The organism is Pseudomonas sp. Van50, from assembly GCF_055390755.1.
Genome location: NZ_AP024343.1, coordinates 4,244,150 through 4,301,820 on the forward strand (window position 1 = coordinate 4,244,150; position 57,671 = coordinate 4,301,820).

Below are 57,671 nucleotides of genomic sequence, written 5' to 3' on the forward strand. Positions count from 1 at the left end.
GGTGGATCAGCTTAAATCGATGGTGACTGTGCCGCCGCCATCGCGAGCAAGCTCGCTCCCACAATTTGGCCCTGCGTTGTATGCAAAGCTCATGAACACCCACGTCCCCTGTGGGAGCGAGCTTGCTCGCGATGGCGGTGGGTCAGTCGCATCAATGGCGCCTGTACCGTCGTCTCCCCGGCTCACTGAATGCCCATACCTTTTGCTGGGGTCCATCACGCTAAAGCGCCTGTACAACATACCCACGTATGGTATCGAACGCGGTCCGGCGCGATGCAGACTCATTCTCCAGCGACAGCCACTTTCTCATGCCGAGAAAGGCGGCTTTCGCCAAAGCCCTTGAGCCAAGCCTTCGGAGAACGACCATGACCACACATTTGAACGCCCCTGCAGCAAAGGATGGAATGCATCCGGATTCAAACATGAGCTTGCACGCTGCCTCGTACGAGGAGTTGGTCCCTTCGCGTTATGCGCTGAAAATTGGCGAGATCGACGTACTGGTGGTCAGCGATGGAGTGTTGTCCCTGCCGACCGCAACGATGTCCACCAATGCCGACCCAGCTGCCCGCGCGGCCTGGTTCAAGGACATGTTCCTGGGCCCGGACGCCTTCGATTGGGCGCTGAACGTGCTGGTGATACGGAGCGGCGAGCAGACCATACTGGTCGATGCCGGGCTCGGCGGCCAGTTTCCCGGTTTCCCGCGGGCCGGGCAGTTTCCCAAGCGCCTTGCCGCCGCCGGTATCGATCTGGCGTCGGTGACCGACGTGGTGATTACCCACATGCACATAGACCACATTGGTGGGCTGCTGGTTGATGAGGTGAAGCGCCGGCTGCGTCCAGACCTGCGGATCCACGTGGCCGCTAGCGAGGTAGCGTTCTGGGCGGCACCGGATTTCTCCCTCACCTCCATGCCCTCACCGGTACCGGACGTACTGCGCGCCACCGCCGAGCAATTCATGCGCGAGTACCACGACAAGCTGCGCACATTCGAGCAAGCCTACGAGGTCGCTCCGGGCGTGCTGGTCAAGCGCACCGGCGGCCATACGCCAGGGCACAGCGTGGTCCACGTGACCTGCGGCGAGGAGCGCTTGACGTTCGCCGGCGATGCGTTGTTCCCGGTCGCTTTCGACCACCCCGACTGGCACAACGGCTTTGAGCATGACCCTGAAGAATCGGTCCGCGTTCGGGTCCGCCTGATGCAAGACGCGGCGGCGTCCGGTGAGCTGCTGGTCGCCACTCACCTGCCGTTCCCCTCCGTTGGCCGGGTGGCGGTCGACGGTGATGCCTTTCGTTGGGTAGCAGCCTATTGGGACTACTGAGTGCGCGTTGGACCGGGGCCAGCGTCCAAGCCGGACGCCGACCCTGACCCTGACCCTGACCCTGACCCTGACCCGATGATCAGCGTGCGGGACGCTCGTTGATCGTGCTCGCGGCCTGGAACAGGATTTTCCCGACAAAATCGATTTCCTGCTCGGTGATGATCAACGGCGGCAGGAAGCGGACGGTCGCGCCGTGGCGGCCGCCCAGTTCAACGATCAATCCGTGCTTCAGGCACGCCTGCTGGAAAGCCTTGGCCCGGGCCGTGTCCACCGGCGGATGCCCCTGTACATCGGGGTACCCTGCGGGTCGACGATTTCCATGCCGAGCATCAGGCCACGCCCACGCACATCACCGATCCAGTCGAACTCGTTTTGCAGTGCCTGCAATTGTTTTTGCAGATGAGCCCCCACCGTTTCGGCATGCTGGACCAAGCCTTGATCGCGGATGAAGCGCAAGGTCGCGGTACCCGCCGCCATCGCCAACTGATTGCCGCGGAACGTGCCGGCGTGGGCACCCGGCTGCCAGACGTCCAGCGACTCGTGGTAAACCATCACCGACAGCGGCAACCCGCCGCCAATGGCTTTGGACAGGGTGATGACATCCGGGGTGATGCCCGATTGCTCGAAGCCGAACATCCGCCCGCTGCGGGCAATGCCACACTGGATCTCGTCGACGATCAGCGGAATACCGTGGGCCTGGGTCAACCGGCGCAGTTCCTGCAGCCAGCGATCCGGCGCGGCAATCACCCCGCCCTCGCCCTGGATTGGCTCCAGGATCATCGCCGCGGGGGCGGTCACCCCACTTTCCGGGTCGTTGAGCAAGTGTTCGAGGTAGCGCACGTTCAAGGTGACCGCCTGATCGCCGGCCACCCCGAACGGGCAACGATAATCGTGGGGGAACGGCAGGCGCTGTACCCCTGGCATCAAGGCACCAAGGGCATTTTTGGGCGACAGGTTGCCACTGATGGCCAGCGTGCCCAGGGTCATCCCGTGATAGGCCCCTTCGAACGCCAGGACCGAGTGTCGCCCGGTGGCGGTGCGAGTCAGCTTGAGCGCGGCCTCGACCGCATCGGCCCCACTCGGGCCGCAGAACTGGATGCGTGCGTGACGAGCGAACTCGCTGGGCAGGCAAGCGAAAATTTCCTGGACGAATGCGTCCTTCACAGGTGTCATGAGGTCCAGGGTATGCATCGGCACGCCGGCCGCCATGACCTGGGTGATGGCTTCGATGATCACCGGGTGGTTGTGCCCCAGCGCCAGGGTCCCGGCACCGGCCAGGCAATCGACGAACACTTGCCCCCGGCTGTCCTGCACATAAATGCCATGGGCCCTTTCAAGCACCAGGGGAATGCGTCGCGGGTAACTGCGGGCGTTGGATTCCTGCTGTTGCTGACGCTCCAGCAGCGGCGTCGAATCGAGGCAGTAAGGGCTCGACAGACCGGTGTGCAACAGGCGTAGCTGTTGCGCGCCACCTGCTGTGACATTCGAAAAAGCACTCATGATTTCCTCCATGGAGGCTGGGTTTGGAAGGGAACGAACAGCCTGGAAACAAACATCCGAAACGTTGGAGCGGGCGCGGGGAGATTGCCTCCCCGCGCCCTTGGGTTTACATGTCGTAACGCAGAATCATCCCCACCGTGCGCGGTGCGCCGACGTCGATGATGTCGTCGTTGCGGTTGTTGGTGACATATTCCTTGTCGAACGCGTTCTTCACGTAGGCGGACACAGCAACGTTCTTGGTGACTTTGTACTCGGTGTTGAAGTTCACCAGTACGTAGTTGTCGCTGCGGCGTTCACCGGTGACCTTGCCGCTGGCATCGAACTCGTATTCCGAAGGCGCGGTGCTCTGGTAGGTCACGTCCGTGCCGAATATCAGACGGTCGTCGAAGCGATAGACACCGCCCACGGACATCTTGTACTTGGGCGAGTAAAGGAACGATTCGCCGCTCCGGTCCTGCCCATTGTCCGCAACGAAGTCCTTGTATTTGGCATCGGTGATGGCGCCACCTACATTGAGGGTCAGTTGCTCGGTGATGTCTTTTTCGACAAAGACCTCCAGGCCCTTGATGTCACTGCGACCGGCGTTGAAGATATCAATGACGTTGCTACCGTTCTCCCGCACACTGACCTGCTGGTCTTTCCAGTCGGTGTAGTACAGGTTGGCGCGGGTGCGCAGGGTCTTGTCGAAGAAGGAACCGCGATAGGACAACTCGTAGTTGGTGGTGTATTCAGGGTCGTAGGCCTGGTGACCACTACCGGAGCGCAGGTTGACACCGCCACCGCGATAGCCCTTCTGCACCATGAAACCGAGGTACTGGTCCGTTGCCAGTTCGTAGTCGATGCCCAGTTTCGGTAGCACGGCATCAAACGACTTTTTGATTTTCTCCGGGACGAAGCGGCCGTCCTCCTCGATATCGGTATCGTTCGTCTCGTGGTCGTAACGCAGGCCGGTGATCAACGTCCAGCGCGGCGCGAACGTCCAGTTCACTTCACCAAACACCGCCTTGTTTTCAATCTTGGTATCACCTTTGACGGTACGAACCAGTACGTCATCGAACAGCAACCGGTCGTGGAAGTTGTTGGTGTTGTGGCCATAGTAGGCCCCGACGAAACTCTTCACCGTGTCCGAGGCGTAATTCAGACGCAGCTCCTGACTGAACAGGTTACCGTCCTGTTTACGCAGAACGACCTCGTTGTCCACGGCAGTCTGGTCGAAGTCCAGGCGGTTGCTGTAGTCCGTACTGGTATTGGCGGTCATGCTTGTCAGCGACCAGGCATCGTTCAGGCGATAGTCCACCTTGGCGCTGAGGGTGTCCTGCTTGAGGTTGTCGAAGGCCTTGGTGTTGGACGCGATGTCGTAGTAGCTCGGCTTGCCGTTGACGCGCATGGTCGAACGGTCGCCCTGGCGGTGTTCGCTGTGGGCGTAGGTCAAGAGGACATCGGTGTCATCGTTAGGCAGGATCAGCAATTTGCCGCGGGTGTTGCTGGTGCGACGCGGGTTGGCGTCGTCATTGAGCGTGGTGTTGCGAATATAGCCGTCACCTTCACCGTAATCCACGGCGATACGCCCGGCGATCTTGTCATCCACGATGGCCCCGCCACCCGCCACGGCCGCGCCGTGCTCACCGTAGTTGCCCACGCTGGTCTGCGCCGAGAAACTCGGTTCGAAGGTTGGGTTCTTGGTCTGGATGACCACCGCACCCGCCAGGGAGTTACGACCTTGGGTGGTGGATTGCGGGCCAAGGAAAACCTCGACCTGCTCGGCATCCCACAGCGGGACCGGGCTGAGGGTCAGTGCGCGGTTGGGCTGCACGGCACCGTCGACATACACCGACACCGCACCGTTGAGAGCCGCCGGGCCCTGATCGTCAAAACCGGACACCGGCACGCCACGGATACCCCAGTTCTCATTGCCAGCCTGGCTATAGACGCCGGGCGTGCGGGCAAACACATCCACCAGGTCCTTGTCGCCGTGCTCACGCAGATTCTTGTCGGTGACGACCACAACGCTGGACTGGGTCTTTTCGAGGGTACGGTCGATCTTTTCACCGGTCACGGTGATTGGAGCGATCTCCATCTTGCCGGCTTCTTCAGCCGCCCAAGCGCCGTTGCTCAAGCCTATGGCCGACCCTACAGCCAACGCAATTGTGTTCTTTTTGAAATTCACGCCCCGCTCCCCTGCGACAGATATTTTTGGTTTTTTGAGCTGGCCGAAGGCTGTTTGGCGCCAGCGGAGCGGAGTCTAATCCAAAAAAAAAATTAAATAAATAGTATTGATAATCCCTCTCATTTGTACCTAGTATGTCGTCTTGTATTGAATTGAATACATTACAGACGAGTCCTACACAACCGACCGCTGCCCTGCTTTCAAGGTCTTGTGACTGGTCGAAGAAGCTATAAGAGGATGCACAAGGATGACCTCAATCGAACACCTGAACGGGCGTTCCGAACTGTTTTCAATGGCGCCCACGGATGCAAGCGCCCAAGCGCTGCCCGTGCTGGTGCAGGGGACATCGGGACAGTCTATCCATGACCTGGACGCCTCGATTCGCGACGGCCTGGCCCAGGTCCTGACTAAGGTGGGCGGCGTATTGTTCCGCGGCTTCACCGTCGCCACCCCCATCGATTTCAAGCGCTTCGCCGCCAGCTTCGGCGCGCCGCTGGCCAGCTACGAATTCGGCTCCACGCCGCGCAGCAAAGTCTTCGCCGGGGTCTATAGCTCCACCGAGTACCCGGCCCATCAGTTCATTCCGTTGCACAACGAACAGGCCTACACCCGCCCCTGGCCTTCGCGCATCTGGTTCCACTGCATCAAGGCCAGTGAAACCGGCGGCGAGACCCCGATTGCCGACAGCCGCCTGATCTACCAGCGCATGCCTGCCGACATCCGCGAGCTGTTCGCCAGCCGCGAGCTGCTTTATGTGCGCAACTACAGTGGCGCCCTGGACCTGCCCTGGGAAAAAGTCTTCAACACCCAGGACCGCGCCCAGGTCGAACGCTACTGCCAGGACAACGACATCGAATGGGAATGGAAAGCCGACGGCGACCTGCGCACCCGCCAGCGTTGCGCCGCCGTGCAGCAGCATCCCGAGACCGGTGAGTGGGTCTGGTTCAACCAGGCGCACCTGTTCCATGTCTCGGCCATCGAACCGAGCGTACGCGCCAGCCTGCTGGCGGCGGTGGGTGAAGAAAACCTGCCGCGCCATGTCTATTTCGGCGACGGTTCGCCGATCGCCGACGACATGCTCGACACCGTGCGCGAGGTCTATCACGAGACTGCCATCAGTTTCCCCTGGCAGCCCGGCGATATCCTGATGCTCGACAACCGACTGGTGGCACACGGTCGCAATCCTTTCACCGGTGACCGCAAAGTCATCGTGGCCATGGCGTGAACTGCACATGTTTTCATTCGAACACTGGATCGACGTGCTGGAAGCCAACGCCCAGCACTTCCCTCAGCGTGCCGCCCTGCATTTTCTGCCGGACGGCGTAGAGATTGGCGAAACCCTGACGTTTGCCCAACTGCACGAGCAATCCCGCTCCCTGGCGGCCGCGCTGCAAGCGCGTTATGCACCGGGTGATCGGGTGCTCTTGATGCTGCCCAGCAGCCTCGACTACGCCCGCGCCTTCTGCGCTTGCCTGTATGCGGGCCTGATTGCGGTGCCGTTGTTTCCGCCACCGTCGCGCAAACCGCGCCACCTCGACCGCGTGCGCAACGTGGTGGTGGATGCCGAGCCGGCACTGATTCTCGCCCCGGCGGATTATTGCGAAGGCTTGCTGGAACTGGTGGAGGGCCGGGTCGATGTGCTGACTGTCCAGGACCTGGGCACACCACCGGCCAGCCAGTGGCAACGCCCGGCCATCGACGCTTCGACCGTGGCCTTCCTGCAATACACCTCGGGGTCTACCGGCTCGCCGAAAGGCGTCGAAGTACGTCAGCGCAACCTGATCGCCAACGTCGAACTGATGCGCCAGGCCTACGCTTTCGACGAACACGGCGCCATGGTCAACTGGCTGCCGCTGTACCACGACATGGGCCTGATCGGCGGTATGCTGGCCCCGCTCTACAGCGGCATGCCGTGCTACCTGATGGCGTCCCAGACCTTCGTCAATGCGCCGTCGACCTGGTTGCAAGCGTTGAGTCGCTACCGCGCCACCGCCAGTTTCGCCCCCAACTTCGCCTATGCCCTGTGCAACCGTGTGGTCAGCGATAACCTCATCGCGCAGCTCGACCTGAGCGCCTGGAAGCACGCGATCAACGGCGCCGAACCGATCCACCCTGGCACCCTCGAAGCGTTCGCCCAGCGCTTTGCCGCCTGTGGCCTCGACCCATTGGCCATCAGCCCCGGTTATGGCCAGGCCGAAGCGACCCTGTGTGTCAGCGCCACGCCGGCCGACGCGCTGCCGGTGGTGCTGCGCCTGGACAAGGCCGTGCTGGAGACCGGCCGCGTGGCGCTGGCGGCGGCCGATGCCGCCGCCGTGGAGTTCGTCGCCTGTGGTTACCCGCAAGCCCTGCACAGCATTGCCATCGTCGACCCGCACACCTTCGAGCAGTGCGCCGCCGATCGTATTGGCGAAGTCTGGCTCAAGGGCCCGAGCAACGCCGAATCCTATTGGAAGAATCCCCAAGCCACGCGCGAAGCCTTTGAAGCCCGGATTGTCGGTTCATCGGAGCATTACCTGCGCTCCGGCGACCTGGGCTTCATGCACGAAGGCCAAGTCGTGATCTGCGGACGGCTCAAGGACCTGTTGATTCTCAATGGGCGCAATCTCTACCCTCACGACATCGAATTCGCCATTACCGACGCCGAGCCGGGCATCCGCACCGGGCGCATCGCCGCCTTCTCGGAAATGGACCCGGCACTGGGTCGCGAGAAGCTGGTGATTGTCGCCGAGCCGCAACGCAAGTTCGTCGACCCGGCGCATCACCCGGCGCTGTTCGCATCAATGCAAAACGCCGTGCGCGAAGCCGCCGACTGTGGCATCGATCAGATCGTGCTGGTGCAAGCCGGCACCATCCCGATGACCACCAGTGGCAAGATCGCCCGTCAAGGCGCACGCAAACAGCTCGCTGCAGGCACGCTGAGCATCATCGCCCAGAGCGGTGCCGTGCTGGCCGCGAACGGCGTGGCCCTCGACCTTGCCCAGCTCAAGCGCCTGGCGACCGAAACGCCGCAACAGGCCCAAGCCGCCTGCCGCCAATGGCTGGAACAGACGCTGCACGCGGTCAACCCGTATTTTTCCGCCGACTTCGACCTCAGCCTGATCGGCCAGGGCCTGGACTCCATCGGCGTGGCCGACTTCGCCGCGCGCCTGCACAAGGACCTGGGCTGGAACCTCGATACCCAAGATCTGTTCGGGGAAACCACCCTCGGCCAATGGGCGCTGGCCCTGCAAGACCTCCTGAATCAGCCGGTGCCGACGGCCGAGGCTTCGACCGAGCAGGCCAACCTCAGCCAGGGGCATCAATCGTTCGCCCAGCGTCGCCTGTGGTTCCTGCGCCAACTGAACCCGGACGACACCCGCCACAACCTGGTGCTGCACCTGCGCCTGCAAGGTCCGCTGGACATCGAGACGCTGGCCCTGCGGTTGAACACGCTGGTCGAGCGACATGGCGTGCTGCGCACGGTGTACCGCGACGGTGTCGATGGCCCGCAACAACACGTGTTGCCGGCCACGGCGGTAGCGCTGGTCCATCATGATGTGCGTGAGCAGAATGAAGCGCAGCAACAACAGACGCTGAGCCAGCGCTTGGCCCACGAACACGCCACCCCCGTCGATTTGCAAGCCGGCCCGCTGCTGCAGGCGCAGTTATTCAGCCGACATGACCAACAGCATGACCTGCTGCTGACCCTGCACCACATCGCCTTCGACGGGCGCTCGGCGCAACTATTGCTGGCGGAACTGGCGGGGGCGGCCGACGCCGCGCTCCCGGAGCAATACCTCGATTTCGCCCAATGGGAAGCCCGGCACTGGAACGAACAGCGGATCGCCGACGAGCAGGACTTCTGGCGCGGACACTTGGCCGGCATGCCCCAAACCTTGGAGCTGGGTGGCAGCGGCCAGGCCCCGGGCGAACACAGCCTGGACTTCACCGTGCCCCAGGCCAGCTGCGAGCGGTTGGCAGCACTGGCCCGCGAGCAAGGCATGACCTTGTTCATGCTGTTGCTGGGCAGTTACCAATTGGTGCTCAAGCAATTGGGCGGCCAGCAGCAATTCCTGCTGGGCACCGACGTCAGCGGCCGGCCATTGGCCGAGCACAACGACGTCATCGGCTTCTTCGTCAACCAGTTGACCCTGCGCTGTGACCTGCGTGGCGAGCCAACCCTGGCCGGTTTCCTTGAGCGGGTTCGCGATGAAGCGCGCCTGGCCTACGCCCATCAAGGCCTGCCTTTCGATCTGGTGGTCTCGGCCCTCGCGCCGCAGCGCCGTCCCGGTCACTCGCCGCTGTTCCAGGTCAAGCTCAACTATCAACCGTCACGGGTGACGCCGACCGCCATCGCCGGCGCGCAGTTGGCCGCGCTGGACGTGGCCCAGGCACCAGGGGATTTCCACCTGGTACTCGACCTCGTGCACGGCAGCGAAGGCCTTGCCGCGACCCTCAAGTATCGCGGCGACTACTTCGACCAGGGCCGAGCCTTGCGCCTGCAACATCTGTGGACGTGCCTGCTGGAACACCTGCACACCCTGCTGGACGAGCCGTTGCCGGCACTGGCCGAGCGCATCGACAGCTGGGACCAGGCCTTTGCCCGTGAGCAACAACAGTCCCAGGCGCTGGCCGGTCGCAGCCAGATGATGCAAGCCAAACGTCGCTCCTTGTCCCTTTAACCGAGTCGGATGCCGTTATGTCTATCGTGCCCCCATCGCCACGCGCCCTCGGCGCCGTGCGTCGCAAAGCCATGAACGTCTCGGAACAACAACTGGTGACCGAGCGCCTGCTCAGCCCGGACCATGCCCTGCCCCTGGTGATCGAGCCAGCGGTCAGTGGCGTCGACCTGATCGCCTGGGCCACCCGGGAACGCGAGTCGTTGGAAAAGAAACTGCTGCAGTACGGCGCCCTGCTGTTTCGTGGCTTCAACGTCGCGTCCGTCGAGCAGTTCGACCAGGTGATCGCCGCCCTTTCCCCCGGAGCGCTGGAATACATGTTCCGTGCCTCGCCCCGGACACGGGTCGGCGGCAATATCTACACCTCGACCGACTACCCGGCCGACCAGATGATCTTCCCCCACAACGAACACTCCTACTCACCGCGCTTCCCGCTGCGGCTGTTCTTCTACTGCCAACTGCCGTCCGAGACCGGTGGTGAAACACCGATCGGCTCGACCCGCGCCGTGAAGGCCAGGATCAGCCCGCAGATCGAAGCGCGGTTCCGGGAAAAAGGCGTGCTGTACGTTCGCAACTACGGCGATGGTTTCGGCCTGCCGTGGCAGACCGTGTTCCAGTCCGAAGACCGTGGCGAAGTGGAAGCCTACTGCGCCAGCGTCGGCATCGAAGTGGAATGGAAAGACCACAATCGCCTGCGCACCCGCCAACGCGGGCCGGCCGTGGTGCGCCATCCGCGCACCGGCGAAGAGGTCTGGTTCAACCACGCCACGTTCTTCCACATCAGCACCCTGCCTGGGCGAATCCGCGATTCGCTGCAAAGCAACTTCAACGACCTCGACCTGCCCACCAACACCTTTTATGGCGATGGCGAACCCATCGAGCCCCAGGTCCTGGAGTCGCTACGCGCGGCCTACCTCGACTCGCTGGTGCGGTTCAGTTGGCAACAGGGAGACGTGTTGTTCATCGACAACATGCTCGCTGTGCACGGTCGCGAACCCTTTACCGGCAAGCGCGCCATCATGACCGGCATGGCTGAAGCCCTGCTGTCGAGCGACGTTGCCGTCTGACATTCAACGGGTCCACCCGCCGTTCGCAGGAGGCTTGCCTGACCCATGTCCAGCAAGCCCCAGCGTCTGTGCGGCGATCCAGGCTCAAGCCCTTTTCCAGTCGAGATGAACATGAGCGGACTTCAAGGTTTTCGTATTTCGCCGCAACAGGCATCGGTTTACCCCCACATCAATGGCGCGGCGGAGCACCCGTTCAGTTGCCATTTGCAATGGTCGCTGTCGCAACCGCAGGACATCGACGCCCTGAACAAGCGCCTGCAGGCGCTGGTGGCCGACAGTGAAATCCTGCGCACGCGCCTGATGCCCGTGCCCGGCCTGCGCCACCCGGTGCAGGTGATCGACGAAACCGCTCCGCTGGCGGTGAAGCTCCAGGACCTGCGTCAATACAACCACGCCGACCAGGACGCCGCGCTGGCCCAACTCGCCGACCAGCCCCGCGACTGGACGTCTCCCCTGTACGTGACCCTGGTGCGCCTGTCCGATGAACAGACGATCCTGGACCTGGCGGCGGCCAGCAGCCACTTCGACCTCGCCAGCCTGAAATGGCTGGCCGGTGCACTGCTGCAAGACAGCGCCACGGACCTGTCCGACACCTTGCAGTACGCCGACTACGCCGAATGGCGCTGGAGCCTGGTTGAAGACGCGCCGGACCATCCGGGCGTGAGCTTCTGGAAACCCTCGGGCGAAACCGAACAGGCCACCCTGCAACTGTCCCTCGAATCGATCCTCGAAGGCGGGTTTGCGCCGACCCGATTGGACCTGGCGCTGCCGGCCGACCTTGCCCGCCACCCGGCCCTGACCCCGGACGTGCTGCTGGCGGCATGGGCAGCGGTATTGGGACGACTGGCCGGCCAACAACAGGTGCCGCTCACCCTGATCCATGAAAGTCGCGGCGCGGAACTGGAGAACACCCTGGGTCTGTTCGAGCAGTGCCTGCCCGTGAACATCGAACTGGATGCCCAGGTGACCCTGCTGGAGCAAAGCGCGCAAGTAGCCGCCACCCTGGAACGGGCGGTCGGCTGGCAGGACTATTACACCGGCACCCTCGACGCCGGATACGCCTTTGCCTGGCGCTCGGGCGATGCCCGGGAGCGTCATGCCAGCGCGGTGATGAATCCGCTGAAGGCATGCCTGAACGTCCGCCAATTGCCCGACGGCCTGCACGCGCAACTGGTCTACGACCGCCATGCCCTCAGCGCCGAAGCCGCCGGCTGCCTTGCCGAGCAATGGCTGCAACTGCTGCAAGGTGCCCTGGCGGAACCGCAACAGGCCTGGGCCCAGTTGCCCCTGGGTGGCACACTGCAATCCCAACTGATTGACGCCAGCGCGAGCGTGCCGTCCATCGAACCCGTGACGCTGGTGGAATTGATTGCCCGTCAGGTTCGCCAGCAACCGAACGCCATCGCCCTCAGCGACCAGGACGGCGACCTCAGCTACAGCCGCCTCGACGCCTGCGCCACGCAACTGGCCCATCGACTGGTCGCCGCCGGCATCGGCCCCGGGGTGCCCGTCGGCATCCTGTTCGCCCGCAGCAACGCGGCCATCGTTGCCATGCTCGCCGTCTTGAAAGCTGGTGGCGCCTACGTGCCAGTCGACCCGACCTACCCGGCCGACCGCCGCGCCTACATGCTCGCCGACAGCGCCATTGCCCACATCGTGGTCAGCGCCGAACTGGCCGACAGCGTGCCGGTCCATCTGCAACGCTTCGTGCTGGACGACCTGACAACGCCGGACCTCGGCGATTGGCCGGCGCTGCCGTTGCCGGACGCGAACGACCTCGCCTACCTGATCTACACCTCCGGTTCTACCGGTGCGCCGAAAGCCGTGGAAATCAGCCATGGCGCGCTGAGTTTCTCGACCCAAGTGCGCATGGCCGCCTATGAGACGCCCGTGCGCGCCTACCTGCTGCTGTCCTCGTTTGCCTTCGACAGTTCGGTCGCCGGGATTTTCTGGACCCTGGCCCAAGGCGGACGCCTGGTGTTGCCCGCCCCGGGTGAAGAGCTGGAGATGGCTCGCCTGGCGCAGTTGATTGCCCAGCATCAGGTCAGCCACGGCCTGTCGCTGCCATCGCTGTACCAGGCCCTGCTCGATCAATTGCAGCGCAGCGACGCAGCCGCTCCCCTCGCCTGCTGGATCGTCGCCGGTGAAGCTTGCCCGCCGTCGCTGATCGCGCAACACAGCAAGACCCTGCCAAACGCCCGGCTGGTGAACGAATACGGTCCCACTGAAGCGACGGTCTGGGCCACCTATGAAGTGTTGGAGCCCAGCCGGAACGTCAGCATCGGCCGCCCCATCGCCGGCATGGACCTGCGCCTGCTGAACGAATTCGACCGCGCTTGCGGCATTGGCGAACCGGGCGAGATCGTCCTGGCCGGCCCGACCCTGGCCCGCGGCTATCGCAACAAGCCCGAAGAAACCGCCAAGGCCTTCGTCACCCTGGCCGACGGCACTCGTGCCTACCGTACGGGCGACCTGGCGTGCTGGTTGGCCGACGGACGCCTGGCGTTCCTGGGCCGCAAGGACCATCAGGTCAAGGTCCGCGGCTACCGCATCGAACTGGGCGAAATCGAACGCCAGTTGTGCAGCCACAGCGACGTGCGCGAAGCCGCGGTGATCGTCCAGGAACATGCCGCAGGCAAACGCCTGCTCGCCTACATCCTGGCTGCCCACGGCTACGCGCCGGATTCGGAGGCGATCAAGCGCTTCCTCGGTGAACGCCTGCCGTCGTACATGGTGCCGGCCCTGGTGCTGACCCTGGCAAGCTTTCCGCGCACGCCCAACGGCAAGCTCGACACCCGCCAGTTGCCCGACCCGGACCAGTTCGACGAAAACGCCCACGTGGCGCCGCGCAACGCCATGGAAACCGCCCTGCAAGCGATCGTCGCCAAGGTCTTGAAACTCTCGACAGTGAGTGTCACCGACAACTTCTTCGCCATCGGCGGTGACTCGATCCTGAGCCTGCAAGTGGTGGCCCAGGCCCACGAGCAAGGCATCGCGCTGTCGGCCAAGCAAGTCTTCGAACGCCAGACCATCGCGGCCATGGCCGAGGTCGCGCAACCGCTGGAGCCGAGCGCCGCCGAGCCGCAAGCCGACAGCACCGAATTCAGCGCCTCGGGCCTGTCCGATGACGAAATGCAAGCGCTGATGGCCGAACTGGACGAGGCCGACCTGTGAACGGTTCCTCCCGTCGCCCCGCCATCACCGTTGCCCCTTTTTACGCAGGACGCTTTCAATGACCACCGAAAAAACCACTGGCAACCCGATCGAAGACATTTACCCGCTGTCGCCGTTGCAACAAGGGATGCTGTTCCACTCCCTGCTGCACGAAGACTCCGGGGTGTACCTGATGCAGGATCGCTACCGCATCGGCGGGGCCATCGATGAAGGGGCGTTCCTCGAATCGTGGCGCCAGGTGGTGGCACTGCACCCTTCCCTGCGCGCCAGTTTCCAGTGGAAAAGCCAGAAGCAACCGGTGCAGGTGATCCATCGCCAGGTCAAGGTGCCGCTGGACACCCTCGACCTGCGCGGGCTCGCGCCCCATGAGCAGGAGGCGCGGATCCGCACGCTGCTGGAAGACGAGCAGAAAGTCGGCTTCAACCTGTCCAAGCCACCGCTGATTCGCTTCCGGCTGGTGCGCCTGGCCGACGAGTCCTACGAGTTCATTCGCAGCTTCCACCACATCCTGATGGACGCCTGGTGCATCTCCCTGGTGACCGTGGACTTCCTCAAAGTCTACGAAGCGCTGTGCAACGACCGCACGCCGGAACTGAAAAGCCCTCGGCCATTTCGCGATTACATCCAGTGGCTGCAACGCCAGGATGCGGGCAAGGCCGAGCAATTCTGGCGCGGCCAGTTGCAAGGCCTCAACGCCCCGACGTCACTGACCGTGGACAACGGCGTGAGCCGCGACCGCTACACCGATGCGGTGCTGGTGGACGACCAACTGATTCACCTCGACGCGCAGGAAACCCAGGCACTGGCGGCGTTCTGCCGCAGTCGCCGGATCACCCCGAACACGTTTTTCCAGGGGGTCTGGTCGTTGCTGCTGTCGCGCTACAGCGGGCAGCAGGACGTCGTCTTTGGTGTCACCGTGGCCGGCCGTCCGGCTGACCTGACCGGCGTTGCGGAAATGATCGGCCTGTTCATCAACACCTTGCCGCTGCGGGTTTCGGTGGATCCGAACGCCTCGCTCGGCAGTTGGCTGGGCGACCTGCAAAAACTCAACGTCGACATGCGCGACTTCGAGCACACACCGTTGACCGACATCCAGGGCTGGAGCGATTTCCCCCGGGGCGAGACCCTGTTCGACAGCATCCTGGTGTTCGAAAACGCCCCCATCGACGAACAGATCCTCGAAGGCGGTTTCCAGTTCAGCCTCGAAGGCATGGACCACAGCGTGCACACCCACTACGGCTTGACCGTGGTGATCCTGCCGGGCGAACAACTGGGCATCCGCGTGTCTTATGACCGCGAACGTTTCGAGGCCGCCACCGTGCAGCGCCTGCTGGGCCACATCGCCAGCCTGGTGCGCAGCATGCTCGTCGCCCCCGACGCGCCGCTGGCCAGCTTCGAACTGCTGGCGGCCGATGAACGTCAACAGTTGCTGGGCGAATGGGCGCTGAACCCCCACGACTTTGCGCTGGATCAAAGCTACGCCGAGCTGTTTGCCGCCCAGGTCGCCCTGCGCGGTGATCAGGTCGCCGCGACCTGCGCCGGTGAATCGCTGACCTACGCCGAGCTGGACCTGCGTTCCACGCGCCTGGCCCACGCCCTGCGCGAGGCCGGTGCCGGTGAAGACCAACTGGTCGCGCTGGTGGCGCCTCGTGGCCTGGCGCTGTTGACCATGATGCTGGCCGTGTTCAAGGCTGGCGCGGCGATGCTGCCCCTGGAGGTCAATCATCCGCCCGAGCGCCTGCGGGAAATCCTCGGGCTGTCCCGCGCGCCGTTGCTGATCGCCAGCGAAACCTGCGGCGGTCTGCTCGAGCCACTGCTCAGCGGCCTCGACCAGGCGCCCACGGCGCTGTTCGCCGAAGCCTGCTGGGCATCGGGCAACGACACGCCACTGCCGGTGCTCGCCCGCCCCGACAGCCTGGCCTACGTGCTGTTCACCTCGGGTTCGACCGGCACGCCAAAGGGCGTGATGATCGAACAGCGCGGCATGCTCAACAACATCTTCGGCAAGGTGCCGGCCCTGGGGCTCAGCGCCGCCGACCGCATTCCCCAGACCGCTTCGGTGGCGTTCGACATTTCGGTGTGGCAGTTCCTCGCCGCGCCGGTGCTCGGCGCCACCGTGCACATTCTTCCCGATGAAGTTGCCCACGACCCGCAACGCCTGTTGCAGGTGCTCGCCAGCGAGCGCCTGAACGTGCTGGAAATCGTCCCGAGCCTGATGCGCACCGTGCTCGCGTTATGCCCATGCGATTTGCAACTGCCGGACCTGCGCTGGGTATTGCCCACCGGTGAAGCCCTGCCGCCGACCGTGGCCCGGGACTGGTTCGCACGGTTCCCCGACATCGCCCTGATGAACGCCTACGGACCGGCCGAATGTGCCGACGACGTGGCCTTCCAGCCGATCTTCGCAGCCCCGGGGGCCGAGGTCAGCCACATGCCCATCGGCCAGCCGACCGCCAACAACCGTCTGTATGTGCTGGACGAAGCCCTGCGCCCGGTGCCGGTTGGCGTCGCCGGGGAAATCTGCGTCGGCGGCGTCGGCGTCGGTCGCGGCTACCTGCACGACCCGCAGCGCACCGCTGAGGCCTTTATCGAGCACCCTCAACTCGAAGGTCGCCTGTACCGCACTGGTGACCTGGGACGCTGGCGTGCAGACGGGGTGATCGAATACCTCGGCCGTCGCGACCAGCAGGTAAAACTGCGCGGGCACCGGATCGAACTGACGGAAATCGAACACCGTCTCGCCCAGCACCCGAACGTACGCGAAGCCGCCGTCCTGCTGCGGGAAAACACCGTCGGCGAAGCCTGGCTGGTGGCGTACTGGTCGGCCCATGACGAGACCCAGGGCAGTGACGGCCTGAGCGAACACCTGCGGGCGCAACTGCCGCCGTACATGGTGCCGGCGGCTTTCGTCGGCCTGGACAAACTGCCCCTGAACAATAACGGCAAGGTCGACCGCAAGGCCCTCGCCGCCCGCGAGCTGGACTGGCAGGCGGACGCCCAGGAGAGCATCGCCCCGCGCAACGCCCTGGAAACCACCGTGGCGTCCATCTGGGCCGAAGTCCTGGGGCGCGACACGGTCGGCGTGGAAGACAACTTCTTCACCCTCGGCGGGCACTCGCTGCTGGCGACCCAGATCGTGGCCCGCCTGCGCACCCAGTTCAAACTGGACCTGCCATTGCGGGTGCTGTTCGAACACCCCACCGTGTCCTTGCTGGCTACGGCCATCGACGCCCGCCAGGCCGAGGCCGCCGCACCGCAAGCCAACGCGCTCAGCGTGCCCAAGGCCCAACCACGCCCGACGCTGCTACCCCTGTCGTTCTCGCAACAGCGCCTGTGGTTCATCGAGCAACTGACGCCGGGCACCACCCTGTTCAACATCCCGTTCGCCCTGCACCTCAAGGGTGAACTCAATGTCCAGGCGCTGCACGCCAGCCTGAACGACCTGCTGGTGCGCCACGAAATCCTGCGCACCGGCATCCACAGCACCGACGGCGTGCCGTGCCAACGCATCAGCCCAGCGCTGGACATCGCGTTGCCCTTCGAAGACTTGTCGGGGCTGACCGCCACCGCCCGCGCCGGCGCGCAATTCAATGCCCTGCAAGACACCTTCGAGCAGCCGTTCGACCTGACCCGCCCACCGCTACTGCGTGCGCGCTTGCTGCGCCTGGCGCCGGGCGAGCACGTGCTCGGCATCGCCCTGCATCACCTGGTGTCGGACGCCTGGTCGGCCACCATCGCCCTGCGCGAGCTGGCCCTGGGTTATGAAGCCCGTTGCAACGGTACTCGCGCCGACCTGCCGGCCCTGCCGCTGCAATACGCCGACTTCGCCCTCTGGCAGCGCGAACACCTGCAAGGCGCCGAACTCAAGCGCCAACTCGACTACTGGACCACCACCCTGGACCGTCGCGACAGCGACGCCAGCCCGCTGCTGGCCTTGCCCACCGACCATCCACGGCCCTCGGTGCAAAGCTACCGCGCCGGGATCGTGCAGCGTGAACTCAGCGCCGACCTCAGCGGCCGGGTACAAGCCTTTGCCAGTCGTCTCGGCACCACACCGTTCACCGTCCTGTTCGCCGGTTTCGCCGTACTGATGCACCGCTTGAGCGGCGACGCCACGTTGCTGGTCGGCACCCCGGTCACCCACCGTGAACAACCGGGCACCGAAGGCCTGCTGGGTATTCTGTTGAACAACCTGGCGATCCGCGCCGACTTCGATCCACAAGCCGGCTTCAGCGCCCTGGTCAAGCAAGTGGCCGAACGCCTGCGCGATGGCCTGCTGCATCAAGACTTGCCGTTCGAGCAACTGGTGGACAGCCTGCAACTGCCGCGCAGCCTCAGCCATGCGCCGCTGTACCAGGTCATGGTCGCCCAGCAACTGGCCATGGAGTCGCGGTTGCGCTTCCCCGGGTTGGAATTCGAAGCGCTGGACACCCCGCTGCGCCACTCCGAATGCGACCTGGACCTGCACGTGCTGTGCCCGGCCAACGCGCCGATCCAACTGGAGTTGATGTTCGCCCTCGACCTGTTCGTCGCCGACAGCGCCCGCCAGACCCTCGCCCGCCTGGAACACCTGCTCGAACACATGCTCGCCGAGCCCCAGCGCCCGGTCGCCGCCTTGCCGCTGCTGATGGACGCGGAGTGGCAACGCACCGTGGTCGAGTGGAACCGTACCGAGATGGAGGTGCCAACGCACCTGACCTTCGCCCAGTTGTTCGAACAACAGGCCGAGCGCACCCCAGAGCGTGACGCCCTGTGTTTCGAAGGCCGCAGCCTGAGCTACGGCGAACTGAACCGTCGGGCCAACCAGGTGGCGCATTACCTGCGCAGCCAGGGCGTTGGCGCCAACCGCCCGGTGGCGCTGTGTGTCGAGCGTTCGCTGGAACTGCTGGTCGGCCTGCTGGGCATTCTCAAGTCCGGTGGCGCCTATGTGCCGCTGGACCCGACCTACCCGGTGGATCGCCTGGCGTACATGCTCGAGGACGCGCAACCGGCACTGTTCATAGGCCAGCAGGGCCTGTTGGAACAACTGGGCGCCGAGCTGCCCCGCTTGCGCCTGGACAGCGACGCGGCGCTGTTCGCCAACCAGCCGGACAGCAACCCGGCCCCGCTCGCCGGGCCGCAAGACCTGGCCTACATCATGTACACCTCCGGTTCGACCGGTAAGCCCAAGGGCACCCTGGTGACCAACGGTTCGGTGGTCAACCTGGCCTGGGCGCGTATCCATGGCTTGTATCGCCGCTACACCGACCAGCCGATGCGCACCAGCTTCAACTACTCGTTCGCCTTCGACAGTTCGGTGGCCGAGCTGATCCTGTTGCTCGACGGCCATAGCCTGTACCTGACCCCGGAGGACGTGCGCTACGACCCCGAGGCCCTGGCCGGTTTCTTCCGCGATACCCGCCTGGACGCCTTCGAGTGCACCCCGGCACAGCTCAAGGCCCTGCTCGAAAGCGACGGCGTTCGCCTTGGCGAGGTGTACCTGCCGCGCTTCGTGCTGTTCGGTGGCGATGCGGTGGACGCCCAACTGTGGCAACGCCTGCCATCGATTGCCGGCAGCCGCTTCTTCAACACCTACGGCCCGACCGAATGCACCGTGGATGCCACCGGTTGCGCGGTGGATGACTTCCCGCAGCGGCCGATCATCGGCCGGCCCATCGCCAACGTGCGCACCTACGTGCTCGATGCCTTCCTCAACCCGATGCCGGTGGGCGTCCCGGGGGAACTGCACATCGGCGGTGCCGGCGTGACCCTGGGCTACCTCAACCGTGCCGAACAGACCGCGAAGGTGTTCATCGAAGACCCGTTCTCGTCCCTGCCAGGCGCACGGATGTACAAGTCCGGCGACCTGGTGCGCTGGTTGCCCGACGGCCAGCTCGAATACCTGGGACGCATGGATCATCAAGTGAAGATCCGTGGCTTCCGTGTCGAGCTGGGGGAAATCGAAACCCTGATCGGCGCCCAACCGGGCGTACGCCAGGCCGTGGTGCTGGCCCGTGAAGACGTACCCGGTGACAAGCGCCTGGTGGCCTACGTGACGTGCGACCAGCAGGCCGACATCCATGCCTGGCGCAAAACCATTGGCGCCGTCCTGCCCGACTACATGGTGCCCTCGGCGTTCGTGCTGCTCGATGAGCTGCCGCTGACCGACAACGGCAAACTCAACCGCAAGGCCTTGCCGGCCCCGGATGTCCAAGCCGCGCCAGACGCCCTGGACCCGCCGCGCAGCGCCGCCGAACAGCAACTGGCCGCCCTGTGGGCCGAGTTGCTGAACGTGCCGTCGACGCAGATCGGCCGTGACAGCCATTTCTTCTACCTCGGCGGCCACTCGCTGCTGGCGGCGGCGCTGTTTGCCCGCCTGCGCCAACAGTTCGCCACTGTGCCGCCGCTGCGGGCGGTGTTCGAACACCCGACCCTCGACGCCTTGGCCGCGCTGCTGGGCGATCCCCTGCAAGCCCCGGCGGCGACCTTCGTTGCCGCGCCGCGTCCGGCGCGCCTGCCGCTGTCGTTCGAACAACAACGCTTGTGGTTCCTCGAACAACTGAGCGCCGGCGGTGGCGAGTACAACGTGGTCAGCGCCGTGCAACTGGACGGCGAACTCCATGTCCAGGCCCTGCAAACGGCCCTGAACAGTGTGGTCCAACGCCACGAGATCCTGCGCAGCCGCATCGTACGCGATACCGACGGTGAGTTGGTGTTGATCATCGAACCGAAGGTCGATCTCACCGTGCAGGTGACGGCCCTGCAGGCGACCAGCGACGAACAGTGGCAGCAACTGACCGACGCGGCGATCCACGCAGAAACCGGTCGCCGTTTCGACCTCGCCGCCGAAGTGCCGGTCCGGGCCACGCTGCTGCAACGCAGTGGCGGCGCCCAGTCGCTGCTGTTGCTCAGCGTGCACCACTGCGCCACCGATGACGCCTCCAGCCAGAACCTGCTGGAGGAACTGCGACAGTGCTACACCGCCCAGTGCCAAGGCACTCCGGTGGCACTGCCGGCGCTGGCGCTGCAATACCCCGATTACGCCCTCTGGCAGCGCGAGCCCGGCCAACAGACCGCGTTCAGCAGCCAACTGGAATACTGGCGCAACCAACTGGAGGACGGCGACTACCTGCTCGACCTGCCGACCGAACAGGGCCGTCCAAACCAGCTCGCCCCGGCGGCCGGCGCGGTGCAACTGCAATTGCCGCCCGTCCTGGTGGAACGTCTGCGGCAGTTCGCCCAGCAACGCGGTGCCACCCTGTTCATGCTCATGCTCGGTGCCGCGCAGTTGCTCTTGGGGCGCTACGCCAACCAGCGCGACGTGCGGGTCGGCAGCCCGGTGGCCCAGCGTCCATTCGCCGAGCTGCAACCGCTGATCGGCTGCTTCGTCAACACCGTGGTCATGCGCGCCGACCTGGATCCGGCCCTGGATTTCGAAGGTTTGCTCAACCAGGTGCGTAACCGTGTGCTGGATGCCCAACAGCATCAGGACGTGCCGTTCGACCAGGTCGTGGAGCACTTGAAGCCTTCGCGCAGCCTCGGCCAGACCCCGTTGTTCCAAGTGCTGTTCGCCATGCAGAACGCCGACGCGTCGAGCCAGCCATGGCCGCAGTTGCAGGTCAGCGAACGCGCGGTGACCGCCCAGGCCACCAAGTACGACCTGAATTGGGAAGTGCACGACGGCGAAGTGCTGTCGGTGTTGCTGGAATACCGCGCCGCGCTGTTCAGCGAAACCACGGCCCGGCGTTGGCTGGAACAATGGCAACAACTGCTGGAAGCCATGCTCGAGGCGCCACGCACCCGCCTCGGGGATTGGACACCGCTGCCGGCGGCCGAGCGTCATCGCCAACTGATCGAGTGGAACGCCACCGAACGTCATTACAACGGCCCGACCAACCTGCACACCGCCCTGAGCCAGCAAGCGGCCCTGAGCCCCAACGCCCCGGCGCTGGTGTTCGAAGGCCAGCGCCTGAGTTACGCCGAACTGGACCAACGGGCGCAAACCGTCGCCCGGGCCCTGCGCGCCGCTGGCGTGGGCAGCGACAGCATCGTGCCGGTGTGCATGGAGCGTTCGGTGGAAATGGTCGTGGCCTTGCTCGGCATCGTCCATGCCGGCGCCGCGTGGCTGCCGCTGGATCCGGAGTTGCCGGCCACGCGCCTGGCCTTCTTGATCGAAGACGCCGATGCCAAGGTCACCTTGACCCAGGCGCAATGGCTGTCGCGCCTGCCCGTCGGGCATGACGCCTGGACGCTGGAGGCGTTGCCAATCGCTGAAGTCGCAGAGCCGATCAGCGTCCAGGCCAACGACCTGGCCTACGTGCTCTACACCTCCGGTTCCACCGGCCAACCCAAGGGCGTGATGAACGAACACGGCGCCTTGATGAACCGCCTGCACTGGATGCAGGACGCCTTCCCGATTGGCCCGAACGACCGTGTGCTGCAAAAGACGCCGTACAGCTTCGACGTATCGGTGTGGGAGTTCTTCTGGCCGTTGATCACTGGCGCGACCCTGGTGGTCGCCCGTCCGGACGGTCATCGCGACCCGGCCTACCTCAGCCAGTTGATCCAGCAGGAACGGGTCACGACCTTGCACTTCGTACCGTCCATGCTGCGGGCCTTTGTCGAGGAACCGAGCCTGGTCGACTGCCACAGCTTGCGCCAGGTGTTCGCCAGTGGCGAAGCCTTGCCGGTGGACCTGGTGCGGCGCTTCATGGGCCAGCACCCGGCGGCGCTGGTCAACCTGTATGGCCCGACCGAAGCGGCCATCGACGTTTCGGTCTGGCGTTGCTCGGCGGACGATGTGATCGTGCCGATCGGCAAGCCCATCGCCAACCTGCGCTTGTACATCCTCGACGAAACCATGCAGCCGCTGCCGATTGGCAGCATCGGCGAGCTGTACATCGGCGGCGTCGGCGTGGCCCGTGGCTATTTGAAGCGCCCGGACCTGACCGAAGAACGCTTCCTCGCCAGCCCGTTCGTGGCCGGCGATCGCCTGTACCGCACCGGCGACCGCTGCCGCTTCCTGGCCGATGGCAACATCGAGTACCTGGGGCGTCTCGACCACCAGGTGAAGTTGCGTGGCCAGCGCATCGAGCTGGGGGAAATCGACGCTGCGCTGCTGGCCCAGGCCGGTATTCGCGACGCCGCCACCTTGTTGCTGGATCAGCGCCTGGTGAGTTTCTGGTGCGGTGACGCCGATGAGGCGACCCTGCGTGCCGACTTGAGCGACAGCCTGCCCGTGCACATGCAGCCAAGCGTTTTCGTGCAGCTCGACCGCCTGCCGCTCAACAGCAACGGCAAGCTCGACCGTAAGGCCCTGGCCGCCGCGCCGCTGCCACACAGCCAAAGCGACCAGCCGCGCACCGCGCCGCGCAATGCCACTGAAACCGTGCTCTGCGAACTGTTCAGCGAGGTGCTGGGCTGTTCAGACGTCGGTATCGAGGACCACTTCTTCCAACTCGGCGGCCACTCCTTGCTGGCCACCCGCCTGGTCAGCCGGGTCCGTGAGCGCCTGGGGGTGTCCCTGCCCTTGCCGCTGGTGTTCGCCCAACCGACAGTCGCGGCCTTGGCCGAGCATCTGCGGGCGGCCCTGCCCGATGAATCGATCAGCGTACAACCGCGCCCGGCGCAACTGCCCCTGGGCCTGGCCCAACGCCGGTTCTGGATGCTCAGCCGCCTGGTGCCGGAGTCCCGCGAATACCACATGCCGTTCGCCCTGACCTTGCGCGGCGAGCTGCAGGTCCAGATCCTGCGCGAGGCCTTTGAGCAGGTCAGCCAGCGCCACCTGGTGCTGCGCAGCCGGATTATCGACGTCGACGGCGAACCACAATTGCTGATCGACGACCACGGGCCGGCGCTCGCGGTCACGTGCGTTGCGACCCAGGACTGGGCCGCGACCTGTGCCAACGCCCAGGACGAACTGATGACGCCGTTCGACCTGGCCGCCGCCGCGCCTTGGCGTGCGCACCTGCTGCAACGCCAGGGCAGCGACGAAAACCTGTTGCTGGTATGCCTGCACCACAGCGCCACCGACGGTTGGGCCATGCAGTTGCTCATTGACGAACTGACCCAGGCCTACGCCGCCGGCCTCAGCGGGCAGTCGCCCGCGTGGACGCCGCTGGAGATCGACTACGTCGATTTCGCCCTGTGGCAACAGCACCCGGACACCCAGGCCCGGCGCCATGCCAGCCTGGACTACTGGAAAAACCACTTGGGCCAGGACGACTACCAGCTCGACCTGCCCATCGACCATCCACGTGGCGCCGAAGCCGATCGTCGCGCCCGGCAACTGAGCGTCCGCCTCGGCACCCAGCGTGCCGAAGCCATCCGACAGTTCGCCCGTCAGCGCGGCACGACCACCTACGTGGTGCTGGCCACGGCCCTGAGCGCGCTGCTGGCCCGCTACAGCGGCCAGCGGGAGATTCGCCTCGGCACCCCGGCGGACCAACGTGACCACGCCCAAACCCAGACATTGCTGGCCTGCCTGGTCAACACCCTGGTGCTCCGCAGCGACGTCGACCAACGGGCCCCGCCGAGCAATTGCTCGCCAGCCTCGAAGCCGACCTGCGTGCAGCCCAGGCCCATGCCGACCTGCCTTTCGCCACCCTGGTCGGTGCCATCGCGCAGAACCGCGACTTGAACCGCACGCCGCTGTTCCAGGTGCTGTTCTCCCTCAACTATGGGCGCGTCGACAGCAGCCAATGGCCGGGCCTGAACGTCGAAGAGCAGATGCTGCCGGCGATCGACGCCAAGTTTGAACAGAGCTGGGAAGTCCAGGATGACGGCAGCGACATGACGCTGGCGCTGGAATACCAATCGGCCTTGTACGACGAAGCGACGATGCAACGCTGGAGCGCGCAGTGGTGCGCGCTGCTCGACGCCCTGGTGGCAACCCCTGGGCGCACCCTGGTCGAGCTGTTCCCGCAACAGCAGGACCAACAGCAACTGGACCGCTGGAACGCCACCGAACGTCACTACAGCGGCCCGACCAACCTGCACACCGCCCTGAGCCAGCAAGCCGCCCTGAGCCCCAACGCCCCGGCGCTGGTGTTCGAAGGCCAGCGCCTGAGTTACGCCGAACTGGACCAACGGGCGCAAACCGTCGCCCGCGCCCTGCGCGCCGCTGGCGTGGGCAGCGACAGCATCGTGCCGGTGTGCATGGAGCGTTCGGTGGAAATGGTCGTGGCCTTGCTCGGCATCGTCCATGCCGGCGCCGCGTGGCTGCCGCTGGATCCGGAGTTGCCGGCCACGCGCCTGGCCTTCTTGATCGAGGACGCCGATGCCAAGGTCACCTTGACCCAGGCGCAGTGGCTGTCGCGCCTGCCCGTTGGGCATCAGGCTTGGACCCTCGACGCCTTGCCGCAAGCCTCTGCGTTCGAGCCAATCAGCGTTCAGGCCAACGACCTGGCCTATGTGCTCTACACCTCCGGTTCCACCGGCCAACCCAAGGGCGTGATGAACGAACACGGCGCCTTGATGAACCGCCTGCACTGGATGCAGGACGCCTTCCCGATTGGCCCGAACGACCGTGTGCTGCAAAAGACGCCGTACAGCTTCGACGTATCGGTGTGGGAGTTCTTCTGGCCGCTGATCACCGGCGCGACCCTGGTGGTCGCCCGTCCGGACGGTCATCGCGACCCGGCCTACCTCAGCCAGTTGATCCAGCAGGAACGGGTCACGACCTTGCACTTCGTACCGTCGATGCTGCGGGCCTTTGTCGAAGAGCCGAGCCTGGTCGACTGCCACAGCTTGCGCCAGGTGTTCGCCAGTGGCGAAGCCTTGCCGGTGGACCTGGTGCGGCGCTTCATGGGCCAGCACCCGGCGGCGCTGGTCAACCTGTATGGCCCGACCGAAGCGGCCATCGACGTTTCGGTCTGGCGTTGCTCGGCGGACGATGTGATCGTGCCGATCGGCAAGCCCATCGCCAACCTGCGCTTGTACATCCTCGACGAAACCATGCAACCGTTGCCGATTGGCAGCATCGGCGAGCTGTACATCGGCGGCGTCGGCGTGGCCCGTGGCTATTTGAAACGCCCGGACCTGACCGAAGAACGCTTCCTCGCCAGCCCGTTCGTGGCCGGTGATCGCCTGTACCGCACCGGCGACCGCTGCCGCTTCCTGGCCGATGGCAACATCGAGTACCTGGGCCGTCTCGACCACCAGGTGAAGTTGCGCGGCCAGCGCATCGAGCTGGGGGAAATCGACTCAGCCCTGCTGAACCTGCCGGCCATCACCGGCGCCTGCACCCTGGTCATCGACAACCGCCTGGTGGCGTTCTACAGCAGTAGCACCGCGCAGTCGGACCTCGACACCCAGCTCGCAGCCGAGCTGCCGGCCTACATGGTGCCGGCGGTGTGGGTGCACATCCCGGCGCTGCCCCTGAGCACCAACGGCAAGATCGACCGCAAGGCCCTGGCCGCCCTGCCCTTGCCAAACACCCAGAAAGACTACGCGGCACCGCGCAACGAACTGGAACGCCTGCTCTGCCAGTTGTTCGGCGAACTGCTCGGCGAAACCTTGACTGGCGGTCGCGAAGTCGGCACCTCGGACAGTTTCTTCGCCCTGGGCGGTGACTCGATTCTCGGCCTGAAACTGATCTCGCGCTTGCGTGAGCAGGGCTATTCGCTCACGCCACGGGACCTGTTCCGCTCGCCGACTCCGGCGGCCCTGGCCCATGTGACCACGGCGCTGCTGACCCAGGCCGAACAAGGCGACGTGACCGGGCCGATGCCGCTGATGCCGTTGCACCAGTGGTTCTTTGACCAGCAACAGGTCCAGGCCGCGCACTGGAACCAATCGGTGCTGGCCGACAGCGACCGTCGCCTGGAACCGGCCATCGTCCAAGCCACGCTGGATCGGCTGGTGGCCCACCACGACGCCCTGCGCCTGCGTTTCACCCACGTCGACGGCCAATGGCAGGCACACATCGCACCGGTGGCACCGGCCCAGTTGACCTGCTGCGAGCACCCGGAGCAATTGCTGCAAGTCGCGCAAAGCCTGGACCTGCAACACGGCCCACTGTTTGCCGCGGCCCTGCTGGAAGGCACACCGCAGCGCCTGTACCTGGTGGCCCATCACCTGGTGGTCGATGCGGTGTCCTGGACGCCGCTGCTGGAAGATTTCCAACAGCTGTATCCCGCCCTGGAACGTGACGAACAGCCGACGTTGCCGGCGAAAACCACCTCTTATCGTCAATGGGCCGAGCACCTGCAAGCCCATGCCGCCAAGGCTGCCGCCGAGCAGCGCTACTGGAGTGCCCAGGCCTCTGCGAACCCGCCGCCCATGGCCACGGTCGCCGAACGCCAGACCCTGTCGGCCCGCTGGGATGCCAGCCGCACGCACCAATGGCTGACCGAGTCCCACGCGGCTTACCGCACACAACCGGAGGAACTGCTGATCGCCGCCCTCGCCGCGACCCTGGCCGAGGTCGAACAGCGCAGTGACATCGTCGTGGACCTTGAACGCCACGGGCGTGATGCACCGTTTGCCGGGCTGGACGTCGGCCGCACCGTCGGCTGGTTCACCACTCTCTACCCACTGCGCGTGAGTGCCAGCGGCGCCGCGGGCGATCAGGTGCGCAACGCCAAGCAAGCCTTGCGTGATGTACCCGGCCAGGGCCTGGGCTACGGCTTGCTGCGCCAGCACGGCGAGTTGCCGGCCAGCCACGGCGATGTGCTGTTCAACTACCTGGGGCATGAGCAAACGCCAGCGGGCTGGTTGCGCGCCAGCAGCCTGACCCCGCCACCGGATGTGGCCCCGGTGAACCGAGTGACCCATGCCCGTGAAGTAGTGGCCTGGCTGGAGGACGGCGTGTTGCGTGTCGAGTGGCACAGCGTCACGCCGAACGCCGACAGCCATTTGCCTGCTCGCCTGCTGGAACGTTTGCAGGCACTGGTCGAACACTGCCTCGACCCACAGGCCGGTTCGCTGATGCCTGCGGACTTCCCGCTGGCCAAGGCGCTGAACCAGAAATCCCTGGACAAACTGCTGGGCAAACTCAAGACCAAACCCGATTCCCAAAGCTAGCGAGCGACGCGGCGCCCGCCCAGGTCTGCGGACCGGCGCGGCGCCTTGATCGACGCTCACTCGAGTTTTCAAGACTTTGAAATGGACCAAGCAAGCATGAACAACATCGAAGACATCTACTCCCTTTCGCCGACCCAGCACGGCCTGTTGTTCCACAGCGTCTATGAACCGGATTCGCGGGTGTATTACCAGCAATTGAGCCTGGACATGAACGGCCCGCTGCAACTGAGCGCATTTCGCGGTGCCTGGCAAGCGCTGATGCGGCGCCACGCCGTGCTGCGCAGTGCTTTTCTCTGGGAAGAACTGGACGATGCCTATCAGGTGGTGCAACAGGACGTGCCACTGCCCCTGACGGAACTGGACTGGCAAGACCGCCCCGAGCCGCAGGCCGCGCTCGGACAGTTGGCGCTGGAACAGCGCGCCCAGCCCCTGGAGCTGAACGACTCGCCGCTGATGCGCGTGTGCCTGGTGCGTCTGGCGCCCGAGCGCTGGCACCTGATCTGGACCTTCCACCACATCCTCATGGATGGCTGGAGCGTCGGCATCGCCGTCCAGGAGTGGCTGTCGCTGTACTACGAACAGGCCCACGGCCGCCCCGCCGACCTGCCGCCGACCCGCCCTTACCGGGACTACATCGCCTGGCTGGCGGAACAGGACATGGTTGCCACCGAAGGCTTCTGGCGCGAACAGTTGCAGGACGTGAGCGAACCGACACCGCTGCCCACCTTCGCCGTGCGGCAGCCTGCGCCAACAGGGGCACCGTTCGCCGAACGGGAAAGCCTGCTGACGGCCAGCGAAACCGAGCAGCTGGCGCACTTCGCCCGCCAGAACGACTTGACCATCAACACCCTGATCCAGGGCGCCTGGGCATTGCTGCTGGGCCAGCATGCCGGGCGTGACGACGTGGTCTATGGCGTCACCGTTGCCGGTCGTCCAGAGAACCTGGCCGCCGTGGACAGCACCGTCGGGCTGTTCATCAACACCTTGCCGTTGCGCGTGCAGTGGTCTGAAGGCCCGGCTCTGGTGGACTGGCTGCAGCAGTTGCAGCAGGCCAACAGCGATCTGCGCCACCACGCCTACCTGCCCCTGGGCAAGCTCAAGTCGATGACGCGCATCGCCGCCGAGCAGGCGCTGTTCGACTCGATCCTGGTGTTCGAGAACTTCCCGGTCACCGACGCGCTCAACCAGGACACCGGCGGCCTGAGCTTCAGTGCCCCGAGCAGCGACCAGCAGGCCGACGGCATTACCCTCACCCAAGGCCGCAACCACTTCCCGTTGTCGCTGATCGTGGTGCCGGACAAACAATTGCACTACCTGATCAGCTACGACCGCAGTCGCTTCAGCGACGCCGAGGTCGCGGTGTTGTCGGCACAATTGCGCGCCATCCTGTTGGCGATGACGGCGCAAGCGCAGTGCCGGGTCAGCGAGCTTGAGTGGCTGAGCCCTGAAGAACGCCAGCAACTGCTCGTGCAGGGATGCGGCGTACAACTGCCGGTACCCCAGGCGTGCCTGCATCAGTGCTTCGAACAACAAGTGGCCGCCCACCCGGATCACCTGGCGGTCCGCGACCGCCAGGTCGCCCTGACCTACCGTGAACTGGACCAGCAAGCCAACCGCCTCAGCCAGTACTTGCGCGCCCAGGGCATCGGTCACGACAGCGTCGTGGCACTGGCCCTGGAACGCAGTGCCGGGTTCGTGATCGCCCTGCTCGCCACCCTCAAGGCTGGCGCGGCCTATCTGCCGCTGGACCTCAAGCAGCCCGCCGGGCGCCTGGCCGATGTGCTGGTGGACAGCCGCGCCGCGCTGCTGATCGGCACCACCGCCTCGCCCCTGCTCAAAGGCCTGGCCGAGCACACGCCGACGCTGTGGCTGGCGGAACAGGCCGATGCCATCGCCGCCCAGCCAGACACGCCACCTGCCGTGGCCCATAGCCCGACTGACGCCGCCTACGTGATCTACACCTCAGGCTCCACCGGCACCCCTAAGGGTGTGGTGGTCGAGCACCAGTCCATCGTCGATTACCTGACGGCGGTGCACGCGGTACTCAACCCGCCACCGGCCGCCCGCTACGGCTTGCTGTCCAGTATCGCCGCCGACCTGGGCCACACCCAACTGTTCGGCGCCCTGTGTAGCGGCGCCAGCCTGTTGCTGGTGGATGAAGACAGCGGTTTCAGCCCCCTGGCATTGGCCGAACTCTTCGACCAACACCCGGTGGATGTGCTGAAGATCACCCCAAGCCATTTGTCCGGCCTGTTGCAGGCGCTGCCCGATGCACGCTTGTTGCCGCGCGCCCTGCTGGTCTTCGGTGGCGACGCCCTCAGCCCGGCGCTGCTGGAGCAGGTCAATCGCCTGGCGCCTGGCCTCAGGGTGTTCAACCACTATGGCCGAGCGAAGCGACGGTCGGCGCAATCGCCACCGAGCTGCCCGCAGGCCTGCGCAGCATTGCCCTCGGCCGGCCGCTGCCGAACCGCCGACTGCAAGTGGTGGATGCCAAGGGTCGCCAGGTGCCCACCGGGGTGTCCGGTGAGCTGCTGATCAACGGCGCCTTGGCCCGGGGTTACCTGCACCGTCCGGACCTGACCGCCGAACGCTTTCATCTCGACGCGGATCAGCAACGCTGGTATCGCACTGGCGACCGCGTGCGCTGGCAAGTAGACGGCCAACTGGCATTCCTCGGCCGGGTCGACAGCCAGGTCAAGATCCGTGGCAATCGCCTGGAGCTGGGCGAAGTCGAAGCGCAGATCAAGCGCCTGTCGCCGCTGATCGAACAGGCGCTGGTCCGCGCCGTGGAACTGGACGGCAGCCTGCGCCTGGTGGCCTACCTGGTCGCCAGCCAGTCACTGTCCGCGACGAAACTGCGTAACGACCTCGCAGCCCGGGTGCCGGACTACATGGTGCCGGCACACTTCATCACCCTCGACGAACTGCCCCTCACCCGGAACGGCAAGGTCGATGTCCAGCGCTTGCCGCTCCCGCAAAAAGCCACGGACGACAGCGCCACTCACGTGGCCCCGCGCAATGAAGTCGAAACGCAGCTGGCCGCCATCTGGCAAGACGTCCTCAAGCTTGAACGTGTTGGCGTGCATGACAACTTCTTCGCCTTGGGCGGCGACTCGATCATCAACTTGCAGATCATCGCCCGCGCCAACCAGCAAGGGCTGAAACTCACGCCCCGCCAGCTCTTCGAGAACCGCACCATCGCCGATATCGCCCGGGTACTGGGCGCCGATGCCAGCCATGGCGTGGTGCAAGCCGTTGCCGATGGCTATGACCTGCCGCTGGCTGCCGGGCAATTGGCACGCCTGGAGCAAGGGCCATTGCACGCCACCTGGCGCTGCGTGGCGTTGACCCAGGCCATCGATAGCGAGTTGCTGGCCCAGGCCATCGCCGCGTTGCAACACCACCACCAGGCCCTGCGTCTGGCGCTCAAGGCGCTGCCGGAGGGCGAGTGGCAGCAACGGGTACTGGTCGTGGCCAAGGCTCCGGTCATCACCACCGAGCAACTGGAGACCTGCGCCCCGGCACAACTGCAAGCCCTGGCCCAGGCCGGTGTCGATGCGCTGGAATTGGGTGCAGGCCAAACCCTGCATGCCAGCCTGCTGGAGGTGGACGGCACGCAATCCCTGCTCTTGGCCGCTCATCCGTTGTGCCTGGACGAAGCCTCCTGGTCGCTGCTACTGGCTGACCTCAACCTGGCCTTGGCACAGCTGCGCTATCAGCGGCCGGTGCGCCTGTCCTACGCCGGTGGCGACTTCACCCAGTGGACACGGCACCAGCAGGCCCATGCCCAGGGTGATGCCCTGGATGACGCCTGGGAACATTGGCTGCAATACGCAGGGGTGGAACCGCTGCAACTGCCTGACAGCCAGCAACCGGCCAGCGTGGTCGAAGACACCCTGCCGGCCGCCACCTCTGGCGAACTCAAGCGCCTGGGCGAAGTGCTGCAACTGGACTGGAACACCCTGTTGGCCGCTGCCGTGGCCGAACAGTGCCGTGAACTGTGCGGCAATGGCCTGGTCGCGCTGAGCGTGCACGATGCCCGTCCGAGTGCCGAGCGTTTGCCGGTCGCTGCGCCGATTGCCGTGGCCGACCTCGACCCGGCACGCATCATGGGCCCCTTGGCACTGACCGTGCCGTACTTCCTCCAGCCCGAAGGCGAGAGCCTGCTGCAACGCTTGCAGGCACTGGCCGCGCAGATGCGCGCCTACCCGCAACACGGCGTCGACTATGGCGCCCTGCGCTACTTGTCGGACAATACCTACCTGCAAGAACCGCTGCGCGAGCTGCCAGCACCATCGCTCGTCATTCGCTGGCTGGGCAACCTCGATAGCCACCGCGAAGAGCGTGGCATCCTGGCTCAGGTTGAAGCGCCAACCCCATCGCCGGCTTCGACCGGGCCGCTGAACGTAGACGCCTGGTGGCAGGATGACCGCCTGCACCTGCGCAGCCAGGGCACCCTCGCCGCCGACTGGGCGCCGTGCCTTGTCCAACGCTTGAGCGAGCTCGCCGCACTGGCCACCGCGGCCGACCTGCGCCCTGCCAGCCAGGCATTCCCGCTGTGCCACAAGCAAGCGGCAACCCTGGCGGCCGAACCGCTGGACTGGCTGAACATCGAAGACGTCTACCCGCTGTCGTCGATGCAACAGGGCATGCTTTTGCACACCCTGCTGCAACCCCACAGCGGTATCTACCTGATGCAACAACGCTTTAGCTGGGACGGGGTATTGCAGCGCCCGGCGATGGAAGCCGCGTGGCAGCTGTTCCTCGAGCGCCATCCAATGATGCGGACCGCCTTCTGGTGGCAGGACGACCATGAACCGCTGCAGTGCGTGTACCGCCAGACCCACCAGGCGTTCGACTGGCAGGACCTGCGCCATCTCGACGAAGAGCAGCAGCGCGAGGCGATGGACCAGGCCCTCGAAGCACAACGCCTGCAAGGCTTCGACATGGCCTGCGCACCGCTGACCCACCTGCGGGTGTTCCAGCTCGATGAGCGCCGCTTCGCCGTGGTGCGCAGTTTCCACCACATCCTGACCGATGCCTGGTGCTTCGGCCTGTTGATGGAAGACCTGCTGGCGATCTACCAGGCCCTGGTGCGCCAGGAGCCGGTGGCTCGTCCGCGTCTGCGCTCGTTCCGTGGCTACATGAGTTGGCTGGAACGCCATGACATGGCTGCCGCCCACGCCTTCTGGCAGGCACAGATGGCCGGCTTCAGCGAGCCGACGCCGCTGCAGGTGGACGGCCCGGTGGCCCGCCCGGAGCAGGCACCGGAACAGGTCGGCGACTTCGACCAGACCCTGAGCATCGCCCAGACCCAACGCTTGCAACAGCTCTGCCAGCAGTACCAACTGACGCCCAACACCTGGATCCAGGGTGCCTGGGCACTGCTGCTGTCGCGCTACAGCGGCAACCGCGACGTGTTGTTCGGCGTGACCGTCGCCGGCCGCCCGACTGACCTCGCCGGTGTAGAAGAAATGGTCGGGCTGTTCATCAACAGCCTGCCGCTGCGCATCGATGTCGACCCGGAGGCCCCGGTGGCCGACTGGTTGCAGGCACTGCTATCCCACAACGCACAATTGCGCGAACACGAAAGCGCGTCGCTGGTGGACATCCAGCGTTGCAGCCAAGTGCCGCGCGGCCAGCAGTTGTTCGACAGCCTGGTGGTGTTCGAAAACGCCCCGCTGGACATCAGCAGCGTGCAACTGGACGCCTTCAGCATCGATATCTACGAAGACCGGGTGCACACCAACTTCCCGATGACGGTGGTGCTGTACCCCGGCGATCGCCTGGGCATTCGCCTGTCCTACGACAGCATGCGTTTCAGCACTGACACCGTACAGCGCATGCTCGGGCATCTGGTGCAACTGCTTTCGGCCATGCTGGAGACACCGCAGGCGCCGTTGGGCAGCTTGCACATGCTGCCCGAGGCTGAACGCCGGCACCTGCTGATCGACTGCAACCGCAGCGACCTCGACTTCCCGCTGGAGCGCGGTTATGCGGCGCTGTTCGCCGAGCAAGTGCGCAACCGTGCGCAACACCTGGCCGCCGTATGCCAGGACCAATCGCTGACTTACGCCGAACTGGACCGCCGCGCCAATGCCATCGCCCATGCGCTGCAAGCCGCCGGTGCCGGCCCGGAAACCCTGGTGGCGCTGTTCGCCGAGCGTGGCCTGGCGTTGCTGACGATGATGATCGCCACGCTCAAGGTCGGCGCCGCGTTCCAGGCCTTGGACATCCAACAGCCCCACGCACGCCTGGCGGAACTGCTGGACCTGGGTGAGGCGCCGCTGTTGCTGGTGTGCGAGCACGCGACCTCGACACTGGACAACGTCCTGCCGCAAATGCACAAGCAGCCTACCTGCCTGGTCGCCCAGGCGCTCTGGCAAGGTCGTGAGCAACCGCGGGTCACCTATGCGCACCAGCCGGATCAACTGGCCTACGTGATCTTCACCTCGGGTTCCACCGGCACGCCAAAAGGCGTGATGGTGGAACAACGAGGGATGCTCAACAACATGTTCGGCAAGGTCCCGAGCCTGGGCCTGGGTGAACACGACCGGATTGCCCAGACAGCTTCGGCGGCGTTCGATATCAGCGTATGGCAGTTCCTCGCCGCACCGCTGTTCGGCGCCACCGTGCACATTCTTCCCGATGCCCAGGCCCACGATCCCGTGGCCCTGCTCGACGCCGTCCAGGAGCAGCAACTGACGCTGTTGGAAACCGTTCCGGCGCTGATTCGCGGCATGCTCCAGGAAAGCCAGGCCCATCACACCCTGGCAAGCCTGCGCTGGCTGTTGCCCACCGGCGAGGCATTGCCGCCGGTCCTGGCGCGGGACTGGTTCGCACGCTTCCCGGCGATCCCGTTGATGAACGCCTACGGTCCTGCCGAATGCTCGGACGACGTGGCCTTCTACCCCATCACTGAAGCACCGGCCGACGACTGCTTGCACATGCCCATCGGCACGCCGACCGCCAATAACCAGGTGTTCGTTCTCGACTCGGCGCTGCGCCTGGTCCCTGTGGGTGTACCCGGCGAATTGTGCATCGGTGGTGTCGGCGTGGGTCGCGGCTACCTGCGCGACCCGCAACGCACCCGCGAGGCTTTTGTACCGCACCCGTTCCAAGCCGATGCGCGCCTGTATCGCAGCGGTGATATCGGCCGGATGCGTGAGGATGGCGTGATCGAATACCTCGGCCGTCGCGACCAGCAAGTGAAGATCCGTGGCCACCGCATCGAGCTGGGCGAGATCGAAAACCGCTTGATGCAACACCCGGCGGTGGACAGCGCGGCGGTGCTGGCGTTGCCCGACGCCCGCGGCGCCTTGCAACTGGTGGCCTGGTATGTGCTCGACGAGACGGCCGACCTGGGCGGCGAGCCTGCGCAACAGGTATTGAGCACATACCTGGGCCAGCAACTGGCAAGCTACATGGTCCCGGCCCGTTGGCTGGCCCTTGGACAGTTGCCGCTGAACGCCAATGGCAAGGTCGACCGTCGTGCCCTCGCCGCCTTGGGTGTGCCCCAGGACGAGGCGGTACAGGCGCAATCCATGGCGCCACGCACGCCGACCGAACACGTCCTGGCCGAACTCTGGCAAGAAATTCTCGGCCTGGACAACGTCAGTGTGCACGACGACTTCTTCGCCATCGGCGGTCACTCGCTGCTGGCCACCCAAGTCTTGTCGCGAATTCGCCGACGGCTGAACGTGAACCTGCCGCTGCGCACCCTGTTCGAACGCGGCACCCTTGAGCAACTGGCCCAAGCGGTCGATCAGCAACGCAACGCCCAGACCGAGGCCGACGCTGACACCGAGATGGCCCCGGCGCCGCGCAACCAACCGCTGCCGCTGTCCTACAGCCAGCAACGGTTGTGGTTCCTGGATCGCTTCGAAGGCCCTAGTGCCGCCTACAACATGACCACCACCGTCAGGCTGCGTGGGGCGCTGGACATCGCGGCGCTGCAAGGAGCCTTGCAGGCGGTGTTCGAACGCCATGAGTCCTTGCGCACCGCGTTCCACCTCCATGGCGACCAACCTTGCCAGGTCATCAACCCGGCGCCGCTGGTGGACTTGACGCCAACCGAGCTGAGTGACCTGGACAGCGCAGAGCAGGCGCAAAGCCTGCAGCGCCTGATCGATGAACAGGCCGCGCGCCCGTTCGACTTGCAACAGGCGCCGATGCTGCGCGCCAACCTGCTGCGCTTGGGACGCGAGGACCATGTGCTGCAACTGGTGCTGCATCACATCGCCACTGACGCCTGGTCCATGGGCATCCTGATGCAGGAACTGATCGTCGGGTACCAGGCACGCATCAGCGGTTCGACCCCCGTGTTGCCGGTGTTGCCGATCCAGTTCGCCGACTATGCCTACTGGCAACGCAGCGAAGCGCAACAGCGCCTGCTCGCGCGGGCCATCGATTACTGGCGCCGCCAGCTCGACGGCGCGCCAACGTTGATCCCGTTGCCCCTTGACCAGCCACGCCCGGCACGCCCCGACTACCAGGGCGCGGCCCTCGAGCAACGCTTCACGCCGGCCCAGGCCCAGGTGCTGAAGGCCTATGCGCAAGCGCAACGGGCGACACTGTTCATGGTCTTGCTCAATGCCTTCAACAGCCTGTTGCAGCGGGCCACCGGGGCCAACGATTTCATCGTCGGCACCGACCTGGCCAACCGCGAACATCCGGCCCTGGAACATCTCATCGGGTTCTTCGTCAACGTGCTGCCGATCCGTGCCCGCCTGAGCGAGGGCGAAACCTTCGACGCCCGCCTGCAACGCTTGCGCGAGGATTGCCTGTCGGCGTTCCAACACCAGCAAGTGCCGTTCGACAAACTGGTGGAGGAGTTGCAGCCGCCGCGTACGCCTGGGGTCAACCCGTTGGTCCAGGTGTTGTTCGTCATGCAGAACACGCCCAGTGGCAATGCCAGCCTGCCGGACCTTGAAGTGGAACACTTGGTAGCCCCCCAGCAGAGCAGCAAGTTCGACCTCGCCGTGTTTGTCGAAGAGGACGAAGAGCAAGGCCTGAACGTGCGCTGGGTGTACCGCACCAGCGTGTTGCAGGAGCAGACCATCCAGCGTCTCGAACAGGGCTTCGAACACCTGCTGGAGCAGATCGTCTCGGCCCCCGCCCAGGCATTGGAGCAGTGGTCGTGGCGCCTTGAGGGCAGCCACGCTGGCGCCGCGTCCCAGCCTGATTCGTCGCTCGACGAGGCCACGGCCCGCAGCGCACGCAAGCAGTCGAAACTGAGCAAGCTCAAGCAGACCCGCGCCACCGCCGTCAGCCAAGTGGCCCACGAGCAGGTCCGTACCCGTACCCTCGACGCCGGGCAAGCCTTGCCGTTGGTGATCGAGCCGTTGCTCGGCGACCTGGACCCGGTGCACTGGGCGCTGCAAGCCCGGGAATGGATCAATGCACAGTTGCTGACCCACGGCGGCCTGCTGTTCCGAGGGTTCAACCTGCCGGATGCCGCGGCCTTCGAGCAGTTCGCCCAGGCCATCGAGCCCGACCTCTACGGGACCTACGGCGACCTGCCGAAAAACAAGTCCGGCAAGAATATCTACCACTCCACGCCGTACCCGGAACAGCACATGATTCTCTTCCACAACGAGAGCTCCCATCTGCCGCAGTGGCCACGCAAGCAGTGGTTCTACTGCGAAACACCGGCGCCACGTGGCGGCTGCACGCCCATCGTCGATTGCCGGCAGGTATTGGCGCGCTTGCCCCAGGACATCGTCGCTCGCTTCAAGGCCCTGGGACTGCTTTACGTGCGGCACTTCACCGACAAGCTGGATGTGCGCTGGCAGGACTTCTTCAAGACCGAACAGCGCGAGGAAGTCGAGCGCCAGTGCCTGGCCTCGGGCATGCGCTGGGAATGGCTGGGCACCGACAACCTGCGGATCGCCCAGCACTGCCCGGCCATCGTCGAACATCCCGAGACCGGGGAACTGTCGTTCTTCAACCAGGTGCAACTGCACCACACTGCCTGCCTGGAGCCGGAAGTGCGCAACAACCTGATCAACCTGTTCGGCCTCGGGCACCTGCCCCGCAACGTGTACTACGGCGACGGCAGCGTGATCGAAGACGCGGTGATGCAGGTAATCGGCGAGGCGTATGAACATTGCGCGGTACGTTTTACCTGGCAAAAAGGTGACATGGTCATGTTGGACAATATGTTGGTGGCTCACGCCCGGGATCCCTTCGAGGGCGAACGCAAGATCTGCGTCGCCATGGGCCAGATGATGCGCCGCGAAGAACTGACGGGGCAGTTGCCCGAAGCACAGCCGCTGCCGGCTTCGGAGGTGCAGGCATGACCGTCTTTGAGAAACGTGAAGAAGCCTTCGCCCTCTCGCCGCAACAGCGCAGCCAATGGCTGGCGGGCTTGCCGCCCGTGCGCCTGGAGTTGGAGATCACCGGCGCGTTGGCGCTGGAACGCCTGCAGCAGCGGCTGGCCGCGCTGAGCGCGTGCCACGAGGCCTTGCGCCTGAGCGTGCGGCCCGAGCCGGGCCTGCTGATGCCGCTGCAAGTGGTCGAGCCCACCGCCACCGCAGTCGACGCGATCAGTGTCGAAGTGCAATCGGTGGCGGACGATCGGCACCGGGTGACACTGCAACTGCCGGCCCTGAGCGCGGATCGCGGCACCTTGCTGCGCCTGGCCCAGGCACTGGGATCGACGGACGCGCCGTACCTCGATGACGAGGCCATGACCTACACCCAGTACAGTGCCTGGCTCCATGAATTGCAGGCCGATGAAGATGCTGTTCCCGGTCGGCGCTTCTGGGCCAGCCAGGCCTTGGACGAACCGGCCGGGAGCGAGCTGCTCTACCGCCAGGTGCGCAACGACCGCCACGATGCCCCGGCGACCACCCGCCTGCTCGCCAACCCGCAATTGAGCAGCGCCCTGGACCACTTTTGCCAGCGTCACGGTGCCTCGCCCGAGCAGGTGCTGATGAGCGCCTGGGGGGTGTTGCTGCAGCGCCTCAGTACCGGCGACAGCCCGGCACTGACCTTGAACTGGGTACACGATTGCCGCGACGACTACGAGGAACTCGAAGACTGCTGGGGTTTGTTCGCCAAGCCCCTGCCCTTGCGCTGGCAACCGGCTGCGAACAGCTCATTTGTCCAGGCGCTGGAGACCCTGCAGACGCTGTGCGAGCAAGCCATCGAATGGCAGGAATACTGCGGCGTCAGCACCGCACTGCCGGCCGAAACCTTGCACTACGGTTTCCAGTGGGGCGCACACCTGCCCGATCGACTCGATACCTTGGGCAGTCTTACATCGACGCTCACTGTGTCGGACGTGCAAGCCATCCCGGCAGGCATGGAGTTGCTGCTGGTTGCCGAAACGGTCCGCCACGAAGCCAGCGGTCTTGGCTATCGGTTGAACTTGCACCATCTGCCGAGCCGCTACAGCGAACAAGCAGCCCTGACGCTTCTGGAGCAGTTCCAGTCGCTGCTGTCCGATGCCCTCGCCAACCCAGGCAAGCCCTTGGCCGAGCTGTCGTTGCAGGCGCCGAGCTTCGGCGCGACGCTGGCCGCCCGGCAGGACGACGTCGCCGCCCCGCCGTTTGCCAGCGTACCGGCGCGCTTCGCTGAATGTGCCGCGCAGTTCCCCGAGCATTTGGCCCTGCGCGACCACCACGGGTATCTGAGCTATGCCCAGTTGCAGGCCCGCAGCAACCAACTGGCGCAGTACCTGCGCGCCCAGGGCGTGGGCCGCGAAGATCGCGTGGCGTTGTACCTGGATCGTTCGGCGCAAATGGTCCTGGCCATGCTCGCCGTGCTCAAGAGCGGCGCGGCGTTCGTCCCCCTGGACGTGCATCAGCCGGCACAACGCTCCCTGGCCATCCTGCAACAGGCGCAGCCAGTCTTCGTCCTGAGCGGTTCGGCCGGCAGCGCCCCCGCGTTGCCCGGCATCGGTAGCCTCGACCTGCGTGATGAAGCGACCTGGCAGCACGCACCTGCCACGGCAACCAACGTCGAGTGCCAAGGGCAGGACGCGGCCTACGTGCTGTTCACCTCCGGCAGCACCGGCACGCCCAAAGGCGTCATTGTCGAACACGCCCAACTCGCCAGTTATGTCGCCAGCGTGTCCCGGCGCCTGGCGCTGGGGGTTGGCGAGCGCAGTGCGGTGGTCACTTCGCTGGCGGCCGACCTGGGCTACACCTTGCTGTTCCCGGCGCTGCTCAGTGGCGGTGAATTGCACCTGCTGGACAAGGAAACGGCAATGGACGCCCAGGCCTGGGCGGCCTGGCAGGCTGAATACCCCATCGATCACCTGAAGATCGTACCGTCCCTGCTGGACGCGTGGCTGATTCATGCCCAAAGCGCGACCGTGTTGCCTCGCAAGCAACTGATCCTCGGTGGCGAAAGCTGCTCGCGGCGCCTGCTGCAAAACATTCACGGCCTCGCGCCGACGCTGACAGTCTTCAACCATTACGGCCCGACCGAAACCACGGTCGGCGTGGTGATGCACAAAGCCGATCCAGCCATGGATTATCGCCGCCTGCCCCTGAGCGACCGCCTCGATGGCATGCGCCTGTACCTGCTCGACGAACAGCAAGCGCTGGCCGCTCCCGGGCAGAGCGCCGAGCTGTATATCGCCGGCCCGCAACTGGCCCGGGGTTACCTGGACGCGCAACAGAACGCCGGCCGTTTCATCGAATGGGGGCAATCGCCTGGCGAACGCCTCTACCGCACTGGCGACATGGCCCGCTACCTCCACGACGGTAGCCTGGAAATCACCGGACGAGCCGATCGCCAGGTGAAGATCCGCGGTTTCCGCGTGGAACTCGATGAGATCCAGGCGCAATTGACTCGCCTTCCCGGCGTCGCCCAGGCCGCGGTGGAATGCATTCCCCGGGGCGAGCTCGGCCAGCAACTGTTCGCCTTCATGACCCTGGCGCCCGGGCATTCGACCACGGTCGCCAGGCTGCATGGCCAGGCCCAGGATTGCTTGCCGGACTACATGCTGCCCACCCTGCGGATCGTCGAAGCCTTGCCGTTGATGGGCAATGGCAAGCTGGATCGCAAGACCCTGCAACAATGGGCCGACAAAGTCCTCGACACCGTTGGCAGTGCCTTGCCGCGCACGCCGCTGGAAGCTTTGCTTGCCGAGGTCTGGGCGCAAGTGCTGGGCCTGGAGCGGGTGGGTATCGACGATGATTTCTTCGAGCTGGGCGGCCATTCCCTGGCGGCGGTGACCCTCGCCAGCCGTTTGCAGACCGCGCTGTCGGCGCCGGTGACGGTCAATGCGGTGTTCAACGCCCCCAGCGTCTCGGCGTTCGCGGCGTTGGTGCAGGCCGAACTCAAGCTCTCGCCACTGGTCAGGCTGTCGCCGCCAAACGCAGCACCCATCGAGGCCGGCAAGCTGTTCTGCTTCCACCCCTCCACAGGCCATGTGCAGGACTACCGTCCCCTGCTGGCATCGCTACCGGCCTGGCAACTGTGGGGACTCCAGGCGGCCTACCTGGCCGACGACAGCACGACACTGGGCGGTGACATCGAGAGCCTGGCGGCGGTCTATGTCAAGCATCTGCGCCAGCAGCAAGCGCACGGTCCTTATCACCTGCTGGGTTTCTCCCTCGGCGGGCTGCTCGCGATTGCCGCTGCCGCGCGCCTGGAGAGCCAGGGCGAACAGGTAGCGTTTCTCGGTATCATCGATTCCCAGTACCAGCATCACGCCCAGGAAGACAGCGTCGAAGCGCTGCTGGAGTCGGCCGCCCTGTCGCTGACGTCGGACAGCCAGACCGTATTGCGCCAGTTGCCACAGGCGACCCTGGCGGCATTGCTGGAACAACTGGACGCCCTGCCCCCGGCAGCACGCCTGCCGGAACTGGCCCAATGGGCGCGCCAGCAGGGCCTGCAGCTCGATGGCGACAGTTGGGAGCACCTGCAAACACGGCTGCGCTACCAGCAGCATACGCAGCATCTGCTGGCGACCTTCAAGCCTGCGCCACTCAGTTGCCCGGTGCATGTCTGGTGGGCCGACGATACCCTGGAACAGGCTGAGTTCGCCGACCCGCACTGGGAACACCTGAGCACCGGGCCGTTGACCCGTGAGGTCATCCCGGCGCAGCATCTCACTATCCTCGAGCAACCGGCCCTGCACCAGCAACTGGCGGCACGGCTCGAGGCCATCGCTACGAACGGAGCGGTTTGAAAATGGATCTGTTGTTACTCATGGCTAAACGTTCATGGCGCGCACTGCTGGTGGCGACCCTGACGGGCCTGATCTGCGGCCTCGCGGCGGCCGGGTTGATCGCCAACATCAACCACAGCCTGGAGGTGTTCGATAAACTACGCCCGGTGGACGGGCTGCTTTTCGCCGGGCTGGTGCTGCTGGTCATGGTGTCCCGGGTGATCTCCGACATCAGCCTGCTGCGCCTGGGCCAGGCCGCAGTCAACGACATGCGCCTGCACCTGAGCGCCAAGCTGATCGATACCCCCTACGCGAAATTGCAGCGCCTGGGCAAGCATCGCCTGCTGGCCATGCTGACCGACGATACGCAAACCATCAGCCAGGCGGTGGAGCTGGTGCCGATCCTGCTGGTCAACGCCGGGATCATCGCCGCCTGCCTGGGCTACCTGGGTTGGCTCAGCCTGCCACTGCTCGGCCTGACACTGCTGCTGATCATCGCGGGCAGCTTCACTTTTCACTGGCCGCAACGTCGGGCGTTGACTTCGATCTCCCGGGCCCGGGAGCTCAAGGATCAGTTGTTCGACCAGTACCGCCTGCTCACCGATGGCAGCAAGGAACTGCAGCTCAACCATCCTCGCCGGCAACACTTCTTCACCCATTTGCTGATTCCAGTCAGCCAGCAATACCGTCGCGACTTCGTACGCGGCATGAGCATCTACGCCCTGGTATTGAACTGGGGCAACGCGGTGTTCTACATGCTGATCGGCGTGGTGCTGTTCGCCGCACCGCATTTCATCGACCTGGGCGTGAGCCTCGTCACCGGCTATATCCTGACGATCCTCTACATGATCACGCCGCTGTCGGAACTGATGAACGCCTTGCCGACCCTGGGCCGCGCCAGCGTCGCACTGAACAAGATCCGTGCCCTGGAAGGCGAGATGGAAGCATCCGACGAGACCTTCGATACCATCTCGCCGACCCAGGTTCGCCGCCTGGTGTGCCGGCAGGTCGCCCATACCTATTACCGCGAACGCGAGGACGGCCATTTCACCCTGGGGCCCATCGACCTGACGCTCAATGCCGGCGAAGTGGTATTCATCACCGGCGGCAACGGCAGCGGCAAGACCACCCTGGCTTTGCTGCTGACCGGGCTGTACCGGCCGGAAAGTGGCGACATCATGCTCGATGAGCAGGTGTCCTCGAGCAACGACAACCTCCATTATCGACAGCACTTCTCGGCGATCTTCACCGACTTCTGCCTGTTCGAAAACCTGTTCGATGGCGACGATCCGGACTTGGTGAAACAGGCGCAGGACTACCTGGTGCACCTGCAACTGGACCATAAGGTGCAGATCGAAGGAGGCAAGCTGACGACGCTGGCGCTGTCCACCGGGCAACGCAAGCGCCTGGCATTGCTCAGTGCCTATCTGGATGACCGCCCCTGCTACCTGTTCGACGAATGGGCGGCCGACCAGGACCCGGTGTTCAAGCACTTCTTCTACACCCGGATCCTGCCGGACCTGCGCGAGCGCGGCAAATTGCTGATCGTCATCTCCCACGACGACGCCTACTTCGGCCTGGCCGATCGGTTGATCCACGTCGAACATGGCAAGGTCAGCGAAGTAGCCCCCAGGCCAACGCCTCATCCCAGGCGCAAATGCTGTCTTGAGGAATGTGGAGGGTTTCTGGCCAAGGCTGTCAAAAGCTGCGCTCAACCCTCCTCATAGATGTAATGCAGGTAGCTCACCTGTTCCGCCACCGGCAGGCGGTGCAGTTTGGGGCAGGATTCGCACAGCACTGGCGGCTGGCCTTCGACCGGTTCGTGCAGTTGGTAATGCAGGCAACAATGCCGACGCAAGGGCAAGCTGGGGCATATCTGCGGGGCCGGTGATTCGACCATGCGTTGCAGGCCTCGCAGCTTCAGGCGTCCGTTGTTCACCGTAACCGGTTCCAGCCACCGGTGCGCTTCGGCGAAGCCGTCCCTGGACAGGTCCGGGTCCATCCTGGCGAAGGCGCCGTCCCAGATCGCGACAAAGTTGCCCCACAGTATTTTCGGGGCCAAGCCACCGGCGGCGGCCAACGTGCCAAACAGTGGCGCTAAATGCTCGTGGACCAACCGCGACCAATACACCGCCCGGTCCTCCGCGTTCAAGGGCGACAGCCCGGCGGCCAGGCCCAGCGCCGCCGGTTGGCCGTCGTCGTGCAACAACAACGCGCCCTCGTCCCAGAACTCGATCGCGCAGCCACGCGTCAGCACACAGGCCAGAGTGGCCGGCAAGACAATGCTCATGTAGTTCATCGACCACTGTGAAACCACGGCGGCGCGGTTCACCCCCGGGTAACGCAAGGCAAATCGGGTCAGCAAGGGTTGCAACGCGGCAGGGTCGGCAAGCTGGCTCAACGCGATGGAAGGCTGGTCGCCAGGTTCCTGCCGGACGACCCGCTGTATGGGCGGCCAGGCCTGGTTAAGCCATTCTGGAAATTCGATAACGGGGCTCCCGTGGCTTTCCCTAATTAATGCAAACGATTAGCATTGGCTGATCCTATCCTCCCGCCCCTGCAAACTCAACGTCGTTAGCGACCAGGCTCACCAAGATCCCATGCACACACTTCGCAATTTCTGGCGCCTCGCGCAGCCCTTCTGGGCTTCCGAGGAAAAGTACCCGGCCCTGTTGCTGCTGTTGGCTACCGTACTGATGACCCTGTGCCTGGTCGGTGTCAACATCCTCACCAATTTCTGGAACCTGCATTTCTATAACGCCTTGCAGGCCTTGGACTACCACGGTTTCCTGATCGGTAGCCTGCAGTTCATCCTGCTGCAGATCGGCATGGCCGCCTTTACCGTTGGCGCGTTCCATTTCCAGCAGAAGCTGACCATCCGCTGGCGGCGCTGGGCAACCCGCAACATGCTCGGTCAATGGCTGGGCAGCCAGCGCTACCAGAAGCTGAAGCTGACCGAGACCGAGGTCGACAACCCCGATCAGCGGATCGCCGAGGACATCGACCTGTTTATCGTCAAGTCGCTCAAGTTGAGCCTGGGCCTGTTGACGTCGGTGGTGTCGCTGTTTTCCTTCCTGCATATCCTCTGGCAAGCCTCCAGCCTCGTCAGCGTGCCGTTCAACGACCAATCGATCGTCATTCCCGGGCTGCTGGTGTGGGTCGCCCTGGTGTATGCGCTCCTGGGCACCGGCCTTGCATTCTGGCTCGGACGTGCGCTGCCCAGCCTCAACTTCATGCAACAGCGGCGTGAAGCGGACTTTCGTTTCTCGCTCATCCGCCTGCGGGAGAACGCTGACTCGGTGGCGCAATACCGCGGCGAAGTCGTGGAGAACGAACGCTTCAACCACCGCCTGGAGGCGGCGCTGGAAAACTTCTGGGCGCTGGTGAAAAAACAGAAGCTGATCATGGGCTACTCGACCTTCTATTTGCGCAGCGCGACGGTCATACCGATGTTCATCATGGCGCCACAGTTCTTTGCCGGCGCCTTTCCCCTTGGCCGCCTGACGCAGATAAGCGCGGCCTTCGGCGAAGTGCACGCGGCCATCGCCTATCTGGTGAGCGTGTTCCCGGAACTGTCGGAATGGAAGTCGGTGATCGACCGCTTGGTCGGCTTCCAGGAGCGCCTGGATAACGTCGAGGTCAAATCCCAGGTCAGGCACCAACAACAGGCCAGCGGCCTTGATATCAAGGACCTGGACATCTGGCTGCCAAACGGCCGGCCGTTGTTCAAAGGCTTCAACCTGTCACTCAAGCCCGGTGACAGCCTGATGATCAGCGCGCCATCCGGCTACGGCAAGTCGACGCTGATCCGCACGATTACCGGGCTTTGGCCCCACGCGCGCGGCTCGAGCGGCTATGACCGTGAACGCGCCCTGACCCTGTCGCAAAAACCCTACCTGCCGCTGGGCAGCCTGCGCGAAGCACTCTGGTACCCCCACCCAGCCCGTTGCGAGGAGGATGCCGCGCTGCGCCAGGTCATGGAGCAGGTCGGCCTGCAACACCTGAGCGATCAGTTGGAGCAGGAGCGGGACTGGGCGCAGACCCTCAGCGTTGGCGAACAACAACGCTGTGCGTTCGTCAGGGCCCTGCTGGCCCGGCCCACGGTGCTGTTCCTCGACGAAAGCAGCTCGGCGCTGGATGCGGCAAACGAAGCGCGTTGCTATCAACTGCTCAGGCAGACGCTGCCGGACACAATCCTGATCAGCGTCGGGCACAGCGCCGCCCTGGAGCGCTTCCATTGGCAGGTCCTTGAATTGAAGGACGAGGCGCAGTGGGTGCATCGCAAGATCAAGCAAGCGGTGTGACCCCGATAGAGCAAACACTGAATAACCTGTGGCGAAGGGGGCCGTGGGAGCAAGACTTGCCCGCGATGGATGCGACGCGGTCTTCCTGAAGTCGAGTCGTGTGTATCGCGGGCAAGCCTTGCGCCCACAAAATCCCCTTGCCACAAATCCTCAGTGCCCCAGTCAGTCGGGCCCACCTTCGCACATTGGCATACAGAGTTTGTGGTCTATAGTTCTGACAGATCCAGGCTCTTTATGCTCGGGCCAGCAGGAGCAATACCCCTCGAGCCGTGACTGTGTCGACGCCCACCAGCCTTCGGTCGAACAATGCAGGGAGCACACCATGCCGATCCAGCGGCCTGAGACACTGAGGTTGGCCCCTGGCACTGCTCATTGTGCCGAGGCCGATGGCGATACCAAGGCCGGCGTGCTTCGGCGCGCCTTCGACCAGGCCAAGGAAGCCTACATCCTGTTCCCGTTGCTGGCCGTTCTGCTGTTGCTGGCCATCTGGAGCGCTACCCTCTACCTGATCAAGGTCGAACATCTTCGCGCGCAACAGAGCGCCGCGACGGCCAGCCTGGAAATGGGCGCCACCTACGAAGCGCAAATGTTGCGCGCCATCCATGAAATCGACCAAACCCTCAAGCTGGTCAAATACACCTATGAGACCGAGAGCGAGCCTAATCCCCTGCGCCGGCTCCAGGAGCGGGCCTTGTTACCGCCGGCCCTGGTGTTCGACGTCAGCGTGGTCAACCCGGACGGCAGGCTCGTGGCGAGTACACGGACCAACGACCGGGAAAATATCGCTGACCCGAATGAGCAGCAAACACTGCGGCACAGCGACTCATTGTCCATCAGTCATCCGTGGAAAAGTCCGGTCACGGGAGAATGGCGCTTGCGCTTCAGCCGGCGACTCGACGCCGCGGATGGCACACTTTCCGGGATCGCCAGGGTCGAGGTCGACGCCGCCTATTTCGTCAGCAGCTACGACGCCTCGAAACTCGGCGAACAGGGTGCGCTCGGGTTGCTGGGCACTGACGGCCTCTTCCGCGTGCGGCGCACCGGAGAAACGGTACTGGCCGGCGATACGGTCGATTACACGGCGGTGGTGCCGGATGCGGAAAACACCGAGGCAGTGCTCTCGGTCAATGGTTGGGACGGGGTGCGGCGCTACACCAGTGCCCGCCAGCTCTACGACTTTCCACTGGCGGTGATTGTCGGGTTGTCCGAGGAAGAACAACTGGCCGCGGTGAACCAGCAAGCGCGTACCTACCTCTGGCGCGCGGCAGGCGGCAGCCTGGTCCTGGTGCTGCTGGTGGGCGTGCTCGCCCGGATGAGCTGGCAACTGGCGCAGAGCCGTCTGCGCGCCGCCGAAGCCCAGGCTCAACTGGCCGCCGCCGCTCGCCAGGCCGGCATGGCCGAAATCGCCACCAACGTCCTGCACAACGTGGGCAACGTGCTCAACAGCGTGAATATCTCCGCCGACCTGGTCACCCGCAAGCTGCGCACCAGCAAGGCCCTGGGGCTCGGTAAGGCGGTGCAAATGATGAACGAGCACGCCGATGACCTCGGCGACTTCATCTCCCACGACGAGAAAGGCAAGCTGCTGCCCGGCTACCTGAACCAATTGGTGGACGCGCTGGCGGTGGAGCAACAGAGCATGACCGAAGAACTCGGCCAACTGAGCAAAAGCGTTGATCACATCAAGGAAATCGTCGCCGCCCAGCAATCTTACGCAGGCACCTCCAGCCTGGCCGAAACCGTGCAGATCAAGGACCTGATCGAGGATGCCGTGCGCATGAACGCCGGCATCATCGCCGCGCATCGGATCACCGTGGTGCGAAACCTGGCCGAAACACCCTTGCTGCAACTGGACAAGCATCGGGTGCTGCTGATCCTGATCAACCTGATAAAAAACGCCAGCAGGGCGATGGATGACCGGCCGGAGCTGACCCCTCAAATCATCCTTCAGAGCGAGATCCCCCAAGAAGACACCCTGGTGATCAAGGTCATCGACAACGGCGAAGGCATAGCGCCCGAGAACCTGACGCGGATCTTTGCCCATGGCTTTACCACACGCAAGGATGGCCATGGTTTTGGCCTGCACAGCTGCGTCCTGGCGGCCATGGAGATGGGCGGCTCGCTGGAGGCCCATAGCGATGGCCCGGGAACGGGAGCGACCTTTACGCTCAAATTGGCGATCTAGGCTACGCTTCGGCGCGTGATAACGCGCAGCTTCAGCCAACGTTACAAGGAACAGACGAATGGCGATCCACGCAACGAGGTTACCTTGACCCCCATGGTGAAAAAGCCCAATACCTTGGCCTTGGTAGTCGTGACGCTGTATGCCGGCGGTGCCAGTGCCGACGCAGCCGACGTGTTCTCGCTGAGCAGTTTCGGCACGGTGGGGATCGTCCATTCCAGCGAGAAAAAAGCCGACTTCACGTCCAGTATCTTCAAGCCCAACGGCGCGGGGCATTCGCGCAACTGGAGCGCCGACGTCGACAGCCTGATAGGCGCCCAACTGACCGCCAATTTCACCCCGCAGCTGTCGGCCGTGGTGCAGGTCATTTCCGAGCAGCGCTACGACAACAGTTACCGGCCCTTCGTCGAGTGGGCCAACATCAAGTACCAGTTCACGCCGGATTTCAGCGCACGCATTGGCCGTACCGTGTTGCCGACGTTCCTGGTATCCGACAACCGCAAAGTGGGCTACACCCTGCCCTGGGTGCGGGCGCCCATGGAGGTCTACGGCCTGATGCCGATCTCCAGCAGCGACGGCATCGATGGCAGCTACCGGTTTCGAGTCGATGAAATCACCAACACGGTGCAGGCCCACTACGGCCAGACCGACAGCCGCGATTCCGACGGGACCGGCAAGGCGCTGACGAGAAATCTCTGGGGGGTCACCAACACCACCGAACTCGGTGCCCTCACCACACGCATCACCTACATGAAGGCCGACCTGACCCTGGAGCCATTCAATTCACTCTTCGATACGTTCAGGGAGTTCGGTCCGGAAGGCATCGCCATCGCCGATCGCTACGACTCCGATGACACCCCCGTCGACTTTATCGGCGTGGGTGCCAGCTACGATCCGGGCGACTGGTTCGTCATGAGTGAATGGGGACGTCTCGACAGCCGTTCCGGCCTGGGCAGGACCAGCGCCTGGTACATCAGCGGCGGGTACCGCATCGCAGCGTTCACCCCCTATGTCACCTACGCGCGCTCCAGGACCGAAACAGAAGTCTCCAGCCCGGGCCTGACGCTATCGACCTTGCCGCCGGCCTTGGCGGGCACGGCCGCCGAACTCAACGGTGCGCTCAACAGCGTCCTGGGCTCGAACGAAGGCCTGCAGACCCTTTCCCTGGGTATGCGTTGGGATTTCACCAAGAACATGGACGCCAAAGTGCAATTCGATCACACACGTTTCAAGGGCAACTCGGTCGGTCCGTTGATCAACCCCCAACCGGACTTCACGTCGGGGGGTTCGCTCAACGTCATCAGCCTGGCTGTTGATTTTGTCTTCTGATGGAGCAGGCCATGTGGGTTGTGAGACTCATCGGATTCGCCATGGCGGGGCTCGCCCTGTGCGCCGCCAGCGTTGCCGTCAAGGCCGACGTGGTGGTGGTCGTCGCCGCGTCCAGCCCGGTGAAGACGCTCGCGCGCAATCAGGTGGCGGATATTTTCCTGGGCAAGGCCAGTCGTTTTCCCGGCGGCGGACAGGCGATTCCCATTGACCAGACAGAAGATTCACCAACCCGCGATGAGTTCTACACAACGTTCACCGGCAAGTCCGCAGCCCAGCTCAAGGCGCATTGGTCGAAAATTATCTTCACCGGCAGGGGCCAGCCGCCGCAGGCGGTTTCGAGCGGGGCGGAGGTCAAGAAACGTATCGCAGAGAACCCCGACACCATCGGCTATATCCAGGCACGGGAGCTGGACGGCAGCGTCAGGGCAGTGCCGCTCGAGTCGCAGTGAGTACGGCTCTACGTACCGAGCCCCGTGCCAGCCGCCTGGGCTTGCAGCAACAGCTTGAACTGATCGGCGGGCACCGGTTTGTTGAAGTAGAAACCCTGGAACTCATCGCAGGCGTTATCCCGCAGGAAATCGGCCTGCTCCTTGGTTTCCACGCCTTGGGCCACCACGGTCAGGCTGAGGGTCCGGCCCATCGCGATGATGGCCTCGGTCAGGGCTTTGTCTTCCGACACGCTGCTGGTATCGCAGATACACGAGCGGTCGATCTTGATGACATCCAGCGGAAACTGCTCGAGCGCGGAGAGCGACGAATAACCGATCCCGAAATCATCGATGGCGATGCGGACCTGCAGGCGCTTGAGCCCGGTCAATACATTCAACGCCCTCTTGACGTCCTGCATGAGCAGGCTCTCGGCGATCTCCAGCTCCAACAGGCGCGCGTCCATACCGGTTTCGGCCAGTATCTCGGCCAAGTCCGTCAACAGGTTCTCATCGGCGAACTGCCGAGCCGTGAGGTTCACAGCGACCCCCAGGTGTGGCAGCCCTTGTCGTTGCCAGGCGACGTTTTGCCGGCAGGCAGTCTTGAGCACCCACTTGCCGATCGGCACGATCAAACCGGTCTCTTCCGCGACCGGGATGAATTGCATGGGCGCCACGATACCCAGGTCGGGATGATTCCAACGCAGGAGCGCTTCCATACCGGTGATCTGGCCACTGGGAATGTCCCGCTTGGCCTGGTAGTGCAGTTGGAACTCCTGGCGCTCCAGCGCGTGGCGCAAGCTCAGCTCCAGCGTCAGCCGTTCCAGTGAGTCCGCGTTCAGCTTCGCGGAGTAAAACTGGAAGTTGTTCTTGCCACATTGCTTGGCCTGGTACATCGCGATATCGGCGTTTTTCTTGAGCGTCTGCTCGTCCAGGCCATCCTGTGGGTACACACTGATACCAACGCTGGCGGTCACACGGAACTCCTGCCCCTCGAGGTTGAAGGGCCGGGCTATGGCGGTCAGGATTTTTTGGGCGGCAGTCGCCACGTCGTTGTCCTGCGACAGCTCCGGCAGCAAGATCACGAATTCGTCGCCGCCCAATCGAGCCACCGTATCGCTGCCGCGCAGACACGCCTCGAGGCGCAGCGCGACCTCCTTGAGCAGTTGATCGCCGGCATCGTGCCCCAGGGTATCGTTGACTTGCTTGAAGCGGTCGAGGTCAAGAAACAGCACCGCCAGTTGCCGATCATAACGGCTGGCCTCGCGGATGCTCTGGCCCAACAGCTTGCTGAACAGACTGCGATTGGGCAAGGCCGTAAGGCCGTCGTGATAGGCCAGGTACTCGACACTTTCCGCGTAGGCAATTTTCGCTTCGCCGGCGCGCAAGCGGCTTTGCACCAGTTGCCAGCTCATCCGGGCGAGCAGCCCCGCCAGCAACACCAGCACCAGACTGCCGCCCGTGGCGCGCCACAGGTAGGTATGCGCTTGCTGGTTCACCGCGGCCAGTTGTTCTTCCTCGGACAACCCGACAATCACCGCCAGTGGGAAGTCGTAGAGCTGGCGGGCACTGGTGTAGCGCCACACACCATCCCCCGCATTGATCGCGCGTACGGCTTCGGTGTTTTCAGTGTCCGGTACCACGCTTGCGTAATCGATCGAGTCGCCGGCCGATACGTCCTCTCCACTGCGCCGTGCCCGAAAGACACCGTCAATACCCAACAGGCCGAGCAAGCCGTGATTGCCGAGTTTCGAGGCGTCATAACTGCTGACGAAATAGGCGGCATCGACCTCGACCATGGCGATCCCGGCGAACGCGCCATCCCCGCCATCGAGCCGTCGGCTGAAACGCAACTTCCACTCCCCCGTCACCGGGCTTTTCCACGGACGGCTGATCGACAGCGCCGTGTCCGGGCCCAGCGTTTGCAGCTCATCCTTGGCCATTCGGCTTCCGGCTTCGCTCGGCTGGGTACTGGCGACGACCCGGCCGCTGGCATCGACCACACTGACGTCGAACAAGTAGGGAGAAGGCAACAAGGCGCGAGCCTTGAGCTTGGGCAGCGGGTTGGGCTCCCGCTCGGACTCGTAGGTGTACTTGACGAGCTTGAGGGTCTGATCGATTTCACGCACTGCCCGCAGGATCTGCGCCTCGTAGGTGGCGCCGATTTCCAGGCTCGCCTCGGCGATCCCTTGCTGCGCGCGGGCCTGTTCGACCTTGATCAGGTACAGGGTGCCTGCCCAGATGACCACCAACAGCAGAACGGCCAGCAGCGGGAACAGGATGTAGGCTTCCCTGGCCTGGTCGAAGCCGCGCCGAAACCAATGGCTCGTCCCATCGGCCAGGGCGTTTTCACGATGAACGATATCCGGGGCCGACGTCATTACACTCGCCCGTTGGATCGCCATGGTGTGCTCCCTGCATTGTTCACTGCTGACGGCCTGCGGGTATCCGATGCAGCTACGGCGCGAGGCGTCCGCAGTCCCTGATCGCCGGTACGGAAAGATTCCGGGTCTGCTGAAAACTATAGACCACAAACCGCGCCCGCCATGGCCAATCGCGCGTCGACCGTGGCTTTGCGTGGGGTGTGAATGACGAAGTGCAGTTGACGCCCCTGACTTATTGGTCCAGTTTCTAATGCAACCGAGCCCCGCAGTTTTCGTGCAGGACGCTAAGCTTGATAAACCCGGTTCGTTAATCAAAGGGTCTTTGCAAGCCTATGAATGATGTCAGTAGCCCCTCCTCCCCTGCCATTGGTCACCCATGGTCGTTCCTGTGTCGTTGATTCCCCTGGTGGTGTGTGACGACTCCAACATGGCGCGCAAACAGGTGTTGCGTGCACTGCCGACAGACTGGCCGGTTTCGGTCACCGAGGCGAGCAATGGCCGCCAGGCCATGGACGCCATACGCCAGGGCCTGGGGCACGTGGTGCTGCTCGACCTGACCATGCCGGAAATGGATGGCTACCAGGTATTGGGCGCCTTGCGCGACGAAGGATTGAAGGCGCAGGTCATCGTGATTTCCGGTGACGTCCAGGATGAGGCGGTGCGCCGCGTGCATGAGCTGGGCGCGCTGGCGTTCCTGAAGAAACCGTTCGATGAAAACGACCTGCGCCAGACGCTGGCGCGGCTGGGGCTACTGGCCCACCCCAGCCAGGTGCCGTTGCAGAATCGTTCGGTCACGAACACGGCCATCAGTTTCCACGATGTGTTCCGCGAGACGGTCAACGTGGCCATCGGCCGGGCAGCGGCCCTGATCGCCAAGGTGCTGGGGGTCTTCGTGCAATTGCCGGTGCCGAACGTGAACCTCCTCGAGGTCGGGGAGTTGCACATGGCCTTGACCGACGTCGGCAGCTCCCAGCAACTCACCGCGATCTGCCAGGGGTTTATCGGCAGCGGCATCGCTGGCGAAGCCCTGTTGATCTTCCATGACTCGGAAATCGCCGACATCGCGCAATTGATGCAGCGCCAGAGCGCCGACTATTCGGACCTGGAGATGTTGCTGGACCTTTCCAGCGTCTTGATCGGCGCATGCCTGAGCAGCATTGCCGAACAGATCGACGTGGTGTTTTCCCAAGGCCACCCGCAGATTCTCGGCCAGCACGCGGCCATCGAGGAACTGATCCGGGACAACAGCAAACACTGGAAAAAGACCCTGGCGGTGGAAATCAGCTACAGCCTGGAAGGGCACGATATTCGTTTCGACCTGTTGCTGTTGTTCACGGAGGACTCCGTCGAACGGTTGACCCACAAACTCGCCTACCTGATGAACTGAGCCATGAGCGAATCCATCGATCTGAACGAATTCCACTGGTTGCTGGCCATCGTTCAGAGCATCGACGTCGGGGTGGTGGTGCTCGACCGCGAGTACCGCGTGCAAGTCTGGAACACCTTCATGGAGAACCGCTCCGGGGTGCAGCCCAAGGACGCGCACAACCAGCATTTTTTCAGCCTGTTCCCTGAAATCGATCGCCAATGGTTCAGCCGCAAGGTGGAAAGCGTCGCGACCCTGGGCACGCCAGCGTTCACGGTCTGGGAGCAGCGCCCGTACTTGATGCGCTTCAAGAGTTACCAGCCGATCACCGGCCAGGAAGCGTTCATGTACCAGAACACCACGCTGTTGCCGCTGCGCTCGCCCGACAACACCATCAAGCATATCTGCCTGGTGATCTATGACGTCACCGACGTCGCCACCAACCGGCATCAGCTCCAGGCCGCCAACGCACAGCTGCAGCGACTTTCCAGTACCGATCAGTTGACCGGCCTGTACAACCGCGGTTATTGGGAGGGCAATCTGAAAGCCGCCTACGCCCGGCACCAGCGCTATGGCCATGCGTTGAGCCTGGTCATGCTCGACATCGATCATTTCAAGCGGGTCAACGACACCTACGGCCACCAGGCTGGCGACAAGGTCATCGAGCACGTCGCCAAGCTGCTGCACGAGCATGTGCGCGAGTCCGACGTGGCCGGGCGTTATGGCGGTGAAGAGTTCGGCGTAGTGCTTTCAGACACCGACAAGGCCGGCGCACAGATTTTCGCCGAGCGCCTGCGCAAGGCTATCGAAGCGCTGGAAGTGCAGTTCAACGACCAGACTATCCGCTTCACCGTCAGCCTGGGAGTGGCCGACCTGAGCCAGCCCTCGAACGACCACGCCGAGCTGATCGCCAGGGCCGACCAGGCGCTGTATACCTCGAAGAAGACCGGGCGCAATCGGGTGACGGTGCATGAATAGCGAGCCCACTTTTTTCCAGGATGACGGTGAGATTTGACACCCACCACCCCCCTTGTGGGAGCGAGCTTGCTCGCGATAGCGGCGGTTCAGCAGCATTTGAAGGTGGCTGGCACGCCGTCATCGCGAGCAAGCTCGCTCCCACATGGGTTCATTGGCATTCACTCGCCAAGGGTTGAGGAAGTCTTGCCATATTTACCCAGCAGCTTGAGCGTCACCCCATTCGTCCAGCCGAAGCCGTCCTGCAATTCATATTCGCCACCTCCCCCGCCGTCGCCCCGTCCGGACAGGTCGTATTTCTCCACCAACTTGTTTTCCTTGCGGTAGAGGTTCTCGACCTGCTGCAAGAAGCGACTGCCTACCTGTTGCGCCAACGCGGTGTGCCCGTAGCGGTCCAGCCCTTCCACCGCGACCCATTGCAACGGTGCCCAGCCATTGGGTTCGTCCCACTGCTGGCCAGTGTTGACCTGGGTGGTGGCGATACCTGCGGCACGTAACAGACCATCACGGACCGCATCGGCGGTGCGATTGGCATGTTCGGCGCTGGCCAGGCCGGTGTACAGCGGGAAAAGCGTCGCGGCCGTGAGCTGCTGGCGTTGTTGCTGGCGTTGCCAGTCGTAGTCCACGTAGAAACCTTTGTCGGCATTCCACAAGTGCTGCTCGATGGCCCGCTGGCGCAGTTCGGCGCGCCGGCCGTAAGCCTGGACGCACGGGGCGTTCTGCACCGTCTCGCAGGCTTTGGCGATGGTCTGTTCCAGATGATAGATCAAGCTATTGAGGTCCACGGGCACAATGGCCGTGGTGCGAATACTCGCCAGGTTCTGGCCGTCGTCCAACCAGCGCGAGCTGAAGTCCCAGCCACTTTCGGCGCCGGCGCGCAGGTCACGCCAGACCTCTTCCTTGGGCCGGTCCGGCGCCTGTTCGGCGGTGCGGACATCTTGCAACCAGGATTCCTGTCGAGGCGTCGGTCTGGCATCCCAATAGCGGTTGAGCACACTGCCATCGGCGAGTTTGACCACGTGCCGATCCGCAGCACCGGGCTTGAGTGCCTGGGCGCCCGCCATCCAATAGGCATACTCCTTCTGCAACTGTGGCAGGTATCGCCCATAGGCCTGGTCACCTTCGATGCGCGCCTGCAACGCCACCATGTAGGCGAAGAATGGCGGCTGCGACCGGCTCAGGTAGTAGGTGCGATTGCCGTTGGGAATGTGGCCGTAGGTGTCGATCATGTAGGCAAAGTTATCGGTCATCTGGCGGACCTGGGCCTTATCGCCGCTTTGCTCGAGACCCAGCATGGTGAAATACGAATCCCAGTAATACATCTCGCGAAAGCGTCCGCCAGGTACCACATAGGGCTGCGGCAAGGGCAACAAACTGCTGTAGGCCGGCACCTGGCTGTAGGATCGGCTCAGGATCGGCCAGAGGCTGTCGATGTGTTCCCGGATCGGAGCGCCGGGCTTGGGCGCCGGGCTTTCGGCTTGGCCAGATTCGATGAAGTTGTCTTTCACGAAGGCCTTGATATCGAAGCCGTCGTGGTCACGTCGGGCCAGGTAATCGGCGCGGATTTGCGCCGGATCACGGTTGGGCAGTGCGTCCACGAAATGCTTCTGGTCGGTGAACACCTGCCCACGCTGCACCGCTTCAAAGAGCTCGGGGTAGGCCTGGTCGGGGGGAAGATTGGCCCGTCCCTGGGCGTCGACGTAGCTCCATGTGGCAGGCGGTTGGCTTGAACAGGCCACGCACAGCAGCGTGGCAAAGGAAAGGCTGGTGAGCTCAATAGGTCGCATCAAGGGGTCCATCCTGTTTTTCGTTCCTGACGAACGAGTGACCTGCCGGGATGGACCTGGGTTCAGTCGATGATGCAGTGCCGGGCGACGTCCAGATCACATTGGTCAGTCCAATCTATATTTTTATTAATTGGTCTTGCCAATATTTTTTCCAGCCTGTAGTTTCGGCCCCAAGGTCATGGGTGCAGGTCACCGCTCGCCTACAACAAAAAAGAGAGCCCCGGTCCCGGCAGCCGCGCGCTCACAACCCTCCTCCCGCCTGCAGGCAACCAATGCCTGCAAGCCAGCCAAGGAGCATCGCCATGCTGACAGTCATCTGTAACGAACCCGGCTCGCTCACCGCCATCGAACGTGAACCCCCCTCAGGAAACCGGGGGAGATCCTGATCCGGGTCAAGCGTGTCGGGGTCTGCGGCACCGACCTGCACATCTTCACCGGCAATCAACCGTACCTCGAATATCCGCGGGTCATGGGCCATGAGTTCTCCGGGGTCGTGGAAGGCACCGACGAGGCCAGCGACCTGGCTGTCGGCGATGTCGTCTATGTGATGCCGTACCTGTCCTGCGGGACTTGCATCGCCTGCCGCCAGGGCAAGACCAACTGCTGCACCGCTATCCAGGTGCTGGGGGTTCACTGCGACGGTGCTTTCACTCAATACCTGAGCGTTCCCCATGCGTTCGTGCACAAGGCGGTGGGGGTTCCCTGGACCAGGCCGCGATGATCGAATTCCTCTCCATCGGCGCTCACGCCGTACGGCGCTCGAACATCCAGGCGCAGAAGCACGCCCTGGTGGTCGGCACCGGCCCGATCGGCATGGCGGCGGCGATCTTCGCCAGCCTGCGCGGTGCGAAAGTCACCGTCCTGGATACCCGCGAGGATCGCCTGTCGTTCTGCAAGCAACA

The 57,671-nt window shown here is 64.2% G+C and carries 17 protein-coding genes and 4 pseudogenes (1 of these 21 cut by a window edge); 16 read left to right on the forward strand and 5 right to left on the reverse strand.

Going from position 1 to position 57,671, the window contains the following annotated elements; translation table 11 throughout:
* Positions 1-365: 365 nt before the first annotated feature.
* Positions 366-1,319 (forward strand): MBL fold metallo-hydrolase, encoded by a 954-nt coding sequence (locus ACZ5M5_RS17915; RefSeq protein ID WP_464737717.1) that lies wholly within the window; start codon positions 366-368, stop codon positions 1,317-1,319.
* A 79-nt stretch (positions 1,320-1,398) separates the two neighbouring features.
* On the opposite strand, the pseudogene ACZ5M5_RS17920 reads toward ACZ5M5_RS17915, so the two are convergent.
* Positions 1,399-2,819 (reverse strand): annotated as a pseudogene (locus ACZ5M5_RS17920) (diaminobutyrate--2-oxoglutarate transaminase).
* Positions 2,820-2,925: 106 nt separating this feature from the next.
* Complete coding sequence (locus ACZ5M5_RS17925) at positions 2,926-4,986, reverse strand: TonB-dependent receptor (protein WP_060741937.1); 2,061 nt, start codon at positions 4,984-4,986, stop codon at positions 2,926-2,928.
* 247 nt (positions 4,987-5,233) lie between these two features.
* Between ACZ5M5_RS17925 and ACZ5M5_RS17930 the strand changes: the two genes are divergently transcribed.
* The 8 genes and pseudogenes from ACZ5M5_RS17930 (at position 5,234) to ACZ5M5_RS17965 (ending at position 43,744) form a co-directional block, all read left to right on the forward strand.
* Positions 5,234-6,211, forward strand: coding sequence for a TauD/TfdA family dioxygenase (locus ACZ5M5_RS17930; RefSeq protein WP_464737718.1), 978 nt, complete (start codon positions 5,234-5,236; stop codon positions 6,209-6,211).
* Between the two features lie 7 nt (positions 6,212-6,218).
* Positions 6,219-9,647, forward strand: coding sequence for a condensation domain-containing protein (locus ACZ5M5_RS17935; protein ID WP_464737719.1), 3,429 nt, complete (start codon positions 6,219-6,221; stop codon positions 9,645-9,647).
* Between the two features lie 17 nt (positions 9,648-9,664).
* Complete coding sequence (locus ACZ5M5_RS17940; protein ID WP_060741935.1) at positions 9,665-10,711, forward strand: TauD/TfdA family dioxygenase; 1,047 nt, start codon at positions 9,665-9,667, stop codon at positions 10,709-10,711.
* A gap of 111 nt (positions 10,712-10,822) precedes the next feature.
* Complete coding sequence (locus tag ACZ5M5_RS17945; protein WP_464737720.1) at positions 10,823-13,885, forward strand: non-ribosomal peptide synthetase; 3,063 nt, start codon at positions 10,823-10,825, stop codon at positions 13,883-13,885.
* A 58-nt stretch (positions 13,886-13,943) separates the two neighbouring features.
* Positions 13,944-27,889: pseudogene (locus ACZ5M5_RS17950) on the forward strand (non-ribosomal peptide synthase/polyketide synthase).
* Between the two features lie 96 nt (positions 27,890-27,985).
* A pseudogene (locus ACZ5M5_RS17955) lies at positions 27,986-38,190 on the forward strand (non-ribosomal peptide synthetase).
* Positions 38,187-42,038: a non-ribosomal peptide synthetase gene (locus tag ACZ5M5_RS17960; protein ID WP_464737721.1), complete on the forward strand. Its 3,852-nt coding sequence runs from the start codon at positions 38,187-38,189 to the stop codon at positions 42,036-42,038. Before ACZ5M5_RS17955 ends, ACZ5M5_RS17960 begins: the two are co-directional and overlap by 4 nt.
* 2 nt (positions 42,039-42,040) lie before the next feature.
* Positions 42,041-43,744, forward strand: a complete 1,704-nt coding sequence (locus ACZ5M5_RS17965) for a cyclic peptide export ABC transporter (RefSeq protein ID WP_464737722.1) — start codon at positions 42,041-42,043, stop codon at positions 43,742-43,744.
* Here the strand turns inward: ACZ5M5_RS17965 and fhuF are convergent.
* On the reverse strand, positions 43,729-44,418 hold the full coding sequence (gene fhuF, locus ACZ5M5_RS17970) for a siderophore-iron reductase FhuF (protein WP_464737723.1): 690 nt from the start codon (positions 44,416-44,418) through the stop codon (positions 43,729-43,731). The genes ACZ5M5_RS17965 and fhuF overlap by 16 nt on opposite strands.
* 199 nt (positions 44,419-44,617) lie before the next feature.
* On the opposite strand from fhuF, the gene ACZ5M5_RS17975 reads away from it, so the two are divergent.
* The 4 genes from ACZ5M5_RS17975 (at position 44,618) to ACZ5M5_RS17990 (ending at position 50,281) form a co-directional block, all read left to right on the forward strand.
* Entirely contained in the window at positions 44,618-46,321 is a 1,704-nt protein-coding gene (locus ACZ5M5_RS17975; RefSeq protein WP_464737724.1) for an ABC transporter ATP-binding protein/permease, read from the forward strand.
* Between the two features lie 322 nt (positions 46,322-46,643).
* Entirely contained in the window at positions 46,644-48,506 is a 1,863-nt protein-coding gene (locus tag ACZ5M5_RS17980) for an ATP-binding protein (protein WP_060741929.1), read from the forward strand.
* Positions 48,507-48,599: 93 nt separating this feature from the next.
* A complete protein-coding gene (locus tag ACZ5M5_RS17985) occupies positions 48,600-49,832 on the forward strand; it encodes a porin (protein ID WP_464739414.1) in 1,233 nt (410 codons plus the stop codon).
* An 11-nt stretch (positions 49,833-49,843) separates the two neighbouring features.
* The gene (locus ACZ5M5_RS17990) at positions 49,844-50,281 is read left to right on the forward strand and encodes a type 2 periplasmic-binding domain-containing protein (protein WP_060741927.1); all 438 of its coding nucleotides are present in this window, start codon (positions 49,844-49,846) and stop codon (positions 50,279-50,281) included.
* Positions 50,282-50,289: 8 nt separating this feature from the next.
* Here ACZ5M5_RS17990 and ACZ5M5_RS17995 read toward each other — a convergent pair whose 3' ends face one another.
* Positions 50,290-52,662, reverse strand: coding sequence for a bifunctional diguanylate cyclase/phosphodiesterase (locus ACZ5M5_RS17995; protein WP_464737725.1), 2,373 nt, complete (start codon positions 52,660-52,662; stop codon positions 50,290-50,292).
* Between the two features lie 355 nt (positions 52,663-53,017).
* On the opposite strand from ACZ5M5_RS17995, the gene ACZ5M5_RS18000 reads away from it, so the two are divergent.
* Complete coding sequence (locus ACZ5M5_RS18000; protein ID WP_464737726.1) at positions 53,018-54,028, forward strand: response regulator; 1,011 nt, start codon at positions 53,018-53,020, stop codon at positions 54,026-54,028.
* Positions 54,029-54,031: 3 nt separating this feature from the next.
* Positions 54,032-54,985: a sensor domain-containing diguanylate cyclase gene (locus ACZ5M5_RS18005; RefSeq protein WP_464737727.1), complete on the forward strand. Its 954-nt coding sequence runs from the start codon at positions 54,032-54,034 to the stop codon at positions 54,983-54,985.
* A gap of 158 nt (positions 54,986-55,143) precedes the next feature.
* On the opposite strand, the gene treA is transcribed toward ACZ5M5_RS18005, so the two are convergent.
* Positions 55,144-56,769 carry an alpha,alpha-trehalase TreA gene (treA, locus tag ACZ5M5_RS18010; protein ID WP_464739416.1) on the reverse strand — a complete coding sequence of 542 codons (1,626 nt, stop codon included), beginning with the start codon at positions 56,767-56,769 and terminating at the stop codon, positions 55,144-55,146.
* Positions 56,770-57,071: 302 nt separating this feature from the next.
* On the opposite strand from treA, the pseudogene ACZ5M5_RS18015 reads away from it, so the two are divergent.
* Positions 57,072-57,671 (forward strand): annotated as a pseudogene (locus tag ACZ5M5_RS18015) (zinc-binding alcohol dehydrogenase family protein) (it continues 409 nt past the right edge of the window).

Coding starts and splice junctions, on each gene's coding strand:
- ACZ5M5_RS17930 (WP_464737718.1), top strand. CDS start 5,234: ATGACCTCAATCGAACACCTGAACGGGCGTTCCGAACTGTTTTCAATG.
- ACZ5M5_RS17965 (WP_464737722.1), top strand. CDS start 42,041: ATGGATCTGTTGTTACTCATGGCTAAACGTTCATGGCGCGCACTGCTG.
- ACZ5M5_RS17995 (WP_464737725.1), bottom strand. CDS start 52,662: ATGGCGATCCAACGGGCGAGTGTAATGACGTCGGCCCCGGATATCGTT.
- ACZ5M5_RS17975 (WP_464737724.1), top strand. CDS start 44,618: ATGCACACACTTCGCAATTTCTGGCGCCTCGCGCAGCCCTTCTGGGCT.
- ACZ5M5_RS17990 (WP_060741927.1), top strand. CDS start 49,844: ATGTGGGTTGTGAGACTCATCGGATTCGCCATGGCGGGGCTCGCCCTG.
- ACZ5M5_RS17940 (WP_060741935.1), top strand. CDS start 9,665: ATGTCTATCGTGCCCCCATCGCCACGCGCCCTCGGCGCCGTGCGTCGC.
- ACZ5M5_RS18000 (WP_464737726.1), top strand. CDS start 53,018: ATGGTCGTTCCTGTGTCGTTGATTCCCCTGGTGGTGTGTGACGACTCC.
- ACZ5M5_RS17980 (WP_060741929.1), top strand. CDS start 46,644: ATGCCGATCCAGCGGCCTGAGACACTGAGGTTGGCCCCTGGCACTGCT.
- ACZ5M5_RS17945 (WP_464737720.1), top strand. CDS start 10,823: ATGAGCGGACTTCAAGGTTTTCGTATTTCGCCGCAACAGGCATCGGTT.
- ACZ5M5_RS17985 (WP_464739414.1), top strand. CDS start 48,600: ATGGTGAAAAAGCCCAATACCTTGGCCTTGGTAGTCGTGACGCTGTAT.
- ACZ5M5_RS17915 (WP_464737717.1), top strand. CDS start 366: ATGACCACACATTTGAACGCCCCTGCAGCAAAGGATGGAATGCATCCG.
- ACZ5M5_RS17935 (WP_464737719.1), top strand. CDS start 6,219: ATGTTTTCATTCGAACACTGGATCGACGTGCTGGAAGCCAACGCCCAG.
- ACZ5M5_RS18005 (WP_464737727.1), top strand. CDS start 54,032: ATGAGCGAATCCATCGATCTGAACGAATTCCACTGGTTGCTGGCCATC.
- treA (WP_464739416.1), bottom strand. CDS start 56,769: ATGCGACCTATTGAGCTCACCAGCCTTTCCTTTGCCACGCTGCTGTGC.
- ACZ5M5_RS17960 (WP_464737721.1), top strand. CDS start 38,187: ATGACCGTCTTTGAGAAACGTGAAGAAGCCTTCGCCCTCTCGCCGCAA.